Raw genomic sequence first — 57,671 nt, forward strand, 5'->3', positions numbered from 1 at the left:
GGCGGCCACGTGTTCCCGGCGGAGGCGCTGGCCTTCAAGCTGAAGGAGCGTGGTTATTCGGTGCATCTCGTCACCGACAGCCGAGCCGAACGTTATGCCGGCAAGTTCCCGGCCGAGCAGATCCATGTCGTGCCGTCGGCGACGATCGGCTCGAGGAACCCGGTCGCCGTCGCCCGCTCGCTGTGGACGCTGTGGAGCGGCATGCGAGCGGCCAAAAGGCTGATCCAGCGGCTGAAGCCGGTGATTGTCGTCGGCTTCGGCGGTTACCCAACCGTGCCGCCGCTGCTGGCCGCCACGCGGCTCGGCGTTGCCTCGATGCTGCATGAGCAGAATGCGGTCATGGGCCGGGCCAACAAGGCGCTGGCTCCGCGCGTCAAGGCGATCGCCGGCGGCTTTCTGCCGGAAAGCGGAGATGCTTTTTCCGAGAAGACGGTTGCAACAGGCAATCCCGTGCGCCCTGCGATCCTTGCCGCGGCCGAGCAGCCTTACCTGCCCTCGCATTCCGGCGAGCCGTTCAACCTTGTGGTCTTCGGCGGCAGCCAGGGCGCGCAGTATTTTTCCAAGGCCATGCCGACGGCGATCAGCCTGCTGGACGACGGCCTGCGCGCACGGCTCAGGGTGACTCAGCAAGTGCGCCCTGAGGATATGGAGATGGTCAGCGGCTGCGTCGCCAAGCTGGAGATGGGAGCCGAAATCGCACCATTTTTCAACGATATGTCGGAACGCCTTGCCCGGGCACATCTGGTGATCTGCCGCTCCGGCGCCTCCACGGTCTCGGAAATCTCCGTCATCGGACGCCCGGCCATTCTGGTGCCTTATCCGCATGCGCTCGACCATGATCAGGCGGCAAACGCCGCCGCGCTGGCTGCGACCGGAGGAGCGAAGGTGATCCCTCAGTCGGAGCTTTCGCCTGAACGCATCGCCTCTATACTGAGCCATGTGATGAACGATCCGGACAAGCTTTCGCACATGGCGGCGGCGGCCAAGCTCGCCGGAAAACCGGATGCGGCGAACTTGCTTGCCGACATGGTTGAGGCTATTGCCGCCGGCAAGACAGTCTCGGAATTCAAGAGGACACGCGCATGAAACTGCCGAAGGCGATCGGTCTCGTCCATTTCATCGGCATTGGCGGCATCGGCATGAGCGGCATTGCCGAAGTGCTGCACAATCTCGGCCACAAGGTGCAGGGATCGGATCAATCAGACAGCGCCAATGTGCAGCGCCTGCGCGACAAAGGCATTGAGGTCTTCGTAGGCCATCGCGCCGAAAATCTCGGCGATGCCGAAGTCGTCGTCGTTTCGACGGCGATCAAGAAGAGCAATCCGGAACTCATCGCCGCGCGTGAAAAGCTGCTGCCGGTGGTGCGCCGCGCCGAAATGCTTGCCGAGCTGATGCGCTTCCGCAATGCGATCGCCATCGGCGGCACGCACGGCAAGACGACGACCACCTCGCTGGTCGCCACCCTGCTCGAGGCTGGCGGGCTCGATCCGACAGTCATCAATGGCGGCATCATCAACGCCTACGGCACCAATGCCCGCATGGGCGAGGGCGAGTGGATGGTGGTCGAGGCCGACGAATCCGACGGCACCTTCCTGAAGCTGCCCGCCGATGTCGCCGTCATCACCAATATCGATCCCGAACATCTCGACCATTACGGCAGTTTCGACGCCGTGCGCGCCGCCTTCCGGCAGTTCGTCGAAAACGTGCCGTTCTACGGCTTCGGCGTCATGTGCCTTGATCATCCCGAGGTGCAGTCGCTGGTCGGCCGGATCGAGGACCGCAAGATCATCACCTATGGCGAGAACCCGCAGGCCGACGTGCGTTTCAAGAATGTGCGCATCGACGGCACGCGCTCGATTTTCGACGTCGAGATCCGCCGCCGCCGCACCGGCCAGAGGACCGAGCTCAAGGGGCTGGTCATGCCCATGCCCGGCCGCCACAATATATCGAACGCCACGGCGGCGATCGCGGTCGCCAACCGGCTCGGCATATCGAGCGAGGCTATCGCCAAGGGGCTTGCCTCCTTCGGCGGCGTCAAGCGCCGCTTCACGCTGACCGGCGAATGGAACGGCGTGCAGATCTTCGACGATTACGGCCACCATCCAGTCGAGATCAAGGCGGTGCTGAAGGCGGCCCGCGAGGCCTGCAAGGGGCGCATCGTCGCCGTCCATCAGCCGCACCGTTACACGCGTCTCGCGAGTCTGTTCGAGGAATTCGCCGCCTGCTTCAACGACGCCGACAGCATCTTCCTTGCGCCCGTTTATGCGGCGGGCGAGGATGCGATCGAAGGTATCGACTCGATATCGCTCGTCTCGCGCATCAAATCCGGCGGCCATCGCGACGCCCGCTTCCTCGCTTCGGCGGAGCTTCTGCCGCAAATGGTTGCGGAGGTTGCAAAGCCTGGCGATTTCGTGGTTCTGTTGGGGGCTGGGAGCATCACATCATGGGCAGCAGCACTGCCCAAGCAACTGGAAGGCCTATCGGGAAAGTCCGCATGAAACAGGTGAATGGGGAAAAGCTTCTCGCGTCTCTCGGAGACGGTGTAAAGGATATCCGCGGCCGTATCACGCCGGATGCCCCCATGGATCGCGTCACCTGGTTCAGGGCCGGGGGTCTGGCCGAACTGATGTTCCAGCCGCATGACGTCGACGATCTCATTGCCTTCCTGAAGATATTGCCGGAAGAGGTGCCGCTGACGGTGGTCGGCGTTGGCTCCAATATCCTGGTGCGCGACGGCGGCATTCCCGGCGTGGTGCTGCGCCTGTCGGCCAAGGGCTTCGGCTTCGTCGAACTGGCCGGTGAAAACCGCATCCTTGCCGGCGCGATCTGCCCGGACAAGCATGTCGCGGCGATGGCGATGGACAATGGCATCGGCGGCTTTCATTTCTTCTATGGCATACCGGGCGGCATCGGCGGCGCGGCGCGCATGAATGCCGGGGCGAACGGCGTCGAGACGCGTGAGCGGCTGATCGAGGTGAACGCCGTCGACCGCAAGGGCAACAAGCATGTGCTTTCCAATGCAGAGATGGGCTATTCCTACCGGCATTCAAAGGCACCCGCCGATCTGATCTTCACTTCGGTGCTGTTCGAGGGCTATCCGGAAGATCGCGCCCAGATTCGCGCCGAAATGGACGCTGTGCGCAATCACCGCGAGACGGTGCAGCCGGTGCGTGAGAAAACCGGCGGCTCGACCTTCAAGAACCCGCCGGGCCATTCGGCCTGGAAGCTGATCGATGAGGCAGGCTGCCGCGGCCTCGTGATCGGCGGCGCACAGATGTCGTCGCTTCACTGCAACTTCATGATCAACATGGGCCAGGCGACGGGCTACGATCTCGAATATCTCGGAGAGCAGGTGCGCCGTGAGGTCTTCGAGAAAGACGGCATCAAGCTCGAATGGGAAATCAAGCGCCTCGGCGTCTTCATGCCCGGCCGGGAAGTGCGCCCGTTCCAGGGCGTGACGAGCGAATAAGCTATTCTACTGCCTGTTTGAGGCCTTCGCGCGGGGTGACGACGGGTGACCAGCCGAGAACGTCGCGCGCTCGGGATATGTCGACCTGCAGCGAACCACAGAGGCGCTGATAGACGGCCTCCTTCCCGAGTGCCTTTGCCGCCATGTGCAGCAGTGCAGGCGGGAGGGGGACCAGCATCGGCTTGACGCCCAGCCCCGCGGCAATTCCCCTGATGAGATCAGGCGTCGAGAGGTCCTCGCCATCTCCAGCAAGGAAAGTCTCGCCCGCAGCGGCGGGATGGTCCATGCAGGCGATGATCAGATCGACGAGATTTTGCACTGCGACCAATGTGCGGCGGTTCTCTAGCGAAGCGAAGGGGAGCGGCAATTTCCTGCGGACAAGATTGACGAGCAGCGCGAAGTTGCCGCGTGCGCCGGGACCATAAACCAGCGGCGGGCGGATGATGACGACTTCCATGCCGGTGCGCGCTGCGATTTCGCGCAGGCCGATTTCGCATTCCAGTTTCGAAATGCCGTAGGGATCGATTGGGTTCGGCCTGTCGTCGTGCCGGAACGGCCGGTCGGTCTCTTCTCCGTTGACCTTGATGGTGCTGATGAAGACGAACCTCTGCACGCCGGCGTGGGCGGCTTGTTCGGCGAGATTGAGCGCGGCGGCGGTGTTGACCCGGCGGAACTCCGCTAGCGGATCGGCTGCGCGGTCGTTCATGATGTGAACGCGGGCGGCGAGATGGACGATGACGTCGACGCCTCCAAGCGCGGCGGTCCAATCGGTTCCGTCGATAATTTCAATCGGAAAATGCGCTACCTCAGGCGGAAAGGGAGAGGCCTGGGATCTCGTGGTCGCCACGAGCTGGCAAGTTTTGTCTATGTGCAGTCGTTTGACAAGCGGACTACCGACGAAGCCGGCTGCGCCGGTGACGAGGCATCGCATGATTTTCTCCCTGCTCACCCATGCGTCTTCGCTAGCCGGAAGTGATATCGGCATCAATAGAAAAGCGGTGACGCCCGCGCCGAGACCCTTTGCATTAATCAAATCGAGACGCTGGCCGCCGCCTCACTGTTGCCGGTATCCGACTGAGAGATGACACCCGATTCTGTTGACTGATTCCATCGCGACTGAGCGCGATTGGATATGTCGTTGAATGAATGGGCTTTTTCGATTCCGCTCGGGTTCATTTTTCGGGCGCGAAGGGAATGGTTGCACAATGAGCAAATGTTAAAAGGCCGCATAACTCCGGGCAAACAGTTAACGAAAGTAAACACTTCATTAACCATAATGATGCTCTAATGCATGTGAGGCCCGGCAAAGGCGCGAACGACGCAGACAGCTTCGCGCAAGCGTCGATTTCAAAAGTGGAAGTTATTTTTGGGGGTGTTGATGAGTCGCAAGCATGTCGCTGTCCTGATGGGCGGATTTTCCTCGGAAAGGCCTGTCAGCCTTTCCTCGGGAAAGGCTTGCGCAGAGGCCCTCGAAGCCGAAGGTTTCAAGGTGACGTGCATCGACGTGGCGCGCGACGTCTCCGAGAGGCTCGCGGCGCTGAAGCCCGATGTCATCTTCAATGCGCTGCATGGGCCCTTCGGGGAGGATGGCACCATCCAGGGTATCCTCGAATATCTCGAGATCCCCTATACGCATTCGGGCGTGCTTGCCTCGGCTCTGGCGATGGACAAGGACAAGGCGAAGCTTGTTGCCGCTGCCGCCGGCATTCCGGTCGCCGAATCGCAGGTCATCAATCGTTTCGCTTTTCCTTCGGTGCATCCGATGAAGCCGCCCTATGTGGTGAAGCCGGTGCGTGAAGGGTCGAGCTTCGGCGTCGTGATCGTCACCGAAGATCAGACGCATCCGCCGCAGGTCGTCAGTTCGCCCGAATGGCGCTATGGCGAAGAGGTGCTGGTCGAGCGCTATGTCTACGGCCGCGAGCTCACCTGCGGTGTCATGGGCGAGACTGCGCTCGGTGTCACGGAGGTGGTGCCGCAGGGACACAATTTTTATGATTACGATTCCAAGTATGCTGCGGGCGGTTCAAAACACGTCATCCCGGCGAAAATTTCACCGAATATTTACCAAAAAATACAAACATTGGCGCTAAGGGCGCATCAGGCAATCGGTTGTCGCGGCGTCAGTCGGTCCGACTTTCGTTACGACGATCGTTTCTCCGAAGACGGCGAAATCATCTGGCTGGAGGTCAATACCCAGCCAGGCATGACTCCTACCTCGCTCGTGCCCGAAATGGCCGGTCATGCCGGCTATTCCTTTGGTGAGTTTCTCCGGTGGATGGTGGAGGACGCGTCTTGTTTGCGTTGACGGTCAAGAGGATAGGGCGTCCTAGCCATCATGCTGTGCTTCCGATCGTGGAAGCCGAAGAGCGATTCGTGCTGCCGCGTCCGCTGCGCCGCGTCACTCGTTTCTTGATCAGCCTCGGTAGCGGCCGCATCTACATTCCGGCCCATACCGGGACGGTGTCGGCGCTTGCCTTTTTGGCTGCGACCGGCCTCTACGGTATGTCGCTCGGCGGTCACACCGAAGCCGTCGCGCAGGCCACGACGACGGCCGCAGGTTTTGCGATCGAGAATGTGAAGGTCTCCGGCAATTCGGAAACCTCCGAAATCGAGATCCTGCAGCTGATCGGCCTCGACGGCACGACCTCACTGGTCGCGCTCGACGTCGATGCGGCCCGCCGGAAGATCGCGCACCTTCCCTGGGTCGAGAATGTCGAGGTTCGAAAGATCTATCCGAGGACGATCGAAGTGAAGCTCAAGGAGCGTGAGGCCTATGCGATCTGGCAGCACGGGCAGGAGCTTTCGCTGATCGAGAAGAACGGCAGCGTCATTGCGCCGTTGCGCGACAACAAATTTTCGTCGCTGCCGCTCGTCGTCGGCCGCGACGCCGAGACCGCGGCGGCTTCGCTCGGCGACGCCTTCGCGAAGTGGCCCGACGTGAAGGCCCGCGTGAAGGCCTATGTCTGGATATCGGGCCGTCGTTGGGATCTGCACATGGATAACGGCGTCATAGTCAAGCTGCCGGAAGACGGCATCGATCAGGCGCTGGCGACGCTTTCGAAGTTCGACAAGGAGCATCAGCTCCTGGAGCGGGACATCGCCGCGGTCGATCTGAGATTGCCCGACAGGACCGCGATCCAGCTGACGCCGGAGGCGGCGGTCCGCCGGCAGGCGGCGGTAACGGAGCGTACCAAGGAATTGAAGAAGGCGGGGCAGAATATATGAGCTTGTTCGGTTCATCCCATTTCGGATTGCCGCGCTTGAAGCCGCTTTCGTCGAAGCGGTCGCATGTCGTTTCGGTGCTCGACATCGGCTCGACCAAGGTCGTCTGCATGATCGGCCGGCTGACGCCGCGCGAGGAAAGCCAGATCCTGCCGGGCCGCACGCACAATATCGAGATCATCGGCATCGGCCATCAGCGCTCCCGCGGCATCAAGACCGGCGTCATCGCCGATCTCGATGCGCTGGAAGGCGTCATCCGTCTTGCAGTCGATGCGGCGGAGCGTATGGCGGGGCTGACCGTCGAGAGCCTGATCGTCAACCTGACGGCCGGCCGCCTTGGCAGCGACATCTACACCGCGACGATTGATCTCGGCGGTCAGGAAGTCGAGCTTAACGACCTCAAGAAAGTGCTCTCGGCTGCCTGCCAGCAATCGCTGCGCCAGGACCGCTCGGTGCTGCATTCGCTGGCGACCGGCTTCTCGCTCGACGGCGAGCGCGGCATTCGCGACCCGCTGGCAATGTACGGCGATGCGCTCGGCGTCGACATGCATGTCGTGACCGCGGAGCGCTCGGCACTGAAGAACCTCGAGCTTAGCGTCAATCGCGCGCATCTTTCTGTCGAAGGTATCGTCGCGACGCCATATGCATCGGGCCTTGCCGCTCTCGTCGACGACGAGGTCGAGCTCGGCTGTGCGGCGATCGACATGGGCGGCGGTACGACGACGATCTCGGTCTTTGCCGAAGGCAAGCTCGTTCATACCGATGCCGTCGGGCTCGGCGGCCATCATGTCACCACCGACCTCGCCCGCGGCCTTTCGACCCGCATCGAGGATGCCGAGCGGCTGAAGGTCGTGCATGCCTCCGCGCTCTTGAATTCCTCCGATGAACGCGAGCTGATCTCGATACCGCCGATCGGCGAGGACGATCGCGACCAGCCGTCGCAGGTGCCGCGGGCGCTCGTTTCGCGCATCGTATCGGCCCGAATCGAAGAGACGATGGAACTGATCCGCGACCGTATCCAGCGTTCCGGCTTCAGCCCGATCGTCGGAAAACGCGTCGTGCTGACGGGGGGCGCGAGCCAGCTGACCGGCCTTGCCGAGGTGGCGCGGCGCATTCTGGCCCGCAACGTCCGCATCGGCCGTCCGATGGGCGTCTCGGGACTGCCGACGGCGGCCAAAGGCCCGGCCTTTTCGACGGCCGTCGGCCTGATGATCTATCCGCAGGTCGCGGACATGGAGACACATGCGTCACAGAGCGGTCTGCTCATGTCGCTTGGGGGAAATAACAGCCGCATAGCCCGCATGGGCCAGTGGCTGAAGGAAAGCTTCTGAAATTTGCGTAATTGGCCGGCGTGGCGATGCGGCCAGAGAGAGAAGGAACAGGTACCATGACCATCAAGCTGCAAAAGCCTGACATCACAGAGCTGAAGCCGCGCATCACCGTGTTCGGCGTCGGCGGCGGCGGCGGCAACGCCGTCAACAATATGATCACGGCAGGCCTCCAGGGCGTCGACTTCGTCGTTGCCAACACGGATGCGCAGGCGCTGACGATGACGAAGGCCGAGCGCATCATCCAGCTCGGCGCCAACGTCACCGAAGGCCTCGGCGCCGGCTCGCAGCCGGAAGTCGGCCGCGCGGCCGCCGAAGAGTGCATCGACGAGATCATCGATCACCTGAACGGCACGCATATGTGCTTCGTCACCGCCGGCATGGGCGGCGGCACCGGCACCGGTGCTGCTCCCGTCGTCGCGCAGGCCGCCCGCAACAAGGGCATCCTGACGGTCGGCGTCGTCACCAAGCCGTTCCATTTCGAAGGCGGCCGCCGCATGCGTCTGGCCGAGATGGGCATCCAGGAACTGCAGAAGTCTGTCGACACGCTGATCGTCATTCCGAACCAGAACCTCTTCCGCATTGCCAACGACAAGACGACCTTCGCCGACGCTTTCGCCATGGCCGACCAGGTTCTCTATTCCGGCGTTGCCTGCATCACCGACCTGATGGTGAAGGAAGGCCTCATCAACCTCGACTTCGCCGACGTCCGCTCGGTGATGCGTGAAATGGGCCGTGCGATGATGGGCACCGGCGAGGCCTCCGGCGCCGGCCGCGCGTTGCAGGCAGCCGAAGCGGCAATCGCCAACCCGTTGCTCGACGAAACCTCGATGAAGGGTGCCCAGGGCCTGCTGATCTCCATCACCGGCGGCCGCGACCTCACGCTCTTCGAAGTCGACGAAGCTGCGACCCGCATCCGCGAAGAAGTCGATCCGGACGCCAACATCATCCTGGGCGCCACCTTCGACGAATCGCTCGAAGGCATCATTCGCGTCTCGGTCGTCGCGACCGGTATCGACCGGGCGATCAGCGAAGCCGCCGAGCGCAACTTCCAGCCGGCCGCCAAGTCCGCTATCCGTCCCTCCGCGGCTGTTGCTCCGGCAGCGGCCGCAGTTCAGCCTGCGCCGGTGATGCAGGCACCGAAGGCCATCGATCCGATCGCGCAGACCATCCGCCAATCCGAGATGGAACGTGAGCTCGAAATTCCCGCCCCGCGTGCCAGCGCCCCCGTCCAGCAGCCTGCTGCGCAGCAGGAAGTCTTCCGTCCGCAGAGCAAGATCTTCGCGCCTGCACCGGAAGCTCCGGCCATGCGTCCTCAGGTGCAGCAGCAGGCTCCGGCGCCGGTAATGAGCCAGCCGGTAATGAGCCAGCCGGTGATGAGCCAGCCCGTCCAGCAGCAGCCCATCCAGCAGCAGCCGATCCGACAGGAGCCGATTATCCGGCAGGCGGCTGAACCGGTGCGCATGCCGAAGGTCGAGGATTTCCCGCCGGTCGTCCAGGCTGAACTTGACCACCGCACGCAGCCGGCTTCGGCGCATCAGCAGGAAGAGCGCGGCCCGATGGGCTTGCTCAAGCGAATCACCAATTCGCTTGGCCGCCGCGACGATGACGCGGTTGCCGCCGACATGACCGCCGCGCCGCCAGCCGCATCACAGCAGCGCCGTCCGTTGTCGCCGGAGGCAAGCCTCTATGCGCCACGCCGCGGCAATCTCGACGATCAGGGCCGTGCAGTTCCGCAGGCTCGCATGATGCAGGAAGACGATCAGCTGGAAATTCCGGCATTCCTGCGCCGCCAGTCGAACTGAAATATCGCGGGCTTCGGCACCGTTCATGCCCGGGATCCAGGTCCCGGGCATTGCTGTTTTCGGCCTAGAATTCCTGAGCGATATCAATCGTGTGACTTCGTAACAAAACGAAAGAAACAGTGATTTGGATTGGAGCGCCGGCGCACGTAAATATGGCGCAAGAAAACTGCGCTGGGAGTCGTCTAGACGAGGCTCTTTCTGCAGAAAGAATGATAACCGCGCCGTGGCACCAACCGCTGGAGCGGAAAAATAAAGGCAGATTTTATGGCTATTGGCTTGCTGGGTTTTCAAACGACGGTATCGCGTCCGGTGACGCTCTCGGGCATCGGCGTTCATTCGGGCGCGAATGTCTCGATTACGCTGAACCCGGCCGAAGCGGACACTGGCGTCGTTTTCCAGCGCCTGCATGATAATGGCGACATCACCGAACTGAAGGCCGTCTCCTCGCAGGTCGGCAATACAGACCTCTGCACGGTGCTCGGCTTCTCACCCACGCATTCAATCGCGACGATCGAACATGTCATGGCCGCCGTCTATGCGCTCGGCCTCGACAATGTCCTCATTGAGGTGCAGGGCGCAGAAATGCCCATCATGGACGGCAGTTCGCTGCCTTTCGTCGAAGCGATCGAGCAGGCCGGTCTCATCTCGCTCGGCGTCAAGCGTCGCTATATCCGCATCACCAAGCCGGTGCGGATCGAGCATGGCGGCTCCTGGAGCGAATTCCGTCCCTATGACGGCACGCGCTTCGAAGTCGAGATCGATTTCGAATGCCCGCTGATCGGCCGGCAAAAGTGGGCCGGCGACCTAAACGCCGCCGTCTTTAAATCCGAACTTTCCCGCGCCCGCACCTTCGGCTTCATGCGTGATGTTGAACGTCTCTGGGCATCGGGCCATGCGCTCGGTTCTTCGCTTGAAAATTCCGTCGTCATCTCGGACGACAATACCGTCATCAATGTCGAAGGCCTGCGATATGCCAAGGACGAGTTTGTTCGCCACAAGACGCTTGATGCCGTTGGCGACCTGTCTCTCGCTGGCGTCCAGTTCATCGGTTGCTACCGATCCTATCGTGGCGGCCATAAGATGAATGCCAATGCTTTGAAGGCGCTCCTCGCCGATCCCTCCGCCTACGAGGTGGTCGAGACCTCGACGCCGCGCCAGCGCGTCGCCGCTCGTGAACTGATCGCCGTCAACGCTTCGGAATTCGCTCCCTGGTCGGCATGACCTCCAGCATATTCTCAAGACCAGGCCGCCTCTTCCCGGAGGCGGTTTTTTTATGTCGGCCCGAGTCTGTGGTGATAGGCATTTTCTCGCAGTTGCTTAGCTGCCACAGGTCGGCAAGAAGGTGAAAAGCCGGCCAATCCGGCGGCGGCTGCCACAAAAATGCGTTAATGCCTTATCATTGCGTTGCTCTTGATGCACATTTGTGGCTAGAAACGCCAGCGAGGCGTGGCTGTCGTGGAGCGAGCGGCGGCATTGGGGTTCTTTTGAATGGCTTATGCAGGATCTGAAGGTATGATGAAGACAGCGCGCGCTTTGTTCGCATCGCTTCTGGTGCTGAGCGCAGGCGCCTCGATCTCCGGCTGCCAGTCGGATCCAGATATCGACATCACCAAGCTTGGCCTCGAAACCGATCCGCCTGACGTGCTCTACACCCAGGGCCTTGCCAATATGAAGGCGGGCAACATGGCGGAAGCAGCGCGCAAGTTCGACGCAATCGATCGCGAGAACCCATTCTCCGAATGGGCGCGCAAGGCGCTGGTCATGAGCACCTTTGTCAAATACCGCCAGGGCAAGCTCGATGATGCGCTTGCCTCGGGTAATCGCTACATGTCGCAATATCCGAAGTCCCAGGACGCTGCCTATGTGCAGTATCTCATCGGTCTCACCTATTCCAAACAGATCGTCGACGTGACCCAGGACCAGCGCGCCTCGGCCAAGACGATCGAGGCGATGCAGGCTGTGATCGACAACTACCCGAACTCCGAATATGTCGATGACGCGCAGGCGAAGATCCGCTACGCCCGTGATCAGCTCGCCGGCAAGGAAATGCAGATCGGCCGCTACTATATGGAGCGGAAGGAATATCTCGCTGCAATCTCGCGTTTCCGCATCGTCGTCGAGAAATATCCGAATACGAACCAGATCGAGGAGGCCTTGGCCCGTCTCGTCGAGGCTTATTACGCCATGGGTATCGTCGACGAGGCGCAGACCGCGGCAGCCGTTCTTGGTCACAACTATCCCGACAGCCAGTGGTACGCCGATTCCTACAAGCTGCTGCAGACAGGTGGCGCCGAGCCGCGTGAGAACAAGGGCTCCTGGATCGCTGCGGCAGGCAAGAAACTCCTGCTCGGTTCCTAAGTCCCATGCTGATCCAGCTTTCGATCCGCGATATTGTCCTGATCGAGCGGCTGGATCTTGCCTTCGAGACCGGTCTGTCCGTGCTGACGGGCGAGACCGGCGCGGGCAAATCCATCCTGCTCGACAGTCTTTCGCTGGCGCTCGGCGGGCGCGGCGATGGCGGTCTGGTGCGCCATGGCGAAGCCAGGGGCCAGGTGACGGCGGTGTTCGACGTCGGCATGGACCACGGGGCGCGGGTGCTCCTGCGCGAAAACGGCATCGACGACGAGGGCGACCTGATCTTCCGCCGTCAGCAATCGGCCGATGGTCGCACCAAGGCCTATGTCAACGATCAACCGGTGAGTGTGCAACTGATGCGCCAGGCCGGCCAGATGCTGGTCGAGATCCACGGCCAGCACGATGATCGCGCTCTTGTCGACACGAATGCCCATCGCAACCTGCTCGATGCCTTTGCCGGCCTCACCGATGAGGTTGCTGAGGTCTCTCGCCTGTATCGTATTTGGCGCGACAGCGAACGGACGCTGAAAAAGCATCGCGAGAAGGTGGAAAGTGCGGCGCGCGAGGCTGACTATCTGCGTTCCTCCGTGGCAGAGCTGGAGAAACTCTCGCCACAGGACGGCGAGGAGGACGAACTCGCCGAAAGCAGGCAGAGGATGATGAAGGCGGAGCGAATCGCCGGCGACATCGCCGAAGCCTCCGAATTCCTGAACGGCAATGCCTCGCCGGTGCCGCATATCGCCTCGCTGGTGCGCAGACTGGAGCGCAAGAGCCATGAAGCGCCCGGGCTGCTCGAAGACACCGTGACGCTACTCGATGCTGCGCTCGACCAGCTTTCCAATGCGCAGATGGAAGTCGAGGCAGCACTGCGCAAGACCGAATACGATCCGAGAGAACTGGAGCGGGTGGAGGAGCGGCTTTTTGCGCTCAGAGCTGCGTCGCGCAAATATTCCGTGCCCGTGACCGAACTGCCGGCGTTGGCGATGCGCATGATCGCTGATCTCGCCGATCTCGATGCAGGCGAGGAGCGGCTGGCGCATCTGGAAGCGGAGGTCGGTCTGGCGCGAGAGAATTACGATTCGGCGGCGCGCTCGCTTTCCGACAAGCGCCATCAAGCCGGCACTGCGCTGGCTGCTGCCGTAACGGCCGAACTGCCGGCGCTGAAGCTCGAACGCGCTCGTTTCATGGTCGAGATCACCACGGATGCGCAGGAGGCGCTTCCCGAAGGCATCGACGTCGTCGAGTTCCATGTCCAGACCAATCCCGGCACGCGCCCCGGCTCGATCATGAAGGTGGCCTCCGGCGGTGAGCTGTCGCGTTTCCTGCTGGCGCTGAAGGTGGCGCTCGCCGATCGCGGCTCAGCCCCAACGCTCGTTTTCGACGAAATCGATACCGGTGTCGGCGGTGCTGTGGCCGATGCGATCGGCCAGCGGCTGAAGCGGCTGTCCGAGCGGGTCCAGGTGCTGTCGGTCACACATGCGCCGCAGGTCGCGGCGCGGGCGGCAACGCATCTGCTGATCTCCAAGGGGCCGGCGGCCGAGGGTTCCGAAAAAATCGCCACGCGCGTCGCGACGATGGCGCACAAGGATCGCACCGAGGAGATCGCCCGCATGCTCGCCGGTGCCTCGGTGACGGAAGAGGCGAGGGCGGCGGCGAAGCGGCTGCTGGCCGGTAACGGCTGATTGCCGCAGCCGGCACGCTGACAAATACCCCGCTTCGCGCTATGCCGATTGCTCCGATTAGCGGCGATCCGTTGCCATGCGCCTGTTCCATTTCAGCGATAACCCCGGCATCGCAGCGTTCGAGCCGCGTGCCGTTCGCATCCCTTCAATCCGCCCGGCCGGCCAGGAATGGCTGAACGGTCCGCTCGTCTGGGCGATCGATGCCGATCATGACTTCATGTATCTCTTTCCGCGAGATTGCCCGCGGATCCTGATCTGGGCCACGTCCGAGACGCCGGAAGCCGAGAGGCGGCGTTGGCTTGCAGGTTGCCGGGCAGCAGCCTATGTCGAGCGTCGTTGGCTGGAACGGCTCTCGGCGGTGACAGTCTATCGTTACGCGCTGCCGGCCGAAGGTTTCGAGGAGCTCGGCGATGCGGGCATGTGGGTGGCTCGCCGGCGTATAGTTCCGATCGAATGTACCGCCATTTCGCGGCTCGACCGGGAATTCATGCCGCGCGGAGTGGAACTGCGGGTGGTCGACAGTTTGCAGCCGCTGAAAGGCATGTGGAACAGCGGACTGCATGTCAGCGGCATCCGGCTGCGCAACGCCTTGGATTGGGAATAGGCTGGTAGGCAGTCCTCACTGGTCAGGGTAAGCAGCCTCTCTTTTCATCCGGCGATTTTGCTCTAAAAACAATGCAGATTTCTGGCCAGATTCTCTGGAGTGATGTTTCATGTCCACCGAAGGTTCCGCCATCGACACGTTGACGATCGAAGAGGCTGCCGCCGAGCTCGAGCGGCTGGCAAGGGAGATCGCGCACCACGACGCGCTCTATCACGGCAAGGACCAGCCGGAGATTTCAGATGCCGATTACGATGCGCTGAAGCGGCGCAACGATGCGCTGGAAGCGCGGTTTCCCGAGCTGATCCGTGAGGACAGCCCGTCGCGACGGGTCGGTGCTGCGCCCTCGGTCACCTTCTCGCCCGTCGTCCACGCGCGGCCGATGCTGTCGCTCGACAACACGTTCTCACAGGAGGACGTGCAGGATTTCGTCGCCGGGGTCTATCGCTTCCTCGGCCGCCTGCCGGACCAGTCGATCGCTTTTACCGCCGAACCGAAGATCGATGGGCTATCGATGTCGATCCGCTACGAGAACGGGAGACTGACGACGGCTGCGACGCGCGGTGACGGCACCACGGGGGAAAACGTCACCGCCAACATCCGCACCATATCCGAAATTCCCAACCAGCTGCCGAAGGGTGTCCCCGCAGTCGTGGAAATCCGCGGCGAGGTTTATATGGCCAAGAGCGATTTCCTGGCGCTCAACCGCCAGATGGAAGCGGAGGGCAAGCAGACCTATGTCAATCCGCGCAACACGGCGGCGGGATCGCTGCGCCAACTCGACGCCAAGGTGACGGCGAGCCGCAAGCTGAAATTCTTCGCCTATGCCTGGGGCGAGATGTCGGACATGCCGGCCGACACGCAATTCGGCATGGTGCAGACCTTCAAGGACTGGGGCTTCCCGGTCAATCCGTTGATGAAGCGGCTGAATTCGGTCGCCGACATCCTGGCGCATTACGACGAGATCGGCCTCAAGCGCCCGGATCTCGATTACGATATCGACGGCGTCGTCTACAAGGTCGACAGCCTGGAACTGCAGCAGCGCCTCGGCTTCCGCTCGCGAAGCCCGCGGTGGGCGACGGCGCATAAATTCCCGGCCGAGCAGGCCTTCACCGAGGTCGAGAAGATCGAGATCCAGGTCGGCCGGACCGGTGCGCTGACGCCTGTGGCCCGGCTGAAGCCGATCACGGTCGGCGGCGTCGTCGTCACCAACGCGACACTGCACAATGAGGACTACATCAAGGGCATCGGCAATAGCGGCGAGCGCATCCGGCCGAAGGAGCACGATATTCGCGAGGGCGATACCGTCATCGTCCAGCGCGCCGGCGATGTCATTCCGCAGATCCTCGACGTGGTGATGGAAAAGCGTCTCGCCGAGGCGAAGCCATATGATTTTCCCAAGACCTGCCCGGTCTGCGGTTCGCATGCGGTGCGCGAGGTCAATGAGAAGACCGGCAAGATGGATTCGGTGCGCCGCTGCACGGGCGGCTTCATCTGCCGGGCGCAGGCGACGGAGCATCTGAAGCATTTCGTTTCGCGCAACGCCTTCGATATCGAGGGGCTCGGTTCGAAGCAGATCGACTTCTTCTTCGAAAATGAAGATGCGTCGCTGCAGATCCGCACGGCGCCCGATATCTTCACCTTGGAGAAGCGCCAGGCGCAGTCGCTGACCAAGCTGGAGAATATCGACGGCTTCGGCAAGGTCAGCGTCGGCAAGCTCTATGCGGCGATCAACGAGCGGCGCAGCATTGCGCTCCACCGTTTCATCTATGCGCTCGGCATTCGCCATGTCGGTGAAACCACGGCAAAACTCTTGGCGCGCTCCTACGGCACCTATGAAGCCTTTGCGGCCGCGATGAAGGAGGCCGCACCGCTTTCCGGCGACGCCTGGAACGATCTCAACGCCATCGAGGGTATCGGTGAGGTCGTGGCGCGCGCGATTGTCGAGTTCTACAAGGAGCCGCGCAACATCGAAGTGATCGGCCGTCTGCTTGAAGAAGTGACGCCCGCAGCGGCCGAGCAACCGGTGACGACGGGCAGTCCTGTGGCTGGCAAGACCGTGGTCTTCACCGGCTCGCTCGAAAAATTCACCCGCGACGAGGCGAAGGCAAGGGCCGAAAGCCTCGGCGCCAAGGTCGCGGGATCGGTATCGAAGAAGACCGACATCGTCGTTGCCGGTCCCGGCGCCGGCTCGAAGCTCGACAAGGCGCGCGAACTCGGCGTCCAGACGATGGATGAGGATGAGTGGCTGGCGCTGATTGGCGGATGAGGAAGCCGGCGTCAGAATGCCCGCATCCTGTTCGGCGTTGCCTCGGCCTTGTGCGAGGATCTGCTGCGCCCGTTGCCAATGCTCGGGATAAGCCGGGCAAGCCCAAGCATGACGAGGGATGCGGATAGACCCGTCCGACTCAGGTCCTCAGCCGCGCCATCGTATAGGCATCGGCATAGTGTCCGGCGCGATATCCGAAAGCACGCAGATGCCCTTCCTTTTCGAAGCCGAACTTCTCATAGAGAGCGATCGCAGCCGCGTTGTCGGTATAGACGGTCAGTTCGAGCCGCTTGATGTCGAGCCAGTCGTCGGCGGCGTCGACCATTGCGCCAAGCAGGATCCGGCCGAAACCGCGACCTGTGAAATCGTCGTGCACGCCCATGCCGAGGCTGGCGACGTGCTGGCGACGGCCGCTAAGGCGATTGAGGCCGCAATTGCCGACGATCTTGCCATTTAGAGTCACGACAAGGTTGAGCGCGCCCGCCGACGGGTTTTCCATGTTCTTGCGGACCTCCTCAATCCGCTGGTAAGGCGGCCTCAGCGTGCCGGCCCGATAGCCCGGTAAATTTATAAGATCGGTGATCTCTTCGGCGTCGGAAAGACGCACGGCTCGCACGACGACACCGTCGGGCAGGGGCGCCCGGCCGCGGGGTTCATTCTCTTCGTTTTCAGGCATGGCATCTCTCCTTGGGTCACAGCGAGGAGAGCCGGGATTTTTTGGAAAACCCTGCTCGCCTCGGCAGGGTTCTCGGGATGATCGGACGGCTAGTGACGCACCATCGCTCCCGCGTACCCTGGAGGGGTCGTGGCGATATGATGCATGGTATGCGTCATAGAGTTGATCATGCGCGAAAGCTTCCCCATCCGCGTGCAGATGTCAATAGGCCGGGATTTGCCTTCGCCTCCGGCTGACATTATGCCGGTAGGGCAGACGATTCGGATTTTACCCTTGAAGACCATTGCCATCGATTTCGAGACAGCCAACGAGCAGCGCGGCAGCGCCTGTTCTGTGGGGCTTGCCTGGATCGAGGAGGGTAGGGTGACGCGCGTCGAGGAGCGGCTGATCCGACCCAGAGACATGCGCTTTTCCGGCATGAACATCGCGATCCACGGAATTCGGCCGGAGCATGTCGAGGATGCGCCTGAATTTCCCGAGGTGATGGACGAGTTCTACGACGATATCAGCGGCGCGACGATGATCGCGCACAATGCGGCATTCGATTTCAGCGTCTGGCGGGCAAGCCTCGATCTCTATCGGCAGTCCTATCCTGAGCTGACCTATCTCTGCAGCCTGAAGATGGCGCAGCGCATCTGGCCGCATTTCCTCTCGCATCGGCTGAACCTGATCGCCGAGCATCTCGGGCTGCGCTTCATGCACCATAATGCCGCCGAGGATGCGGCCGTTTGCGCGGCCGCGGCGATCGAGATGGCAAGGGCGGTCAAGGCGAAGGCCGTGGAAGCAATCCCGGCGCTGATCGGTATGACGCCGGGGCGGCTGACGGCGCGTGGCTATGCGCCCTGCACCTGCCGGAAGGCCTGAACGCCCCGCAAGAACGGCGATTTCTTGCAAAGCCCAGGTGCATGCTTATCTAGAATGCGGATCATCCAGGGAGCCGCCATGAACAAGCTTCGCACGTTTCTTCTCGCCGCATTTTCCTTCGCCGCTATTTCCGCGGGCGCCGCCTCGGCCGAAGTCGTCGGCAAGGTCGGGGTCGACTGGATCGGCAATGACATCATCGTCGAGGCACTCTCCGACCCGGAGGTCAAGGGCATCACTTGCCACGTCACCTATTTCGATCGCAGCCTGATCGATCGGTTCAAGAACGGCAACTGGTTCGAAGATCCGTCCAATAATTCGATCGCTTGCCGCCAGACCGGACCGATCGAGATCGGCAACATCGACCTCTCCAAGGACGGTAGCGAGGTCTTCCGCCAGGGCATGTCGCTGATCTGGAAGACGCTGGTTGTCAACCGCATCTACGACAAGGCCAACGACACGCTGATCTATCTCGCCCATTCGCGCCAATTGACCGATGGTTCGGCGAAGATGTCGATCTCGACCGTTCCGCTTTATGGGCAGAGCGTGACTTGGAAGAATGGGAAGCCATAGGGGCTGGAGATCCTTTCTTCTGATGTGCCGTCCGCGTCCTCATCCGACCCTTCGCGCCACCTTCTCTCCGCGGGGGAGAAGGGGTAAGCCGCATCGTCTCCGCATAGTTGAAGGCTTGGGGTGCTACGTCCCCTCTGCCCTTCGGGGTGAGGGGCCGCTCACGCAAAGCATGCGTACTTTCTGACGAAAAACAGGAAAGGCCCGGACGAGCCGAGCCTTTGAATTTCGTATCTAAAAGAATATCAAGCCGCCTGGTTCAACTCGTCGGCGATGACCGTATCGAGGTTGAGGAAGCAGACCATGGTCTTCTCGAGTGCGACGATGCCGCGGCAGAAGGCGCGCTGGGCTTCCGGGATGATTTCCGGCGGCGGCTGCAGGTCTTCGCTCTTGATGGTCATCATGTCGGAAACCTGTTCGACCAGCAGGCCGACCAGCTTGCCGGCGATGTCGGTGACAATGATCGCCGAGCGCTCGGAGGGTTCGGTCATCTTCATGCCGAGGCGGCAGGCCATGTCGATGACCGGGATCACCGCGCCGCGCAGGTTGATGAGGCCCAACACGTAGGGCGGGGTATGCGGCATCGGCGTCACCGGCGCCCAACCGCGGATTTCGCGGATGGCCATGATGTCGATGCAGAATTCCTGGTCGCCCAGATGGAACGAAACGATTTCGAGATAGGCGCCCGACTGCTTGATGGCGTTGTTGTTCATGATCAGAATTCTTCCCAGTTGTCCCCGGCGGGAGCGGCGATGGCTTTGGCGGCAGAACCGCCGTTGAATGCGCCCGCGACTTTGCCGATCAGGCTGCGTGCGGGAGAAGGTCTCGAATGCGAGGCGGCGGTTGCCTCTCGCGGCGTTTGCCGGGCGCTCATGCCCTCGCCGGTTTTGAACTGCTTGATCAGTTGCGTCAGATTTTCGGCGTCGACGGCGAGCGTATGGCTTGCGGCATTCGTCTCTTCCACCATGGCCGCGTTCTTCTGCGTGACCTGATCCATCTGGCTGATCGAAGTATTGATTTCGTTCAATCCGACTGATTGTTCGCGCGCAGAGGTTACGATTGATTTAACATGTTCGTCGATGCGCAGAACATCTTCGCCGATCTGGCGAAGCGCTTCACCCGCGGCTGTCACCAGTTCGCCGCCGATCTTCACTTCCTCGCCGGATTTTCCGATCAAGGTCTTGATATCCTTGGCAGCACCCGCAGCACGGCCGGCGAGTTCGCGCACTTCTTGGGCAACGACGGCGAAGCCCTTGCCGGCCTCGCCGGCGCGCGCTGCCTCGACACCGGCATTGAGCGCCAGGAGGTTCGTCTGGAATGCGATTTCGTCGATGACGTTGATGATCTTGCCGATCTCGCGGGAGGCGCCCTCGATTCGCTCCATCGCGGCCATCGCATCACCGACAACGATGTCCGACTTCGCGGTGTTCTCGCGGGTGTGAGAGACCATGTGGCCGACTTCCTCGGCGCGGCTCGTGGCGTTACGGACGGTGGCGGTGATCTGGTCGAGGGCTGCCGAGGTTTCTTCCAGGGAAGCGGCCTGCTGCTCGGTGCGCTTGGCGAGATCGTCGGCGGCGGCGCGCATCTGGCGGCTGTTCGCCTCGATCGAGCTGCTGTTGATGGCGATGTCACTCATCGCCTTGCGCAGCGTCGCGGTCGTCTGGTTGAAGTCCAGGCGCAAGCGCTCCAGCTCTTCGCGGAACGGCTGGTCGATGGTCACGGTCACGTCGCCGCCCGAAAGGCGGGTAAGGCCGGCGCCGAGAGCGGCGACGGCGGCGCTGAGCGCTTCGGCGTCGGCGAGCTTGGCGGCTTCGCGGGCACGATGCTCAGCATCGCTGCGCTGTCTGTCTGTCTGGGCTTGGGCTTCAAGGTCGCGCTTCTCGATAGCGGCGAGGCGGAAGCCGTCGGCGGCGCGGGCCATCTCGCCGATTTCGTCGCCGCGGGTCTTTTCAGCGACGTCGCTGGCGAGATCGCCGTTCATGATGCGCTGCATGCTTTCGCGCACGGCGCCGATGCCACGCCGGATCGAGCCGCCATGGACATATTGCAGGACACCCATGATGAGGATGGCTAGGACGCCGAGGCCGATCTGCAGGATGAGGGCCTCTCGCGACACGGCATTGGCGAGCTCGACATGCTGCTGGGCGAAAATGGTGCCGTCAGCGGCGAGTCTGTCGAGGGTCGCGGTCAGCTCGTCGCCGGCGCCGTCGATCGCGTCGTCGATTTTGTCGAATTCCGCATCAGCCGCGCCCTGCTGAACCAGCGCGACGAGATCGACCTGTATTGCCTTGCCGATTGCGGCGACATCGGCGTCATAGCTCTTCAACAGGCTGTCGACTTGCATTTCATTCGCAAGAAGGTGCATCTCTTTCGAACCACCCGAAAGAGCAGTCAGCGAATCACCGATTAGTTTGATGCGCTCGGGCTCGACGGCCTTGCTGTCCTTGTCGACGATGATGTCCATCGCGGCCAAGACCATCGTCAGATTCGCAAGCCGCATGTCGCCGATATGGTTGACGCTCGCCTGGATCTCGCCGGCGCGGCGCAACGCCGTGTCGACCCGCATGTTCTCGTACCAGCCGACGCCGAGCATCGTTCCGAAACCGATGAAGGCCGCACCGCCCAGCGTCCAGAGCCGCTGGCTGACCGACAGGCTCTTGCGCACCGATGAATTCGTCATGAAAAGACCCCTCCACAAACCGCTCGGGTTTATGTTTTTCTTACCCTCATGCTGACGTCCGGAGGTTTCGCCACTCGGCAGACTTCATGTCAGAACGGCTCGACCGGGCCGCACGCACTGCTAAATATAGATGTGACGGCTTAAGCCTTTCCTAATGATGTTTATTGTGAGACCGTCGGTTCGGGCAGAAGGGAAGTCGTTCAGGCGTAATGCTTTTTTTGAACGCCAAGTCTGGCAGACTGACTTTCGGGTGATCGACGGCTGCGGTTCGTGAGACAATTAATCACGGGTCAAAAAACATATTCTTGAATTGCGCGCCTTCGGCCGAGACGATAATCACGCCGGCAGGGGCGGGTGGCACATCCGCCCGATCGAGGATCACGCCATGAAGAGATTCCGCATCGCCGTCTGGATCGGTGTTCTGATACTTGCCGGGATTCTCGGCGCGGTGAGTTATTCCATGAAGTCGCGGGACGTCGTGGCGGAAGCTCCCTTCGGCGTGCCTTTCACGTTGGTTTCCCAGAGCGGCCAGCCGATCACCGAGCAGGCGCTGCGCGGCAAGCCGACGGCGCTGTTCTTCGGCTTTACCCATTGCCCGGAAGTTTGCCCGACAACGCTGTTCGAGCTGAACGGCTGGATGGAGAAGGTCGATCCCAACGGCGACAAGCTGCAGGCCTATTTTGTGACCGTCGATCCGGAGCGCGATACGCCTGAGATCATGAACGAGTACGTGTCCAACGTTTCCAAGCGAATTACCGGCATTTCGGGCCCACCGGACAAGATCGCCGAGGTCATCAAGGGGTTCCGCGTCTATGCCAAGAAGGTGCCGGTCGACGAGAACAATCCAAACGGCGACTATACGATGGATCATACTGCGTCGGTCTTCCTGCTCGATTCCGCCGGGCGGTTTTCCGGAACGATCGCCTATGGCGAAAATCCGGACACGGCGGTAAAGAAGCTGGAGAATCTCGTCCATAAGGGGTGATGGCTTCAGCGTGATGGGACGTTGGCTCGACCGATGGCGGGCAACGGAAACGGGAAAGACCGCCTATCGTGAGTGAAATCCGCCTTTACGTGTCGACCACCGAAAGCCAGGCCGAAGCGATCCTCGATCTCCTGACCCAAGTCTTCGGCGAAGAAGACTTTGCCATCGGCACCACCGAAATCGATGAGAAGAAGGATATATGGGAGGCCTCGGTCTATATGATGGCCGAGGACGAGGCGGATGTGCGCTCCCGCATCGAGGCAGCGCTGAAGGTCGCTTTTCCCGATGCTCAGCTGTCGCGAGAAGTCATCCCGGATGTCGATTGGGTGGCGAAATCGCTGGAGGGCCTGAAGCCGGTCAGGGCGGGGCGCTTCCTGGTGCATGGCTCGCATGACCGAGACAAGGTCCGCTCCGGTGACATCGCCATCGAGATCGATGCCGGCCAAGCCTTCGGTACCGGCCATCACGGAACGACGGCCGGTTGCCTGGAGATGATCGATGCAGTGATGTGTTCGCGCCGGGTTCGCAGTGCGCTTGATCTCGGCACCGGCAGTGGCGTCCTGGCGATCGCGGTGCGTAAGCTCAAAAACATCCCGGTGCTTGCGACCGATATCGATCCGATCGCAACGTGGGTCGCGGCTGAGAATGTACGACGCAATGGCATCGCGTCTGGCATCGTCACGAAGACCGCACCGGGGTTCCATTCGACGGCCTTCTCGGAGAATGGCCCCTTCGACCTCATCATCGCCAATATTCTCGCCCGGCCCTTGATTCGGATGGCGCCAAAGCTCGCCACGCATCTTGCGCCCGGCGGATCGGTGATCCTTTCAGGCATTCTCGCGTCACAACGGTGGAAGGTGATCGCCGCCTATAGCGGCGCGCGGCTCCGCCATGTCAGGACGATCTGGCGGAACGGCTGGGTGACGATTCATTTCGATCGGCCTTGAGGAGGGAGAGGATCGGGGCGACGGGTGCGCCGGCGCCCCTCATCCGACCCTACGGGCCACCTTCTCCCCGCTGGGGAGAGGAGGGAACAAGTCGTGACGCCAGTTGTCCCACAGGATAGTGCGGTTTCCGTGCCGTTCTCAAAAGAAAAAGGCGGCGCCGATGGCACCGCCTTGGACCGGTCTTCCGGTCAATGCCCGCGAGCTCGAAGGAGGAGGAGCGCTCGAGCGGGCTCTACTGCATTCCAATAGGCCGGTCCGGGAGGGAGGAGACGGACAGGCTTTAAGCTTAGAACGCGTAGCTGGGCGCGCCCTGGTGGCGCGTGACGCGCTGGCCGGCACCGAGAAGCTTGAGGCTGTCCTCGTTCTGCGGACGGCGGGCGCCGATCACGTGACGCACAGTCTGGCGTTCGCCAGCCTGCACCGGGCTGCTGTATGCGAAGCGCGAGAGAGAGGCGGTCATTTCAAAAATTCCTTTGTTTGCTGGCTCATCCGAACCGTTCGATGGTGGCTATATAGCTATTCTGAAATGCGGAGGCAGAGGGTTTTCATCATGGGAGCCATGCGGCCAATGCATAAAGCGTGCCAAATTAACTTTTGGCGTCACAGTTCCGTCAAAATGCCGAGCAGGCCCAACGGTTTCGCCTCGTTTCGTCGCTTTTTCTCCCCATCGATTTAAATTTCGCTAACATGGCCGGCATCCCGTTAACCAGATTCGTTTCAACCATTCGGATTTCCAGCATGTTCCAGTCTTTCGAAGTCACCTCCACGCCGCAGTTCGGCAAGGAACGAGTTTCGGCGCTGCGCGCTACTTTCGATTCGCTAGGCATTGATGCTTTCCTCGTGCCGCGCGCCGATGAGTTCAACGGCGAATATGTTCCGGCCTGCTCCGAGCGGCTGGCATGGCTGACGGGTTTCACCGGCTCGGCGGGTATCGCGCTGATCCTGCGGACGCAGGCGATCGTCTTCGTCGACGGGCGCTATGTGACGCAGCTCGCCGAACAAGTCGACGGCTCGGTGTTTTCGGGCGGCGATCTGGTGAACGAGCCGCCGCATGTCTGGCTTGCCGCAAACGGAACTAAGGGGCTGAGGCTCGGCATCGATCCCTGGCTTCACGCCGGCGCGGAGGTACGGCGCCTGGAAAAAGCGCTCGCGGAGATCGGCGGGAGGTTGGTCTTCCTGCCGTACAATCCGCTCGACAGGTTGTGGAGCGATCGGCCTGCCGAGCCGCTCGGCGCCGTGACCATCCAGAATGTCGCCCAAGCCGGCGTGCTGGCAAGCGATAAGATTGCGACGATTGCCGCTGAGCTTTCGAAGAAGAACCTCGCCGCGGTGCTGATTGCGGATCCCTCCTCGGTTGCCTGGATCTTCAATATCCGCGGTGCCGACGTGCCGCACACGCCGCATCCGCTGGCGCGCGCCATCATCCACGCCGACGGGCGGTCCGAACTCTTCCTCGACAAGCGCAAGACTGGAATCGAGACTGAGGCTTATCTCGGGCAGATATGCACGCAACTTCCGCCATCGGCGCTCGAAGAGAGGCTTGCTGCCGTTTCCAGGGATCGCCGAGTGCTGATCGATGCTGATATCGCCTCCCATGCGCTGGCGGAGATTATCCGCAAGGCGGGCGGCGAAGTGGTGGAGAGCGCCGACCCCGCTAAGCTGCCGCGCGCGGTGAAAAACGACGTGGAAATCAACGGCTCGGCCGCTGCACATCTGCAGGATGGAGCAGCGATGGTGGAATTCCTTTATTGGCTGTCGCAGGAGAAGCCGGGCAGCGTAAGCGAAATCGCCGCCGCCGAACATCTGGAAGCGGTGCGCGCTCGAGTCGGCCAGAGCATGCAGAACCCGCTGAAGGATATATCCTTCGATACGATCTCGGGCGCCGGCGAACATGCGGCGATCATGCATTATCGCGTTACCACCGCGACCAACCGGATGATCGAAGCAGGCGAACTTTTCCTGATCGATTCCGGTGCGCAATACATCAACGGCACGACCGATATTACCCGCACGGTCGGGATCGGCACGGTGTCAGAGGAGCATCGCCGTTTCTTCACGATGGTGCTCAAGGGCATGGTCCAGATCAGCACGGCACGTTTCCCGAAGGGTACACGCGGCTGCGACCTCGATCCGCTGGCGCGCATCGCGCTGTGGCGGGCAGGCGCCGACTTCGCTCATGGCACAGGCCATGGGGTCGGCTCCTATCTCTCTGTGCATGAGGGGCCGCAGCGCATTTCCCGGCTTTCGACGCAGGAGCTGCTGCCCGGGATGATCCTTTCGAATGAGCCCGGTTATTACCGGCCCGGCAGCTTCGGCATCCGTATCGAAAACCTGATCTATGTGCGCGGCGCCGAGGAGATCGAAGGCGGCGACATGCCGATGCTCGGCTTCGAGACGCTGACCTTCTGCCCGATCGACCGCAGCCTCGTCATTCCCGAGCTTCTGACCCATGATGAGCTGCATTGGTTCAACGACTATCACCGCCGCACATGCGAGGCGCTGATGCCGCTGATCCACGATCCCGACGTCATGGCGTGGCTCGAAAACGCGACGCTGCCGCTCGAATATTAGGCAACAGGCGGCGGAACACTGCTTTCGGGCTGCAAGGCCGCGCACTTTCAGGCGCAAGGCCGGGGTTCAGGCGCCGATCGTGTAGCGCCATGCCATCACGACAACCCAAGCGGCAAGCAGCATCCATGTATGGGAAATGCGCAGGCCGACGAAGAGGGCAACGATCAGCGCCAGTTTCGATTCCCAGCCGCCAATGAAGAAGGCAGGTGCGACAAGAGTGGTCAGCACGGCGGCCGGCACGGCGTTCAGCGCCGCTTCCATGCGCGGGGGAATGCTCTTCATTCGGGTGATGAGGATATAACCGCCGATGCGGGTGGCGAAGGTGGCGACTGCTGCGGCGAGTATGACGAGCGCCATATGGAGATCGAATTCCATGGCTCAGACCTCGTGCACTTCGGATTGAAGGGCGTCGGCTTCGAGATCCGGCACCTCGCGCGGCAGCGGCAGCAGGGCAGCCAGCACGATGCCGGCGGCCGCACCCAGGCTGACATGCCAGGGCGAGCCGACATAGCGGTAGGCGAGCACTGATGCTACCGCGCTGACGAGCGCCACCGGCAGGAAGTTGTCGCGCTTGCGGAAGCCGAGGACGATGCCGAGGAAATAGGCCGGCAGCAAGATATCGAGTCCAATTGCCTTGGGATCGCCGATGAAGCCGCCGAGCAGGCCGCCGGCGACGCTGATCAGCACCCAGGGAATGTAGATGATGACGCCGAAGCCGAGATACCAGGCGAAGGTAAGCGGTTTGCCGGCTTCGCCCCGCTTGACCGCCTCGGCAAATTGCGGATCGACGAGGAGGAAAAAGGTGAAGAACTTCTGCACCGGGGTGAAATGGCCGATGTAGCGTGCTAAGGCCGCCGAATAGAGCACATGGCGAAAATTGACGGCTAGGATCGACAGCACGATCAGCCAGGCATGAACCTGGTGGCCGAAGAGTTCGATTCCGACCATCTGGCTGGCACCGGCATAGACCGTTGCGCTCATGAAGGCGGCCTCGGAAAGCGACATGCCGTTTTCAACCGCCAGTGCTCCGAACAGCGCGCCAAAGGGCGCCGATGCCAGCGCAACGGCCGAGCCGCCCCGCAAACCTTCAACAAAGTCGGCGCGATTCATGTGAGTGTCCTGTTGGAAATTCAGGTTTTCCTTATGGGCTACGGTCTTCCGCGGCAATTGAATTTCGTTGATTGACCGATCGATTTCGCTGAAGCATCAACGTCGTGATTGCATTTGTCGGAGAACCAGGCATGCAGAAAATCGGATTTTCCAGAAAAGGCTGAGATCGTTTCGCGCATCCGCGCTTATTTCGACCGCGAACTGGATCCCATCGGAACCCTGCCGGCCGAATTCCTGCTCGATTTTTTTACCGAGGAGATCGGGCCTTACTTCTACAATCGAGGGCTGAGAGATGCCCAGGCTGCCTTATTGAAGAGAATGGAAGACGTGGCCGAAGATATCCATCTTCTCGAGAGAGAGCAGAAATCCAGCGCCTGAAAATCAGACGGCAGGCCTGCTTAACGCCAAATTATGGCTGCGGCGATACGGTCGGCGCTTTCCTTCACCAGGTTGGTGTCATTTGGCCCTGATTGTCTCTGTTATTGATGAACCACGATCCGCCAGGCTTGCCAAGGCGATGCTCTTCCTCGCCTGGCTTGCGCTGGCGTCTGCGCTTTGCTGGTCCGAAACGGTATGGCGTGACGAAGTTCGCGCATTGTCACTGGCCCTTCAGGGAGACAATTTCGCCGCTATGCTTCGCCAACTGCAGGGTGAGGGGCATCCTGCCCTGTGGTATATCCTGCTGCGCGCCGCCTATGTCATAGTCGGCTCACCCGTCGTCTTGAAAATCGTCGCACTGACGATTGCGGCGGCCGCCGCCTACCTTCTTGTTTTCCGGTTGAAACTGCCCCTTCCCATCATGCTGCTGTCGCTGTTCAGCAGCTTCTCGATTTTCGATTATGCGGCAATGTCGCGAAATTACGGCATCAGCATGCTGGTGGTCTTCCTTGTCGTCCTGAGCTGGGAGAGGGGAGTATGCAACGGGATATTGCTCGGCTTTTTGTTTGCCTTGCTGGCAAATACCAATGTCCACTCGGCCGTCCTCGTCGGCGGCTTTCTCGCCTATTGGTTTTTCGATCTGGTTCTGGCGCGGCCAAGACCCCCTTTGAGCGCATATCGGGCCTTTGTGACAGCAGCTGCCATTGCCGCGGTCGGCGTTGTTCTGTGCGTCATGACGGTCTATCCGACCTTCAACGATGCCGGGCAGAACGATCTCGCGGACAAGAATTTCGCTTTGCTTGTCCTTTCTGCCTTTACCGCGGCCAGTTCCTATTTCATGGCATTCTACCCCGACCGGGTCCTTGAACTGGTCGTGGCTGATCCATCGCTCGCCCGGATTTTCGCGTCGCTCATGGCTGTGCTCATCTATGGCAGTCTGTTGGGGCTGGCCAACCGGCGACCGGCGATGTTCGCAGCAGCACTGGTTCTCCTCGGGCTTTCCCTGCTTTTTACGCTCGTTTACCCAGGTAGCTACAGGCATCAGGCGCTGTGGCTGGTCTTCATGATCGCAATCACCGCTTTGACCCAGCCGCCTCGGCTCGGCCCCGTCGATGTTGCCGGCACCGAAGCTGCCGTCGTCGTGAAGATCGGGCGTCTGTGCTTCATGATATTGCTCGCGCTGCAGGTCGCTTCCGGCATCGAGAGGGTCCATCAATTCCTTTTCACCGACATGCCGCTCAGCCGAGCCCAGGATCTCGGCTCGTTCATTGAATCTCGTCCTGATCTCAAGAATGCGATCATCATGGCGGATCCCGACTATCTCGTTGAAGCCTTGCCCTATTTCATTTCCAATCGCACCTATCTTCTAAGAGAGGAACGGTTCGGTGCCATTGTGCATTATACTCGCAATGCGCGGCTTTCTCTCAGCCTTGCCGACATTCTGCAGACGGCGCGGCAGTTGCAGCAGAGCGAGCATGCCCCCGTCGTCATTCTTCTCTCACAGCGGCTTGACCGAATTGCCGCGCCGGTCTCATTGCGCGAAAGTTACAATTGGCTGCTGTCCCTGACGCCAGAGGACATTCCCGCGTTCCGGAGCGAGACGACCCTCGTCAAGCGCTTCGGCCCCGTTGCCGGCAGCGATGAGACATTCGACGCCTATTTGTTGAAATAGTCGGCGATCGCAAGCTCATTGGCGCAAGGCATCTGCGCTTTTAATCACAGCGATGCCATGCGCCCGCATCTCGTCGATAGCGGCGGCAACACCTTCGGGGGTAATGCCGCGACTTGCATCCTCGATGAAGCGCACGCGCACACCAGGCATCATCTCGAGCGCGTCGAGCGCCGAGAACTTGACACAGTAATCGGTTGCCAGCCCGCAGACGTCGAGATCGGTGACACCCTGTTCCTGGAGAAAATTGGAAAGACCGGTCGAAGCATCCCGGTCATTGTCGCGGAATGCCGAATAGCTGTCGATCCCGGGATCCTCGCCCTTCTGCTGGATCAGGTCGATCTCTTCGGATCTCAGGTCCGGATGCAGTTCGGCGTCGAGCGTACCCTGGATACAGTGGTCGGGCCACATCATCTGTGGCTTGCCGGACAATTCGCCCATCTCGAAGGGAGCGGCGCCCGGATGGGCGGAGGCGAAACTGCCGTGGCCGGGCGGATGCCAGTCCTGCGAGGCGACGATCAAATCATATTTGCCGCTGTCGATCAGCCGGTTTGCGACGGGAACCACCTTGTCGCCGTCCGGCACCGGCAGATTGCCGCCGGGACAGAAGCCGTTTTGGATATCGACGAGCAGCAGCGCTTTCATCAAGGCCAATCCCTTCCGTTATTGCAATGCAAATGCCAAATGCACCGAACACACCACTAGTGGATTTCCCAGCGCGGGTGCGCAAGTGTTAATTCCAGTACCTCCGGTAGTGGCTGGTCGAAAAAGCACACGCTAATGCAACCATGGATATTGGTCGCGATGACTCTCCTCTCGAAATGGCGGGAGGCGAAGGTTTTACGCTGCGGGATCTCCCCGGCAGAGCCTCATTTTCCCGGTGTCAGCCTTCATCGGTTTACCGGCTGGGGTGCTGCAGCACCGTCTTCGACGGCGACGTCCGCTCGATCTTGCCCGCCGCTGCGATTTCTGCCTTTCTTGGCTCATCAGCAATCGAGATTGAAGCTATGTCCGAGCCTCAAGCAGATGAAAAGATCGATGCCACCTTTCGCAATGGCTCGCTGACTGCGACCGGGATCATTCTTGGTTTCTCCCTCAATTTCATCAGTCTCTGGGTGTCCAATCCCAATGACTGGAGCCGCGTCGATCTGCTACCGATGTCGTTCCTGACTGTCGGTATCGCCATTCAGGTGAAGGTATTTGCCGATCTGCTCGCGCGCGACTCCCTGCTCGCCGCAAAATATGACCGGGCTCGGCGACTGTTCCTGATCGGGCTGTCGATCGTCGCCGTCGGAATGGGGATCGCCCTGCTGAACGATATTCTCGGACTCAGCAGTATGCGGATGTTCGGGTAAGGGTTCCCACGCGGTATCACCGCAAATCACACGCGCTCGACGAACCCGTCCAGCACCCGTTTCTGGCCGGCGCGATCGAAATCGATCGTCAGCTTGTTGCCTTCGATGCCGGTGATGTTGCCGTTGCCGAATTTCAGGTGGAAGACGCGGTCGCCGAGGGTGAAGCGCGACGGCTCCGAGGACGTGGACTTCGCCACCAGTTCGCCGTCGATCATGCGCCCCTTCGGGCCGCTTTCGCCGTAACCGATGCGTTCGACGGCGTGGCCGGAGCGGGTGCCCCAATTGTCGCGCGTGGCGTCGGTCCTGTTGGCCTGCGCACGTTTCCAGCCGGGGGTCGAATAGGAGTTGGCGAAAGGTTCGGCCTTGTCGAAGCGGGACTGGCCGTAGCCGCCGCGGCCGTAAGCGCCGTAGCTCTGTTCCATCTCGGCGACCTCGACATGGGTCTCCGGCAGTTCGTCCAGGAAACGCGAGGGCAGGGTCGATTGCCAGAGACCGTGGATGCGGCGGTTGGAGACGAACCAGATGTGGCAGCGGCGTTTGGCGCGGGTAATGCCGACATAGGCGAGACGGCGTTCCTCCTCCAGGCCGGCGCGGCCGCTTTCATCGAGCGAGCGCTGGTGCGGAAAAAGGCCTTCCTCCCAGCCGGGCAGGAAGACGGTGTCGAATTCCAGGCCTTTGGCCGAGTGCAGCGTCATGATCGAGACGGCGTCGAGGTTCTCGTTGGTCTCGGCGTCCATGACGAGCGATACGTGCTCGAGGAAGCCGCGCATCGACTCGAAGCTTTCCATCGAGCGGATCAGTTCCTTCAGGTTTTCCAGTCGACCCGGGGCTTCGGCGCTCTTGTCGTTCTTCCACATGTCGGTATAGCCGGACTCTTCGAGGATCTGCTCGGCAAGTTCGGTATGCGGTGTGTTTTCAAGCAGCACCTGCCATCGGCGGAAGGATTGAATCACATCGAAGAGGGCTTTGCGCGCCTTTGGCTTCAGCTCGTCCGTTTCGATGATGTCGGCCGCTGCCGCCAGCATCGGGATGTCGCGGGCGCGGGCATAATCATGCAGCGCACGCACCGTCGTATCGCCGAGGCCACGCTTCGGCGTGTTGATGATGCGCTCGAAGGCGAGGTCGTCAGCGGGTTGTGCGACGAGCCTGAAATAGGCCATGGCATCGCGGATTTCGAGGCGCTCATAGAAGCGCGGGCCGCCAATGACGCGGTAGTTGAGGCCAAGGGTGACGAAGCGATCTTCGAATTCGCGCATCTGGAAGGAGGCGCGCACGAGGATCGCCATGTCGTTCAGCAGATGCTTGCTGCGCTGGAGTTGCTCGATCTCCTCGCCAATGGCGCGGGCTTCCTCCTCGGAGTCCCAGGAGGCGTGAACCTGCACCTTGACGTCATCGGGATCGGTGCGATCGGTGAACAGCGTCTTGCCCAGGCGCCCTTCATTATGGGCGATCAGATGGGCGGCGGCACCGAGGATATGTTCGGTCGATCGGTAGTTGCGCTCGAGCTTGATCACTTTGGCGCCCGGGAAATCCTTCTCGAAGCGAAGAATATTGTCGACCTCCGCACCGCGCCAGCCATAGATCGACTGGTCGTCGTCACCGACGCAGCAGACATTCTGCGGCTCGCCCTTGCTGCGCTGGGCCAGCAGCCTCAGCCACATATATTGGGCGGTGTTGGTATCCTGATATTCGTCGACGAGGATATAGCGGAAGCGGCCGTGATATTCCTTTAGGAGATCCGGATTCTTGCGGAAGATCGCGATCGGATGCATCAGCAGGTCGCCGAAATCGCAGGCGTTCAGCGTCGACAAGCGCGCCTGATAGGCGAAATAGAGATCGCGGCCGCGGCCATTGGCGAAGGCGCGGGCATCGCCTTCGGGAATATCGGCCGGTCCGAGGCCCTTGTTCTTCCAGGTGTCGATCATGCCGGCGAACTGCTTTGCCGGCCAGCGCTTGTCGTCGAGACCTTCGGCCTGGATCAACTGCTTGATCAGGCGGACGACGTCATCGGTGTCGAGGATGGTGAAATCGGAACTGAGGCCAACCAACTCGGCATGGCGGCGCAGAAGCTTGACGCCGATTGAATGGAAGGTGCCGAGCCAGGGCATGCCTTCGACGGCGCCGCCGACGAGCAGGGCGATGCGCTCCTTCATCTCGCGCGCGGCCTTGTTGGTAAAGGTGACGGCGAGGATCTGCGACGGGAAGGCGCGGCCGGTATTGAGGATGTGGGCGATGCGGGTCGTCAGCACGCGTGTCTTTCCGGTGCCGGCGCCGGCGAGCACGAGGACAGGACCTTCCAGCGTTTCGACGGCTTCAGTCTGTTCCGGGTTCAGTCCAGCGAGATAATCCGGCCGCTTTCCGCCGTCGCGCGCCGCCATGGCGCGGGCGGCGATGCCGCCGCCAGCGGCGGGTCTTCCGGCTGCGGCGACGGACGGCTGCGGCTTGCGCGCCACTTCGCCGGGCTCTTCGTCGAAGAAGGGAATATCGTCGAAACTATTGCTCATGGCGCGTAATGTAGTGATTCGGGAAGGAAAGACCAGAAAAGATGTTCTGCTTTCATTCCCAAACCACCACTATTGCCTGGGTGCGGGTGGCGAGGCTGCCGCGGGTGAGCGGGCGAAAAATTCCGATCCAGCCTGTCGGAACCGGCGCCGACCAGACGTCCTCGAAGCACGGACAGAAGTCCGGGATACTCGCCAACAAGGAGGCTGTCTATGCCGAAGGTCATTGCAAATCTCTGGTTCGCCGAGCAGGCACGCGAAGCCGTCGAATTCTACGTGTCGATCATTCCGGATTCCAGGATCGGCCGCACCACCATACTTCCGGCGGAAACGCCGAGTGGGCCTCCCGGCAGCGTCGAGCTGATCGAATTCACGCTCGGCGACCAAGCTTTCCTGGCGATGAAGGCCGGCCCGCTCGATAGCTTCAACCACTCGTTCTCGATCGCGGTTCTTCTCGATAGCCAGGCGGAGATCGACCGGATATGGGATGGCTTCCTCGCCAATGGCGGCACGCCGGAGGCATGCGGCTGGCTGAAAGACCGCTGGGGCCTGTCCTGGCAGATCGTGCCGCGCGCTCTCTCGGAGATGATCGCCGACGAAGACCGCGAGCGGGCAAGGTGCGTCACCGAAGTCATGCTCGGGATGGTCAAGATCGATGTGGCTGCGCTGGAGAAAGCGTTCAACGGCTGAGAGCCGGGAGGCGCACGATCGCAATAAACCGGCGGGGGTGACTTCGCCCGGTTTCATCCTGCGGGGGCGCGCTCACTGCCCCGCAATCAGAGCCGGCTTGCTCTTGCCGGCGGGAAATCGCCGATTTTCCACGGCTCGAATCACGGGCGCTATTGCACACCTTTTTGACCTTCATGTCACGTCGCTAAATGTGCTGATATCGCGACGCCCCTTTTCTCAACTACAATAAGAAACAGATTCGTAGAGTAAAAAAATACCGGTGCATGCACAATTTTGTGCATTGCCACAAACGGCCGGTCAGCGTGGAATATACCTACGAAACTATTGATTCTTAGGAACGCCGTGGCCATCTCGATGGTTATACGGCTTAGAGCCTGCGGCATAACCTTAATGGAGGTCCCATGCTGAGTGAATCCGTATTCGATGCGTTTACCCGCAGTTATGAAGCGCGTCGCGAAAGCGACATGTCGGTCTCGGAATATCTTGATCTCTGCAAGACCGATCCGATCGCCTATGCCAACGCCACCGAGCGTCTGCTCGCTGCCATAGGCGAACCACAGATGGTGGACACCGCCAAGGACGCGCGCCTCGGCAGGATCTTCATGAACAGGACGATCCGGGTTTATCCGGCCTTTGCCGGTTTTCACGGCATGGAAGAGACAATCGAACGCATCGTCTCCTTCTTTCGGCATGCAGCGCAGGGGCTCGAGGAGCGCAAGCAGATTCTTTATCTGCTCGGTCCGGTCGGGGGCGGCAAGTCGTCGTTGGCTGAGCGGCTGAAGCAGTTGATGGAAGTGCATCCGATCTATGTGCTGAAGGCGGGCGAAGAGATCAGCCCCGTGTTCGAAAGCCCGCTCAATCTCTTCGATCCGGAGACGATGGGCCTGCTCCTGCAGGAGCAATACGGGATCCCGCAGCGGCGGCTGAACGGATTGATGAGCCCGTGGTGCCTGAAGCGGCTCGACGATTTCGGAGGCGATATCTCCCGATTCCGCGTCGTCAGGATACAACCCTCGCGATTGCGCCAGATCGCAATTGCCAAGACCGAGCCAGGCGATGAGAACAACCAGGACATCTCCTCGTTGGTCGGCAAGGTAGATATCCGCAAGCTGGAAACCTACTCTCAGAACGATCCGGATGCCTACAGCTATTCGGGCGGGCTGAACCGCGCCAATCAAGGCGTGCTCGAATTCGTGGAGATGTTCAAGGCGCCGATCAAGATGCTGCATCCGTTGCTGACGGCCACGCAGGAGGGCAACTATATCGGCTCGGAGAATATCGGCGCCATACCTTTCTCCGGAATCGTCCTTGCTCATTCGAATGAGGCGGAGTGGCAGACTTTCAAGGCCAACAAGAACAATGAGGCCTTCATCGACCGTATCTGCGTGATCAAAGTGCCTTATTGCCTGCGGGTGACAGAAGAACAGAGGATCTACGAAAAGCTGATCGAGGGATCGGAACTGGTGGACGCACCATGCGCCCCGGCAACGCTCGAAATGCTGGCGCGTTTCTCCGTTCTTTCGCGTCTGCGCAAGCACGAGAATTCGACCTTCTTCTCGAAGATGCGCACCTATGACGGGGAGAGCCTGAAAGAAAGCGATCCGCGTGCCCGCAGCGTCCAGGAATACCGGGATGCTGCCGGTATCGACGAAGGCATGGACGGAATATCGACCCGCTTCGCCTTCAAAGTGCTCGCCTCCACCTTCAATCACGACACGACTGACATTGGCGCTGATCCCGTCCATCTGATGTATGTGCTGGAACAGGCGATCCGTCGCGAGCAGTTTCCCGATGATGTCGAGAAGCGTTATCTGGAGTTCATCAAGGCCGATCTTGCGCCACGCTACGCAGAGTTCATTGGCAACGAGATACAGAAGGCCTATCTTGAATCTTATGCGGACTACGGACAGAATCTGTTCGACCGCTACGTAGATTATGCCGATGCCTGGATCGAAGATGTGGACTTCAAGGATCCCGATACTGGTCAGCTTCTCGACCGCGAGCTCCTCAATCAGGAGCTGACGAAGATCGAAAAGCCGGCGGGAATCGCCAATCCGAAGGATTTCCGCAACGAAATCGTCAAGTTCTCACTGAGATCGCGGGCAGCGAATGGCGGAAAAAATCCGTCATGGACGAGCTACGAGAAAATCCGGGAAGTCATCGAGAAGCGTATGTTCTCGCAGGTCGAAGATCTCTTGCCGGTGATTTCCTTCGGATCGAAGAAGGATTCGGAAACAGAAAAGAAGCATAGCGAATTCGTCTCGCGCATGGCCGCGCGAGGTTACACGGAACGGCAGGTTCGGCGCCTCGTCGAATGGTACATGCGCGTCAAACAGGCAAGTTAATGCGGAGCCATTATGCACATTGTCGACCGGCGGCTAAATCCGCGCGGTAAAAGTCTGGAAAATCGTCAGCGGTTCCTTCGACGTATGAAGGGAGCCGTGCAGCAGGCGGTGAAACGTTCGCTGCAAAATCGAAACATTCGAGACGTGCTCGACGGCGGGGAGATCAGCCTGCCGATCGATGGGATGGCAGAACCAAGCTTTCGAAGGGGTGAAGGTGGCATCGCCGACCACATCCTGCCCGGGAACCGGGCTTTCGTCGAGGGGGACATCATTCCGCGGCCGCCGGGCGGGAAGGGCGGAAAACCAAAAGATGCAGGCGAGGGCGACGGTGAGGATGGCTTCCGTTTCGTACTGACGCGGGAGGAATTCCTCGATGTGTTCCTTGACGACCTCGAATTGCCAGACCTCGCCAAGCGGCGTCTAGCCGAAACCGAGGAGGAAACTCCGTTCCGGGCCGGCTATTCCGTATCAGGGTCGCCTTCCAACATTGCCGTCGGCCGCACGACGAAGCTGGCAATGATGCGCCGCGTTGCGCTTGGCCGCCCACGCCGCGAAGAAATCGAAGCCCTGCAGCGGCAGATCGAGGAATGCGAGGACGAGGAGACCCGTCTGGCGCTTGAGACAAAACTCAAAGCCCTGACGGAAAAAAGCCGGCGCATTCCCTATATCGATCCGCTGGATGTCCGCTATCGCCGCTTCGAAAACGAGCCGAAGCCAGTCGCGAAAGCGGTGATGTTCTGCCTGATGGACGTGTCAGGCTCCATGTCGGAGCACATGAAGGACCTCGCGAAGCGATTCTATCTGCTGCTCTACCTTTTCCTGTCGAAACGCTACAAGAAGGTGGAAATCGTCTTCATCCGTCATACCGACAGGGCTGAGGAGGTCGATGAGGAAACCTTCTTCTACGGCCCGGCGACGGGTGGCACGCTGGTTTCGAGTGCGCTTGCCGCAATGCGGGCAATTATCGCAGCGCGTTTCGACCCGGCGGAGTGGAATATTTATGGTGCCCAGGCCTCGGATGGCGACAACGCCCATTCGGACGGAAATCTGACCGGGCAGCTGCTGCGCGAGATTTTGCCGCTATGCCAGTATTTCGCCTATATCGAAGTCGGCGAGGAGGGCGGCGATTCTTCAATATCGCGATCGCCGCTGTGGATGCTCTATGATGGGATCCGTTCCGAACCGCTGCCGCTTTCAATGCGCAAGGTCTGCCGGCGAAGCGAAATATTCCCTGTTTTCCACGATCTCTTCCAGAAACGTGAGGCACAGTCGAAGGTGACGCCATGACCATGACGGTGAGGCCAAGAGAGCGGCTCCTATTCGAGGGGGCCGACTGGGACTTTGCAACGCTGCAGCGCATCCACGATGCGTGCGAAGAGATCGCGCTCGGTGAACTCGGCCTCGATGTCTATCCGAACCAGATCGAAGTCATTACCTCGGAGCAGATGCTGGATGCCTATTCCTCAACCGGCATGCCGCTCTTTTACCGTCATTGGTCCTTCGGAAAGCACTTCGCGCATCACGAGACCTTCTACCGCCGCGGGATGCGCGATCTTGCCTACGAGATCGTCATCAACAGCTCTCCCTGCATCTCCTATCTGATGGAGGAAAACACGGCGACGATGCAGACGCTCGTCACCGCCCATGCGGCCTTCGGCCACAATCACTTCTTCAAGAACAACTATCTCTTCAAGCTCTGGACCGATGCCGAGGGAATTCTTGATTATCTCGATTTCGCCAAGGGCTATATCACCCGCTGCGAAGAGCGCTACGGGGAGACGGCGGTCGAAAGAACGCTCGATGCGGCGCATGCGCTCATGTCGCATGGGGTGCATCGATATGCCGGCAAGACCACCATCGACCTTCGCCAGGAGGAGAAGCGGGAACAGGAGCGTCGCGCCCACGAGGAGCAGATGTTCAACGATCTGTGGCGCACGGTTCCCGTCGGGAAGGCGAAGAAGACGGGTGACATAGGCTTGGAAAAGCGGCGCGCCGCGCTCGGTCTCCCGCAGGATAATATCCTCTATTTTCTCGAGAAATCTGCGCCCCGGCTGCAGCCGTGGCAGCGAGAGATCCTTCGCATCGTGCGCCACGTCGCGCAATATTTCCATCCCCAGCGGCAGACCAAGGTGATGAACGAGGGAACCGCCACCTTCGTCCACTATCAGATCATGAACCGACTTCACGAGCGGGGGCAGATCAGCGACGGCAACTTCCTCGAATTCCTGAAGTCGCACGCCAATGTCGTCTTCCAGCCAAACTACGACGATCGGCGGTTCTCGGGTTTCAATCCCTATGCGCTTGGTTTTGCGATGATGCAGGACATCGAGAGGATCGTCACGAAGCCGACGGAAGAGGACCGGGCATGGTTTCCCGATATCGCGGGAAGAGGCGACGCGATGGGGGTCCTGCGCGACATCTGGGCGAATTACCGCGACGAAAGTTTCATCAGCCAGTTCCTCAGTCCGAACCTGATCCGGCGGTTTCGGCTGTTCCATCTCTACGACGACCCGGAACAGACCGAAGGTGTGCTGGTTTCGGCAATTCACAATGAACGCGGCTATCTGCGCATTCGCCGCCAGCTCTCCCGCGAATACGATATCGGCTGGACCGATCCGGCAATCGATATCGTCGATGTCGATCTCGCCGGCGACCGTCGCCTGTTGCTGCAGCATATCGTCATGAACGGCTGCTATCTGCAGGAAGGTGACACGAAGCTCGTCCTGCAACATCTTGCCGATCTTTGGGGCTACGATGTGCTGCTTCAGGAAATCGACGGTTCGAGCAGCGTGGCGAAGGAACACTCGGCAAGCCCGCGCAAGATCGTTCAATGATCCGGTTTTTTGCAACGTGTCGGGCTAAAGCGCATCGTACGCCTCCATCCTTTGTCCGCATCCGGCGGCGATCGGCAATTATCGATGGCAACAAACACAAAGGCTGCGTAATTTAACGCCGCTGCAATCGTTCATATTGGTCTCCACTCAACCCAATTCCACCTTGCAGCGACCTTTCGGGATAGCGCAAAGGCGAGCGACAATGAGTGAAACGCGGCGGAAGCTGACGACGATCTTCTGTGCTGACGTGCAAGACTACACACGGCTGATGGGGGCCGACGAGGAGGGGACGCTTGCGACGCTGAAGCGCTGCCGCGACGCGATGGCACATTTGATCGAGAGCCATGGCGGCCGCGTCGTCAACACCTGGGGCGACGGACTGATCGCCGAGTTTCCGAGCGTCGTCGAAGCCGTGCGCGCGGCCGTCGATACCCAGAACGAACTTGCCGGCTTCAATGCCGGCCGCCCGAGCGACGGGCGCATGCTCTTCCGCATCGGCATCAATCTCGGCGACGTGATCGTCGAAGGCGATGAAATTTATGGCGACGGCGTCAATATCGCCGCGCGGCTGCAGACGTCGGCTTCGCCCGGAGGCATCGTAATATCAAGCACCGTCTACGATCAGGTGCGCAACAAGGTGGCTGTTGGTTTCGAGTTTCTCGGGCCGCTGACAGTGAAGAACGTCGAAGAGGGCGTGCCGAGCTACGCGGTCAAGATCGGCGAGGGAGGCGACGAAACGCCGCCTGGCGAACGACCCACCGCCCGGCAACAGCCAGCCGCCGCCGTCACGGCCGAGGCAAGGCCGGTGTCCGGCGGACGGAGGCTGTTTGCCGCGCTTGGCGTCATCGCCGTCGTGCTGATCTTCATCAATCTCCTGTCGTGGCAGGGTGTTTTTTGGGCGCGCTTTCCACTGCTTGCGATAGCCGTTGTTGCAGCGCTCGCCTGGAATCGTGAACAGACGCGTTTCGACCGCAGGATGGTCACGCTCGCGATTGTGGCGCTCGGCATCATCGGCATCAACGTCCTCACCTGGAGCGGGACCTTCTGGGCGGTTTGGCCGATACTGGGGATCGCATCGACCATCGGCCTGCGGTGGTCGCTGAGTCGATAGCTAGTTCTTCACTGTTATCTCGCTTCAGTAACGACGGCGACAAGAGGTTTTCGAGTTTCGTTCAAGCAAAAGTGAGCGGCCGGGTTATTTCCAATCTTCGCTGATATTACAAATCGGTAATGCCGGCCGCTTATCCTTGTCGGTAAGCTGTAAACGCGCGATATTGTCGCATCAGATGGGAAGCTTGATCCCGCAGCGCCTCTTTCGACCGACCCTGGTCCAACCTCGAGTCCCTCCGGAGACGTGAATGGCCTTTTGGAAGCAGTTTATACTTTCGCTCATCGTCATCATTGCCGGTTTTGCCGCGTGGGTTTTCTTTGCGCCCGGCGCCGGCGATAAGATGCGCGATGCAGGCATTCCGGATGGCCTCATTTCCATGATCGCGCCTCAGGCTCCTGAAACAGCCGATGCCGGTGCTTCCGCTGGGGCCGAGGGACAACGGGGCGAAGGGCAAGGACAGGGTCAAAACCGCCGCGGCGGCGGGCGCAACAGCGCCATTCTCGTCGCGACGGAAGCCGTCGTCCAGGGCGTCGTCAACGACCGGCTGAATGCCATCGGTACAGGCGATGCGATCCGTTCCGTCGCGGTGACGCCGCAGGCATCGGGCACGATCCGCGAAATCCTCATCAAGTCGGGCGACAGGGTGAAGGCCGGGCAGGTGCTCGCCAAGCTCGACAGCGAGGAGCAGGTGATCGCCCGCGGCCAGGCGGACGTGGCGGTGAAGGCCGCGGTCGAGAAATCCAATCTCTATCACAACATCAAGTCCAGCGTGTCGCGCATGGACGTCTTCGATTCCGAGATCGCCGAGCAGGGCGCGCGACTGCAGTTGCAGGCCGCCGAACTCAATCTCGCCCGACGCAACATCACGGCCCCGATCGACGGCATCGTCGGCATCGTGCCCGTCAATATCGGCGACAATGTCACCACAACCACGCCGATCGTCACACTGGACGATCGGTCGGAAATCCTCGTCGATTTCTGGGTGCCGGAGCGCTTTGCCAACACGGTTGCGGTCGGCCAGCCGGTTGAGGCGATGTCGGTGGCAAGACCGGGGCAGATGTTTTCCGGCGTGATCGAGGCTGTCGACAACCGCATTGATGCGGCAAGCCGCACGCTGCGCCTGCGCGCCCGCATCGACAATGCCTCCGACGAGCTGCGCGCCGGCATGTCCTTCAGCGTCAGCATGAAATTCCCTGGCGACAAATATCCGGCGGTCGATCCGCAGTCGGTGCAGTGGGATTCGCAAGGGTCCTTCGTCTGGCGCGTGATCGACGACAAGTCGCACAAGGTGCGCGTGAGCGTCGTGCAGCGCAATCCCGACTTCATTCTCGTCAAGGCCGACCTCAAGGACGGCGACAAGATCGTGACGCAGGGCCTGCAGCGCGTGCGTGAGGGTGGCGCGGTGCGTGTTTCCGCCGATGTTGCCGCGAGTGGGGAGGTCGCCACCCAATGAACGTGACGGAACTGCCTCAGGACCGAGCGTCGGGCAAGCAGAGTTTCACCGCGCTTTTCGTTCGCCGGCCGATCCTGGCGCTGGTGTTCAATACGCTGATGGTCGTCGCCGGCCTTGCAGCCTATGTCGGCGTCGAGGTGCGGGAGCTGCCTGATGTCGACCGTCCGGTCGTCACCGTGCGCACCACTTTCGACGGCGCTTCACCGCAGACGATCGACCAGGAACTGACCAAGGTGATCGAGGGTGCAGTCGCCCGCGTCAGCGGCCTGAAGTCGATCTCCTCGACCTCTTCCTTCGGCCAGAGCCGGGTGACGCTCGAATTCTCCGATGCGATCGATCTCGCGGTCGCCGCCAACGACGTGCGCGATGCAATCGGCCGCATCACGCAGAACCTGCCAGACGAGGCAGATGCGCCGCAGATCGTCAAGGCGGATTCGGATTCTTCGCCGATCATGCGCCTTGCCGTCACCTCCACCAAGCTCAACATGGACGACCTGACGCAGCTCGTCGAGAACGAGGTGATCGATCGCCTCGCCTCCGTCGATGGCGTCGCGGATGTCGAGGAATATGGCGACCAGGAGAAGGTCTTCCGCGTCGATGTCGATCAGGGGGCGCTCGCCAGCCGCGGGCTCACCATTGGCGACCTTACCAAGGCGCTCGACAATGCCGCGCTCGACGTGCCGGCCGGCTCGCTGAAGAGCGCGACGCAGGATATCGTCGTGCGTGCCACCGCCAATCTGCAGACGCCGGCGGATTTTTCCGATGTCATGCTGCAAGACCGCGTCCGGCTGGGCGATGTCGCGACGGTGACGCTCGGGCCGCGCGACGGCGATACGGCGCTGCGCTCGAACGGCAAGCCCGGCATCGGCCTTGGCATCATCCGTCAGGCGCAGTCGAATGCGCTCAATATTTCGACCGGCATCAAGGCGGCCGTCGAGCAACTATCGAAGACGCTGCCCGAGGGAACGACGATCGCCATCACCAGCGACGATGCGGTCTTCATCAAGGGCGCGATCCATGAGGTGGTGCTGGCGCTGGTGCTTGCCGCCGTCATCGTCACCGCGGTTATCTATCTCTTCCTGCGCGACTGGCGGGCAACGCTGATCCCGGCCGTCAGCATGCCCGTGGCGCTGATCGGCACGCTGGCGGCAATTTACATGGTCGGTTTCTCCATCAACATCCTGACGCTGCTCGCCATCGTGCTGGCGACCGGCCTCGTCGTCGACGACGCGATTGTGGTGCTCGAAAACATCGTGCGCCGGCGCGCCGAGGGCATGGGACCGCGCGCGGCCGCCGTGCTCGGCACGCGCGAAGTGTTCTTCGCAGTTATCGCCACGACAGCGACGCTGGCGGCCGTCTTCATCCCGCTTTCGTTCCTGCCGGGGCAGGTCGGCGGTCTCTTCCGCGAATTCGGCTTCGTGCTCGCCTTCTCGGTCGGACTATCGTCAATCGTGGCGCTGACGCTCTGCCCGATGCTCGCCTCGCGCATGCTGACGAAGCCGATGATTGAGGATCACGGCGCGCTCGGCCGCGTCGGCGGGGCTTTCGCCAGCCTCTACAAATGGGCGCTGCACGGCTGCCTCAACGCGCCATTCGTCGTCATCCTGTTTTCGGTGATGTTTGCCGGCGCGGCGCTCATCGCCTTCTCGACGGTCAAGAGCGAGCTCACGCCGGAAGAAGACCGGTCACTGGTGATGATGCGGCTGACGTCGCCGCAGGGATCGAGCCTCGAATATACCCGCGACAAGATGCAGCTCGTCGAGGAATATCTGCAGCCGCTGGTCGATGGCGGCGACATCCGCAACGTCTTCTCGATCTCCGGGCAGGGCGGCTCGCTGAACAGCGGCTTCATGGTGCTGACGCTTGCTCCCTGGGGAGAGCGTCACCGGACGCAGTCCGAGATCGTCGGCGACATCAATCAGGCGGCGGCGAAGGTGCCGGCGCTGCGCGGCAACGCCATATCTTCCAACAGCCTGCGCATCCGCGGCGCCGGCAGCGGTGTGCAGATGGCGCTTGTTGGTAACGATCACGAGGCGCTGACGGCGGCGGCCGCCAAGCTGGTGCAGGCGCTCGACGCCACCGGCCAATACGATACGCCGCGGCTCACCAACGAGCCCAGTCAAGCGCAGGTGTCGGTGGCGATCGACCGCGAGCGTGCTTCCGATCTCGCCATCGACATCACGGGGCTGTCGACGGCGATCCAGTCGCTGCTCGAAGGGCGCTCGGTGGTCGATGTCTTCGTCGACGGCGAATCCTATCCCGTGCTTTTGACTTCGACGACGCGGCCTATCGATGATCCCACGGATCTCGAAAACGTGTTCCTGAAAACCGGTGACGGCAAGATCGTGCCGATGTCCGTCATCGCCACGATGAAGGAAGGATCGGTCGCGCCGCAGCTGAACCGCGAGCAGCAGCTCGCCTCCGTCGCGATCACCGCCGGCCTCAAGAACGGCATGTCGCTCGGCGATGCCGTGAGACAGGTGACGGAACTTGCCGAGCCCCTGCTGCCGCCCGGCGCACGTTTGCTGCCGCTTGCGGAAGCCGCGACGCTGGAAGAGAATTCGAGCGGCATGGCGCTGACCTTCGGCTTTGCCATCGTCATCATCTTCCTGGTACTCGCCGCCCAGTTCGAAAGCGTGCTCTCATCGGTAATCATAATGTCGACGGTGCCGCTCGGCCTTGCCTGCGCCGTCTTCGCTTTGATCATCACCGGTTCCAGCCTGAACATCTACAGCCAGATCGGCCTGGTGCTGCTCGTCGGCGTGATGGCTAAGAACGGCATCCTGATCGTCGAATTCGCCAATCAGTTGCGTGACAGGGGCGAGAACGTGCGCTCTTCGATTGAGAAGGCCTGCGCGCTGCGCCTTCGCCCCGTGATGATGACGATGATCGCCACCATCCTCGGCGGCGTGCCGCTGGTCTTTGCCCACGGCGCGGGTGCGGAAGCGCGCGTGGCGCTCGGCTGGGTGATCGTCGGCGGCCTGGGCTTCGCGACGCTGGTGACGCTGTTCATCACGCCGGTCGCCTATCTCCTGCTTGCCCGCTTCGCCAAGCCGCATGCCCACGAGGAGGCGCGCCTGCACGAGGAGATGTCGGTCGCGACGAGGCTGCCCCCGGCCCCCGACGAGGAGCAGCTGCAGGCCGCCGAGTAAGCCTTCCATGCGCATTGAACACGCCGCCGGATTGCCATTCGGCGGCGTTTCTTATGGTGTATGAAGCCTTGCGGAATAAGATAAATTTCCTCTGAAGATTAGCCGTTTTTTAAGCATAAGCCGCAATGATCGTGGCCAGGAACCGACTGGCCTTCTTCGTTTCTTGAAGGCAATGCGCTGGAGACCCAGCGACCCCGGACATGAGTGTCTGTGCGGAAGGTTCATCCCTGTTCAGTTGCGTTCTGTTGTGTTTTTGGAGTCTAGTTCCGTGAGTATTTATCAGCGCGTCTCCGTTGATGCGGCGCTCCATGTGCTGCGTGATATCAATCGCAATATGACGGTCACGCAGAACCACATCACGACAGGCATGCGTGTTGCCAAAGCGGCCGACAATGCTGTTTACTGGTCGATCGCCACCACCGCGCGCACCGACAACAAGGCCATTTCGGCGGTCCAGGACGCGCTCGGCATGGCGGCTGCGACAATGGGCACGGCCTATACCGGTGTCCAGAACGTCATCGACGTTGTCTCCGAGATCAAGGCCAAGCTCGTCGCCGCCACCGAGGACGGGGTCGACAAGAACAAGATCAACGAAGAACTCAAGCAATTGCAGGAGCAACTGCGCAGCGTTTCGGAATCGGCGACCTTCAACAGCGACAACTGGGTGATCCTCACCAATGATGCGACGCCGACGCGGCCGCGCCAAATCCCGGCCTCCTTCATCCGCAATGCCGACGGCACGGTCTCCGTGGGCATGCTGAGCTACCATATCGACAACACGCCTGTGGGGGCGACCACGTCCAAGGATGCGCGCTACCTGATCGACGACCGGGCCACTGGTTCCGGCGAATACGGCGTGTTGACCTCGGCCTACTTCGCTACGGAACTCGGCGCTTCGCAGGACTACGTGCTGATGACCAGCAAGAACGGCACCACCACCGGTCAGGTGGTGATTTCCGTCTCTTCAAGCACGACGAAAGGTCAGCTCAGCGAAATGATCAGCGTGGTCGATGCCGCCCTGACGCAGCTGACCACGGTCGGATCGGCCTTCGGCGCGCTGGAAAAACGCATCGAGCTGCAGAACGACTTCGCCACTCAGCTGCACGACAACATCACCGCCGGCATCGGCCGGCTCGTTGATGCCGACATGGAGGAGGAGTCGAGCAGATTGAGGGCGCTGCAGACGCAGCAGCAGCTCGGCCTCCAATCGCTGAACATTGCCAATGCGACCTACGACACGGTCAGGCAGTTGTTCCAGAATTTCTAAGGGTGAGATTGGTCGCTTGGAGCGGCACTGCGATGTTTGTTGTTTGAGGTCCGAGTATCTCGGAGGAAGATTTGGCGCGCCCACTTCTCCTCCTCATTCCTGTGCTCGTCACAGGAATGAGGAGGAGAACGAAGCGCGCCCGCCGACCCGGTAAAAACTGGTGATATCCGTGCCTTGCTGCAACATGGCTGCTGTTTCGGCGCCTGAAATTCCCCTATCAAGGGAACATCTTCATTTTCTTGCCGTAATCCTTGCCATTTGCTCGCATCAGTTTTGAACGGAGACCGTCCTGTCCATGATCAAGAAATTCATACTTCTGGCTGTCGCAGCAAGCTATCTCAGCGCCTGCACGACGACCGATCCCTATACTGGTGAGCAGAAGGTTTCCAATACCGCGGGCGGTGCTGCGCTCGGCGCGCTCGGTGGCGCTCTTGTCGGTGTGGCCGTTGGCGGCGGCGGGCATGGCAAGCGCAACGCAGCGCTGATCGGCGCCGGTATCGGCGCGCTGGCCGGCGGCGCGATCGGCAACTACATGGACCAGCAGGAAGCCGAGCTTCGCGCCCAGCTCGAAGGTACCGGCATCTCCGTCACCCGCCAGGGCGACAACATCATTCTCAACATGCCCTCGAACATCACTTTCGATGTCGACCAGGACGCGGTGAAGCCGGGCTTCTATCCGACGCTGAATTCGGTGGCGATCGTGCTGCGCAAGTTCAACCGCACCCTGATCGACGTCAACGGCCATACGGATTCGACCGGCAGCCTGCAGCATAACCAGGACCTGTCGCAGCGCCGCGCGCTTTCGGTTGCCGATTATCTCGGCGGCCAGGGCATCGACCAGCGCCGCGTCTCCGCCGTCGGCTTCGGCCCGTCCCAGCCCGTCGCCTCCAACGCGACCGAGGCCGGCCGCGCCCAGAACCGCCGCGTCGAGATCCAGATCGCGCCCATCACGCAGGGTTGAGTCAGAAGCTCGTCCAGACATAGAAGGTCGGGCCATCGCCCGGCCTCTTTTGTGTGTGTACCTGCTTCAATGCTGCATCGTCGCGCCCTTGGTGATCTTGTCGACGATTTTCTTGTCAGCTCTGAGCGCGATGCCGACGACCTTTGCGTCGTCGGGGGCGTATTCGGCGAAGACGGCGCGATTGGCGGCATCATGGCCGGTCGCAAACATTTCCTCGATGAAGATGGAAGAGGTCACCTCGCGCTCCAGCGCGCGGCGGTGGATGCTCGCGATCGTCGCTTCGTCGGCGGAAAGCACGATGATTGGCTGGACCGATAGCGGGTTGTAGAGATTGCCGGCACGATCCTTGTAGGGCTCGCCGATGATCTCGGGATATTGCCCGGCGATGCCTGTCGAAAGGAAAGCCGTGACGTTCAGCTTCTGCCAGCCGGCAAGATTGTTTCGCAGGACGATCGCAATTTTGGTATCAAACATTCCGGTCTCTCTCATCAGGGTATCTAAACACGTTGAGCCAGGATCTAACGCCGCAGGCCTTCGAGGGTCTTGAACGTTTGTGCGAGCCGCAGGGCGGTAGCGACATGCCGGCTGCGCCCGCCGGCAGCGGCATCCTGACTGCGCCCGCCTTTCCCGGCATCGAGCGTATCGAGGCGCAGTTTTCCGGCAATGTCTTCGAGCCGCACCGGCACGATACCTATGCGCTCGGTGTCACGCTGCACGGCATCCAGGCCTTCACCTATCGCGGCGAGCGGCGCTTCAGCCTGCCGGGGCAGGTGATCGTTTTGCATCCCGACGAAGAGCATGACGGCGGGGCGGCGACCGAGGCTGGGCTGCACTACCGCATGCTCTACCTGGAGCCCTCGCTGCTGATGGAATGCCTGGAGGCGGAGAAGGTCGGGCTTCCCTTCGTCGAGCAGCCGGTCATCGGCGACGAGGCCTTGGCGAAGGTGCTTCTGAGCGCGCTCGGCGAACTTGATCGCGAGTTGGACGAGCTTTTTGTCGATGATTTCGTCAGCCGTGTTGCCGGCGGCCTGTCGCGGCATTCGCAGATGCGTCGCCGGGCATTGGGCGCAGTCGCCTGGCGGCAGGTGCGGGCGGCGCGCGATTATCTGGAAGCGCATGCGCTGCGGCCCGTACGCTCGGGCGAGCTGGAGAGGATTACCGGGCTCGACCGCTTCACGCTGTCACGGCATTTCCGCACGGCCTTTGCCACCAGCCCACACCGTTACATGCTGATGCGGCGCCTGCAGCAGGCGAGGGCGCGGATGGGTGACGACGAAGGTTTTGCCGATGTGGCGGCTGCGACGGGCTTTGCCGACCAGGCGCATTTCAATCGCCATTTCAAGAAAGCCTATGGCATCACCCCTGGGCAGTGGACGATGCTTAGGCGGGGTTTTCAGCAAGGCCGGAACGGCGCGCGATAAAGCGGGCAAGCGCCGGCCCGATCAGCAGAATGACCAGGAAACGGCCGGTCTGCATGGCCATGACGAAGGGCACGTCGACATCGCTTGATGCGGCGATGATGGCGACGGAATCGGCGCCGCCGGGGCTGGTGGCGAGATAGGCGGTCAGCGGATCGATGCCGGCGAAGACGTGCAGTGCCGCTGCCATGCAGCCGCAGAGCGCCATCAGCAGCACAATGCAGGCCGCGACCCGCGGCAGGGCGCGCGCCACATGGCTGATGATCGAGCGGGTGAAACGCAGGCCGATGCTCCAGCCGACGAGCGCATAGGCGGTGGCAAGCAGCCACATCGGCAGCTCGATCTTCAAAAGGCCAACGCCCTGCAGGAAGGCGCCGAGAAAGAGCGGCACGATGATCATGCCTCCCTGTATGCGCAGGCGCCGCACGCCATGGGCGCAAAAGCCGGTAAAGGCGATCGTCGCGGCAAAGGCTGGCCAGTCTACCGGGGGAATGAGGACGAGCGGCGGTGGCTCGCCGCCATCGGCCGCCACCCACAGCCGCGATACCACCGATGCGCCGACGGCGACGAAGACGACGCGCAGATATTGCATGAAGGCGACGAGGCGGGCATCGGCGCCATAGGCTTCGGACATGATGACCATGGCGGAAGCGCCGCCCGGCGAGGAGCCCCAGACGGCAGTCGTTCCTGGCAGCACCTGCCAGCGCGTCAAGAGCCAGCCGAGGCCGGTGGCGATGGCGATGACCGAGAAGATGAACAGCAGGAAGATCGGCGCGTCCTTCGCCATCGTGCCGAGAATATCAGGGGTCATGGTGCGCGCCATCATCAGGCCGACGAGGACTTGGCCGAACTGCAGCGGCAGAAGCGGCACGCGAAGCTTTCCCTTGCCGACGGTCAGCGCCAGCACGATGGCCGCGACCATCGGCCCGATCAGCAGCGAGGCGGGCAGGGCCAAGAGTTCGAGGAAGATGGTGAAGGCTGTGGAAAGCGCGAGCAGCAACGCCCATTTCGGCAGGCCGGCATCCCGCAGCAGGCGGTGCGCGTGGCTGAGTGGCATGAATCCCCGTATGTTTCTGGGCCGGTGCCAAGCCCTGAGGCTGAAGATGGGAGGAAGCTCCGGCATGACGAAGAGAGGCCGGCTCAAGGGCCGGTCGGTGCTACTTCGGTATAGGCGGGCGCCGCGAGCGCGGTCAATTGCGAAATCTGGCTTCCGGCGAGGCAGCATGCGAATTTGATTCAAGCCGCCGCATCAAGTCCTTGCTATCTCATCTGAGTCGAACATGCTGGACGAGGAAATCGAGCAGGGCGCGCACACGCGCCGACAGCGGTCCGCCCTGTCCCATATAGACGGCATAGAATTCTTCGATATCGCCGGGATTGGCGGCTTCCAGTACCGGCACCAGCCGGCCGGCATCGATATCGGCGCGCACGGTGAAGGCGGCCAGCCGCGCAAGACCTGCGCCAGAGAGCGCGAGATGGCGCATGGCTTCCCCGTCTCCAACCTGCACGCCCGGCGTGATCGGCACGGACACCGTTTCGCCGTTCTCGCGCAGCGGCCAACCCTCGACGGCGCGGGCGTAGGAAAAGCCGATGCGGCAATGGCGGCTGAGATCGGCGACGCTGCGCGGTTCGCCATGACGGCTGATATAATCGGGCGAAACGACAATGAGCTTGCTAGTGGTGCCGAGCTTGCGGGCGATCAGGCTAGAGTTCTTCAGGGGGCCGGTGCGGATCGCAACGTCGGCGCGCTCTTCCATCAGGTCGACGATCCTGTCGGTGTGGGTGATATCGAGCGTAACGGCGGGATGAAGCGCCATGAAGGCAGGCACGAGCGGCGCCAGCACATGATTACCGAAGGAGGCGCTGGTGTTGATGCGGATGCGGCCCGAGGCCTGTTCGCCTGACGAAGCCTGGCGTTCGGCCTCGGCGATATCGGCAAGGATGGCGATGCTGCGCTCATAAAAGGCGCAGCCCTCCGGCGTCAGCTGCAGCTTGCGGGTCGAGCGGTTGACGAGGCGGGCGCCGAGGCGCGCCTCCAGCCGGGCGATGAGTTTGCTGACCGCCGACGGCGTCATGCGCCGCGCCGTGGCGGCTGCGGAAAAGCCGCCGCGCTCGACGACACTGACGAAGACTTCCATTTCGCCCGAGCGGTTGATGTCCTGACGGCCCATTATGAATTCAAGTCACAGATGATGTTCTGGTTGGCAATCTATATCAACGGAAATGCCGGATCTATCTCATATGAAACACAGGAGACAGATCGATGGAGTACAGAAATCTCGGCGCATCCGGCCTCAGAGTGCCGGTCCTAAGCTTCGGCGCGGGCACGTTCGGCGGCAGCGGTCCGCTGTTCGGCGCCTGGGGTAATACCGATGCCGAAGAGGCTCGGCGGTTCGTCGACATCTGCCTCGAGGCCGGCGTCAATCTCTTCGATACGGCCGATGTTTATTCGGCCGGCGCTTCCGAAGAGGTGCTCGGCCAGGCGATCCGCGGCCGGCGCAACGCAGTGCTGATCTCGACCAAGACCGCGCTGCCGATGGGCGAGGGGCCGCAGGACTGGGGCACGTCGCGGGCGCGGCTGATCCGGGCGACGGAGGATGCGCTGCGTCGGCTCCGGACCGATTATATCGACCTTTTGCAGCTTCACGCCTTTGATGCCTCGACCCCGGTCGAGGAGGTGCTGTCGACGCTCGACAGCCTCGTCGCCGCAGGCAAGATCCGCTATTTCGGCGTCTCGAATTTTTCCGGCTGGGAGCTGATGAAGTCGCTCGCGGCGGCCGAGCGCTGGGGCCATCCGCGTTATGTTGCCCATCAGGTCTATTATTCGCTGGCGGGTCGCGACTATGAATGGGAGCTGATGCCGCTCGGCGCCGATCAGGGCGTCGGTGCCCTCGTATGGAGCCCGCTCGCCTGGGGGCGGCTTACCGGCAAGATCCGCCGCGGTGAGCCGCTGCCAGCCGCCAGCCGATTGCACGAGACGGCGCAATACGGGCCGCCTGTCGACGACGAGAAGCTGTTCGACATCGTCGAGGTCCTCGATGCCATTGCCGCCGAGACCGGAAAAACGGTGCCGCAAATCGCCATTAACTGGCTGCTCGGCCGGCCGACCGTATCGAGCGTCATTATAGGCGCGCGCAACGAGGAGCAGTTGCGGCAGAACCTCGGTTCGGTCGGCTGGAACCTTTCGAAGGAGCAGATCGATAGACTCGATGCCGTCAGCGCGGTGACGGCGCCTTATCCCTATTTCCCCTATCGACGGCAGCAGGGCTTTGCGCTCCTCAATCCACCAATCATCTGAGGCGGCCGCGGGCCGGCCTGTCCATGGCCCCGGGTCTGCAATAAAAGGGGAGTGAAATCTTTTCCCAATCTTAACTGGACAGCCGCTTTGACTTGCCCCATACCGAGCCTGCCGCATATCTCCTTAAATCGGAATCGATGCAAGACGAAATTATGCAGCAATTTTAAAGTTCTACAGCGTCGATGTACGTCTGAACGGACGTGCTGCGCAGTAGTCTGCGGGACGCGGTCTCGTCCACGCGGAATGGCAGGGAGATCAATGGGATGGCGCTGAAGGACGCAAAGACTGGAACACGCAACGAGGCGGGGATATCGGCTGTGCTCGGTATTCTCAAGCAGAGCTTCGGCGAGCGTTTCCAAACCGGCCAGTCCTTCCGTGAACAGCACGCCCATACGACCACCTATATCCCGCCGCAACTGCCCGACGGCGTTCTCTTTGCCGAAAGCGCCGACGATGTGAAGATGGCGGTCAGGGCCTGTGCAGCGCACAGGGTGCCGGTGATCGGTTTCGGCACTGGTTCCTCGCTGGAAGGTCAGGTCAATGCCGTCAACGGCGGTATTTCGATCGATTTCAGCCGCATGAACCGGGTGCTTGAGGTCAATCCAGAGGATCTCGACTGTACGGTCGAACCCGGTATTACCCGCGAGGCCCTGAACATCAATCTGCGCGATACCGGCCTGTTCTTTCCGATCGATCCCGGCGCCAATGCCTCGATCGGCGGCATGGCGTCGACGCGGGCCTCCGGCACCAATGCGGTGCGCTACGGCACGATGAAGGACAATGTGCTTGCCGTCACGGCAGTCACCGCCAATGGTGAGGAGATCCGCACGGCGCGGCGCGCCCGCAAGTCTTCGGCCGGCTATGACCTGACGCGGCTCTTTGTCGGCGCCGAGGGCACGCTCGGCATATTGACCTCGGTGACGCTGCGCCTGCAGGCGATCCCGCAGAAGATTGCCGGCGGCGTCTGCGCCTTTCCGAGCATCAAGGCGGCCTGCGATGCCGTCATCATGACGATCCAGATGGGCATTCCGGTGGCGCGCATCGAGCTGCTCGATGCTGTGCAGATGCGGGCGTGCAACGCCTATTCCGGGCTGTCTTATGCCGAAAGCCCGACGCTTTTCCTTGAATTCCACGGCACAGACGAGACCGTGCCGCTGCAATCGGCAGCCTTCGCCGAGATTGCGGCTGAATGTGGCGGGAGCGAGTTTCTGTGGACCGCCAATGCCGAGGAGCGGACCAAGCTCTGGAAGGCGCGTCATAACGCATACTTTTCCGCGAGGGCGCTGGCGCCGGGGCTTGCCGCACTTTCGACCGATGTTTGTGTTCCGATATCGAGGCTTGCCGATTGCGTTTCCGAAACGCAGGCGGATATCGAGGAACATGGGCTGCTCGGCCCTATCGTCGGCCACGCCGGCGACGGGAATTTCCATGTGCTGCTGTTGTTCGACGACAAAAGCGCCGGAGACATAGCCAGGGCCGAGAGCTTCGTTGAGCGGCTCAACCGCCGGGCACTCGATATGGACGGAACATGCACCGGGGAGCACGGCATCGGGCAAGGCAAGATGGCCTTTCTGGAGCAGGAGCTCGGAGGCTCGGTGGATCTGATGCGACAGGTGAAGCAGGCGCTCGATCCGGACGGCATCTTCAATCCGGGCAAGATTTTCCACCAAGGCTGAAAACGGAATATTCTCATGAACTTGGGCCTTGCCCATCGCATGAATAGCGCTAGTGTCGACAACAGAACCCTGAACAGTGTCGGCAACACAATCCCGAATGGAGAATCCTTGCATTGGTAGGCCGGTTCCTCGTCTTTCTGGGGGGAGTGATCGTCGTAGTGCTGTTTGTGGCGCTGCTTGCGCCGCTATTCATCGACTGGACGGATTTCCGGAAGAACTTCGAGGATCAGGCAAGCCGCATCATCGGTAAGAAAGTCACCGTCCACGGCACGGTGGATGCCCGTCTGTTGCCGTTTCCGTCGGTGACGCTGCATGACGTGCGTGTCGGGCAGGAGGCTGACGGCACGCCGATCGTCAAGGTCGAACAATTTTCCATGGATGCCGAGCTTGCGCCTTTCCTGTCGGGCGAGGCGCTGATCTTTGATATGCGCGTCGTCAATCCGAAGGTGCGCCTCAGATTGCTCAAGGACGGCACACTCGACTGGATGCGCGGCAGCCGCGCCGAAATACCGGCCAAAACAGTCGTTCTCGAAAATGTGCATGTCAGCGGCGGCGAAGTCGATTTCCTTGACGACCAGTCGGGCCGGGCGCGCCGTATCACTGGCCTGAATGCGGAGATGTCGGCCAAATCGCTCGCCGGCCCCTGGCGCATCGAGGGCGATGCGGCCCTTGACGGCGAACACGGCAATTTCTCGATTTCGAGCAGCCAGCCGGACGAGAAGGGCGTGCTGCGCATGCGCACGAAGCTGTCGCCGGACAAACATCCGGTCAGTATCGATCTCGACGGCGAACTGAAGCTGGTCGACCGCAAGCCGAACTATCAGGGCCAGCTTTCGGCGGCGATCGAAAACCGCAACAGCGCCAGGTCGGCCAACAAGAACGAGCAGCCGCCGAGGCTCAAGGGTCGCTTCGAGCTTACCAACGAACGTATCCGCATTCCCGAATACCGGATGGAGATCGGCCCGACGGACGATCCCTATGTGATAACCGGGGAGGCGACACTCGATACCGGCAACGCGCCTGAGTTCTTGTTGACCGCCGACGGGCAGCAGATAGACGTGAACCGCATCGGCAATCAGGGCGCGGCCGGCAAGACGACGCGGGATGCCGCGGTTTCGGCGCGCCAACGGTTGAATTCTCTGATCGATATCGTCGCGCAGGTGCCGATCCCGCAGGTGCCCGGCAAGGCAAGCGTCAAACTGCCGGCCATCGTTGCCGGCGACACAACGCTACGCGATGTGCAACTGGAGCTGGAGCCGGCCGGTACCGGCTGGATGATCGACAGCGCCGTCGGCACGCTGCCAGGGCGCACGCAGGTGGAAGGCAAGGGCAAGCTCCTGCTTCAGGGAGAACCCTCGTTCAACGGCCAGATCGTGGTTGCCTCGAACCAGCCAACGGGGCTAGCCTCCTGGCTGGCCGGCTCGGTCGACCCGGCCATCCGCCAATTGCGGCAGGCGGGTTTTTCCGCCAATGTCAGCCTGACTCATGAATTGCAGCGTTTCGAAAATCTCGAAATCGCCATCGGATCGGCGACGCTGAAGGGCCGGCTGGAGCGGCAGGCGATCTCCGGCCAGACGCCGACCCTGTCAGTGGCGCTGAATGGCGACACGCTCGATCTTGACGCGCTGCAGGCGCTGGCCGGTCTCGCGACCGGGCAGGAGAGCGGCGACAATGTCCTCGACCATAAGATCGCCGCGCAGCTCAGGGCCGACAGGTTCACCGCCTTCGGGGTTGATGCCGAGAATGTCGAGACCACCTTCACGATTGCCGACGGGGCGCTTGCGGTCGACCGGCTGTCAGTCAAGAATCTCGCGGGCGCCGAGCTGACGGCGACCGGCCGGGCCGAAGGCTCGCTGCTCGACTATAAGGGTGCGGGTGAGATCACCTTCAAATCGGCCGATCCCGGCGGTTTCTTCACCATGCTGCGCGAGCATCTTCCGCACCATCCCGTGCTCGACCGGCTGGTGCGCAATGCCGGCTGGTACGGCAATACGGCGTTGCGCGGTGCGCTGACGCTCGGCGGCGACGAGGGCGATGCGATGACAGTGACGCTGGCCGGCGTCTCGAACGGCAGCCGGGTCAACCTCGATTACCGCATGTCCGATCTCCTGGCGCTGACCGGCAACGGCACGACGAGCCTTGAGGCGACGCTCGAAAACGCCGTGCCATCAATCCTGTTCGGTCAGGCCGGGCTCGACCCGCTGCCGGTCGATGTCGGCGCGAATGGCCGCCTGACCCTCAAGGTTAAGGCGTCGGGCAACGATCCTGCCGATGCGGCGCTGACCTTTGCGACCGACCGGACCTCGTTTACCGCAAAGGGCAAGGTTGACGTGCGGCCGGAGAGCTTCATGAATGGCCAGATCGCGCTTTCGCTCGACAGCGCCGATATCGACCCCTATCTTATCATGAACGGTATTGCCCTGCCGCAGACCGGAACGGGGTTGCCGCTCGGCCTGCAGGTCAATGCCGCCGTCGATAGCGACAAGATCGTTTTGTCCGATCTCAAGGGACATGCGGCCGAAAACGCGTTTTCCGGTGCGCTGACCTTCGATCGCAAGGCTGCGAAGACAACGGCGAGCGGCGAGCTGACGCTTGCCAAGGCAGATGCCGGCTGGCTCGGCGAGGCGGTGTTCGGCCAGATCGTCGATCCCGCCAGCGGCACGCTGTCGAAGGCGCCGCTGGGCCTGCCCACCTTCAAGGATCTGGATGTCAGGGTGAAGCTGTCGGCTAAGGAATTCTGGCCCGGCCTGCCGGAAACAGCCGTGTCCGATTTCACCAGCAACGTCGCCTATAAGGGCGATGAGTTGCAGCTCAACGACATGGCCGGCAACTGGGAAGGCGGCAAGCTCACCGGCAATCTTCTCTTCACCAATGCCGACGGCACCGGTTTCCTGCAGACGAAGCTGGCGCTTGCCGATTCCGATCTCGCCGGGGTCATCTGGCTGCGTGACGGCGCACCGGTCGCCAACGGCAAGTTCGGATTGTCGCTGTCGATGGAGGCCTCGGGCAAGACGATCAGTGAGATCGCCAGCTCGCTCAATGGTTCGGGGGAGCTGAGACTCGGCGATATGAGCATACGCGGACTGAACCTTGCCATTCTTCCGCCGCTGCTTGCCGCCACCGACCCAATGCAGGAACAGATCAACGCCGGCAAGGTGCATCCGATCGTCGAGACGTTGCTCAACAACGGCGAGGCGAAGCTGCCGCCGCTCGGAATACCCTTCAACGTCACCGACGGGACGCTCAGGGTGCAGAATGTGACCGCGGCCAACGATCTGGCCCGGGTTACCGCCGACGCGCAGATCGCCTTGCCGGAGCAGCGGATCAGCGCGACGGTCGGTATCGGCCTCAATCCAGGCGCGGAGGCGCTTCCTGGTGTCGAACCGGCGCTGCGGCTGAACTTTTCCGGCATGTTGCCGTCACCCGGCAAGACGATGGACGTGACCGATATCACCAGCTACCTGTCGCTGCGTGCTTTTGAGCGCGAGCGGCGGCGAGTCGAGCGGCTGCAGGCAATCGTGCTCGAAAAGCAGCGCCTGCGCCGTGAGGTGGCGCTCTATCGTTTCAATGACGCCGAGCGCGTCAGAGCGGCGGAAATCGAACGGCAACGGCAGGCGGAGGAAGAGCGGCTGCGAAGACTGGCGCAGGAGGCGGCTGCGCAGAAGGCTGCTGCCGAGGCGGAGGCCGCACGTGCGGAGGCAAAAGCCAAGGCTGATGCGCAGGCGAGGGCGGCCGCCGAGGCGGAGGCGGCCCGGCGCTCCGGGCAGATGCAGCCCGGTCAGCTTGATTTCGACCATCTGCCGGGCATTCAGGCGCAATGAAGACGCGTGGGGTTTGCGTCGCCTGATATTTCAGATTTTTATTTTCCCGGCGTCACAGCCGGCCGCCACAGCCGGCCTTCGCCCACGAAAGCACATGGAGCCGCAGCGCTGAGGATAGGTTGCTGTCCGGGGGGCGGTGGTCGTCGATCTCGGAAATCAGGGCGGCAAGTGACATGGAACGGCTTGCCGCAATCGTCTTCAGCTCGGCCCAGAATTCATCTTCCAGCGAAAAGCTGGTGCGATGGCCATGCAGTGTCGCCGAGTGCTTGCGGATCATCAGCCGGTTCACATCGCAATCGGCTTGGAGGATCGATTCAAGGAAATCGCGCAAGTGGCTGATCGCCGATTCGTTTCCGGCTCTTCAAGCTTTGCGTGAAGCTTCATGCGCCGTCGTCATCCGTCTCGATCCGGCCATCGCGGTGAGCCTTGTCGGCCTTCTCGTTCAGAGTGCGGGTGAGCTGCTTTTCGGCCTTGGTGCGGCCGAAGGAAATACGGTTCTGCTCGGCCTGCTTCTCCTTTTCGGAGCGGGCCTGCTTTTTGCGAAACTGGCGCAGATTGATGATTTCGGCGCTCATGCGCGAGGCTTGATCCTTATGAAAAAGGGAGGCTCT

47 protein-coding genes (1 of these 47 only partly in view) are annotated in these 57,671 nt (G+C 61.5%); 33 read left to right on the forward strand and 14 right to left on the reverse strand.

Annotation, left to right across the window (positions count from 1 at the left end):
• The 3 genes in view from murG to murB are tightly spaced (each overlapping or abutting the next) and all read left to right on the forward strand, a layout consistent with a single transcriptional unit that may run on beyond the window.
• A protein-coding gene (gene murG, locus CO660_RS05875) for an undecaprenyldiphospho-muramoylpentapeptide beta-N-acetylglucosaminyltransferase (RefSeq protein ID WP_097597958.1) crosses the window boundary here: on the forward strand, positions 1-1,086 show its 3' portion. The gene continues 39 nt to the left of window position 1, outside the view; only the last 1,086 of its 1,125 coding nucleotides appear in the window; its start codon lies beyond the left edge, outside the window; the stop codon is at positions 1,084-1,086.
• Positions 1,083-2,498 (forward strand): UDP-N-acetylmuramate--L-alanine ligase, encoded by a 1,416-nt coding sequence (gene murC, locus CO660_RS05880; protein ID WP_097597959.1) that lies wholly within the window; start codon positions 1,083-1,085, stop codon positions 2,496-2,498. Before murG ends, murC begins: the two co-directional genes overlap by 4 nt.
• Entirely contained in the window at positions 2,495-3,469 is a 975-nt protein-coding gene (gene murB / locus CO660_RS05885) for a UDP-N-acetylmuramate dehydrogenase (protein ID WP_064810823.1), read from the forward strand. Before murC ends, murB begins: the two co-directional genes overlap by 4 nt.
• Position 3,470: 1 nt before the next feature.
• Here the strand turns inward: murB and CO660_RS05890 are convergent, their stop codons facing one another.
• The gene (locus CO660_RS05890) at positions 3,471-4,400 is read right to left on the reverse strand and encodes an SDR family oxidoreductase (protein ID WP_097597960.1); all 930 of its coding nucleotides are present in this window, start codon (positions 4,398-4,400) and stop codon (positions 3,471-3,473) included.
• Between the two features lie 447 nt (positions 4,401-4,847).
• Between CO660_RS05890 and CO660_RS05895 the strand changes: the two genes are divergently transcribed.
• The 9 genes from CO660_RS05895 (at position 4,848) to ligA (ending at position 16,731) form a co-directional block, all read left to right on the forward strand.
• Positions 4,848-5,774, forward strand: coding sequence for a D-alanine--D-alanine ligase (locus CO660_RS05895; RefSeq protein WP_097597961.1), 927 nt, complete (start codon positions 4,848-4,850; stop codon positions 5,772-5,774).
• Entirely contained in the window at positions 5,762-6,694 is a 933-nt protein-coding gene (locus tag CO660_RS05900; protein ID WP_085778774.1) for a cell division protein FtsQ/DivIB, read from the forward strand. Before CO660_RS05895 ends, CO660_RS05900 begins: the two co-directional genes overlap by 13 nt.
• The gene (gene ftsA, locus CO660_RS05905) at positions 6,691-8,022 is read left to right on the forward strand and encodes a cell division protein FtsA (RefSeq protein ID WP_064803798.1); all 1,332 of its coding nucleotides are present in this window, start codon (positions 6,691-6,693) and stop codon (positions 8,020-8,022) included. Before CO660_RS05900 ends, ftsA begins: the two co-directional genes overlap by 4 nt.
• A gap of 56 nt (positions 8,023-8,078) precedes the next feature.
• Positions 8,079-9,824 carry a cell division protein FtsZ gene (ftsZ, locus tag CO660_RS05910; RefSeq protein WP_097597962.1) on the forward strand — a complete coding sequence of 582 codons (1,746 nt, stop codon included), beginning with the start codon at positions 8,079-8,081 and terminating at the stop codon, positions 9,822-9,824.
• Positions 9,825-10,088: 264 nt separating this feature from the next.
• The gene (lpxC, locus tag CO660_RS05915) at positions 10,089-11,045 is read left to right on the forward strand and encodes a UDP-3-O-acyl-N-acetylglucosamine deacetylase (protein WP_085778772.1); all 957 of its coding nucleotides are present in this window, start codon (positions 10,089-10,091) and stop codon (positions 11,043-11,045) included.
• Positions 11,046-11,312: 267 nt separating this feature from the next.
• Positions 11,313-12,182, forward strand: coding sequence for an outer membrane protein assembly factor BamD (locus CO660_RS05920; RefSeq protein ID WP_170965882.1), 870 nt, complete (start codon positions 11,313-11,315; stop codon positions 12,180-12,182).
• A 5-nt stretch (positions 12,183-12,187) separates the two neighbouring features.
• On the forward strand, positions 12,188-13,861 hold the full coding sequence (gene recN / locus CO660_RS05925; protein ID WP_097597963.1) for a DNA repair protein RecN: 1,674 nt from the start codon (positions 12,188-12,190) through the stop codon (positions 13,859-13,861).
• Between the two features lie 76 nt (positions 13,862-13,937).
• Positions 13,938-14,465 carry a DUF6886 family protein gene (locus CO660_RS05930; protein ID WP_097597964.1) on the forward strand — a complete coding sequence of 176 codons (528 nt, stop codon included), beginning with the start codon at positions 13,938-13,940 and terminating at the stop codon, positions 14,463-14,465.
• Positions 14,466-14,574: 109 nt separating this feature from the next.
• Entirely contained in the window at positions 14,575-16,731 is a 2,157-nt protein-coding gene (gene ligA, locus CO660_RS05935) for an NAD-dependent DNA ligase LigA (RefSeq protein WP_097597965.1), read from the forward strand.
• A gap of 139 nt (positions 16,732-16,870) precedes the next feature.
• On the opposite strand, the gene CO660_RS05940 is transcribed toward ligA, so the two are convergent.
• The gene (locus tag CO660_RS05940; protein ID WP_097597966.1) at positions 16,871-17,407 is read right to left on the reverse strand and encodes a GNAT family N-acetyltransferase; all 537 of its coding nucleotides are present in this window, start codon (positions 17,405-17,407) and stop codon (positions 16,871-16,873) included.
• Between the two features lie 273 nt (positions 17,408-17,680).
• On the opposite strand from CO660_RS05940, the gene CO660_RS05945 reads away from it, so the two are divergent.
• Both CO660_RS05945 and CO660_RS05950 read left to right on the forward strand, forming a co-directional pair.
• On the forward strand, positions 17,681-18,271 hold the full coding sequence (locus tag CO660_RS05945) for a 3'-5' exonuclease (RefSeq protein WP_097597967.1): 591 nt from the start codon (positions 17,681-17,683) through the stop codon (positions 18,269-18,271).
• A 78-nt stretch (positions 18,272-18,349) separates the two neighbouring features.
• Positions 18,350-18,841, forward strand: a complete 492-nt coding sequence (locus CO660_RS05950; protein ID WP_097598117.1) for a CreA family protein — start codon at positions 18,350-18,352, stop codon at positions 18,839-18,841.
• Positions 18,842-19,083: 242 nt separating this feature from the next.
• Here CO660_RS05950 and CO660_RS05955 read toward each other — a convergent pair whose 3' ends face one another.
• Entirely contained in the window at positions 19,084-19,551 is a 468-nt protein-coding gene (locus CO660_RS05955) for a chemotaxis protein CheW (RefSeq protein WP_004668786.1), read from the reverse strand.
• 2 nt (positions 19,552-19,553) lie between these two features.
• On the reverse strand, positions 19,554-21,518 hold the full coding sequence (locus CO660_RS05960; protein ID WP_097597968.1) for a HAMP domain-containing methyl-accepting chemotaxis protein: 1,965 nt from the start codon (positions 21,516-21,518) through the stop codon (positions 19,554-19,556).
• 385 nt (positions 21,519-21,903) lie between these two features.
• Here CO660_RS05960 and CO660_RS05965 point away from each other — a divergent pair, with 385 nt between their 5' ends.
• The gene (locus CO660_RS05965; RefSeq protein WP_097598118.1) at positions 21,904-22,503 is read left to right on the forward strand and encodes an SCO family protein; all 600 of its coding nucleotides are present in this window, start codon (positions 21,904-21,906) and stop codon (positions 22,501-22,503) included.
• 68 nt (positions 22,504-22,571) lie between these two features.
• A complete protein-coding gene (locus CO660_RS05970; protein ID WP_097597969.1) occupies positions 22,572-23,450 on the forward strand; it encodes a 50S ribosomal protein L11 methyltransferase in 879 nt (292 codons plus the stop codon).
• 286 nt (positions 23,451-23,736) lie between these two features.
• Here the strand turns inward: CO660_RS05970 and CO660_RS33205 are convergent, their stop codons facing one another.
• Entirely contained in the window at positions 23,737-23,910 is a 174-nt protein-coding gene (locus CO660_RS33205) for a hypothetical protein (protein ID WP_004668779.1), read from the reverse strand.
• A 278-nt stretch (positions 23,911-24,188) separates the two neighbouring features.
• On the opposite strand from CO660_RS33205, the gene CO660_RS05975 reads away from it, so the two are divergent.
• A complete protein-coding gene (locus CO660_RS05975) occupies positions 24,189-26,021 on the forward strand; it encodes an aminopeptidase P family protein (RefSeq protein ID WP_097597970.1) in 1,833 nt (610 codons plus the stop codon).
• Between the two features lie 66 nt (positions 26,022-26,087).
• Here the strand turns inward: CO660_RS05975 and CO660_RS05980 are convergent, their stop codons facing one another.
• The gene (locus tag CO660_RS05980; RefSeq protein WP_097597971.1) at positions 26,088-26,396 is read right to left on the reverse strand and encodes an AzlD family protein; all 309 of its coding nucleotides are present in this window, start codon (positions 26,394-26,396) and stop codon (positions 26,088-26,090) included.
• Between the two features lie 3 nt (positions 26,397-26,399).
• A complete protein-coding gene (locus CO660_RS05985) occupies positions 26,400-27,131 on the reverse strand; it encodes an AzlC family ABC transporter permease (RefSeq protein WP_085778762.1) in 732 nt (243 codons plus the stop codon).
• Positions 27,132-27,245: 114 nt separating this feature from the next.
• Here CO660_RS05985 and CO660_RS05990 point away from each other — a divergent pair, with 114 nt between their 5' ends.
• Together CO660_RS05990 and CO660_RS05995 are read left to right on the forward strand one after the other, a co-directional pair.
• Positions 27,246-27,509, forward strand: coding sequence for a DUF2164 domain-containing protein (locus tag CO660_RS05990; protein ID WP_097597972.1), 264 nt, complete (start codon positions 27,246-27,248; stop codon positions 27,507-27,509).
• Between the two features lie 82 nt (positions 27,510-27,591).
• Positions 27,592-29,181 carry a hypothetical protein gene (locus CO660_RS05995; protein ID WP_097597973.1) on the forward strand — a complete coding sequence of 530 codons (1,590 nt, stop codon included), beginning with the start codon at positions 27,592-27,594 and terminating at the stop codon, positions 29,179-29,181.
• A gap of 15 nt (positions 29,182-29,196) precedes the next feature.
• Here CO660_RS05995 and pncA read toward each other — a convergent pair whose 3' ends face one another.
• The gene (gene pncA / locus CO660_RS06000; RefSeq protein WP_097597974.1) at positions 29,197-29,823 is read right to left on the reverse strand and encodes a bifunctional nicotinamidase/pyrazinamidase; all 627 of its coding nucleotides are present in this window, start codon (positions 29,821-29,823) and stop codon (positions 29,197-29,199) included.
• 362 nt (positions 29,824-30,185) lie between these two features.
• Here pncA and CO660_RS06005 point away from each other — a divergent pair, with 362 nt between their 5' ends.
• Positions 30,186-30,533 (forward strand): hypothetical protein, encoded by a 348-nt coding sequence (locus CO660_RS06005; RefSeq protein ID WP_097598119.1) that lies wholly within the window; start codon positions 30,186-30,188, stop codon positions 30,531-30,533.
• A 26-nt stretch (positions 30,534-30,559) separates the two neighbouring features.
• Here CO660_RS06005 and CO660_RS06010 read toward each other — a convergent pair whose 3' ends face one another.
• The gene (locus CO660_RS06010; RefSeq protein ID WP_097597975.1) at positions 30,560-33,037 is read right to left on the reverse strand and encodes a UvrD-helicase domain-containing protein; all 2,478 of its coding nucleotides are present in this window, start codon (positions 33,035-33,037) and stop codon (positions 30,560-30,562) included.
• A gap of 210 nt (positions 33,038-33,247) precedes the next feature.
• Between CO660_RS06010 and CO660_RS06015 the strand changes: the two genes are divergently transcribed.
• The 9 genes from CO660_RS06015 to CO660_RS06055 all read left to right on the forward strand — a co-directional run bounded on the left by CO660_RS06015 (position 33,248) and on the right by CO660_RS06055 (position 46,847).
• Positions 33,248-33,724, forward strand: coding sequence for a VOC family protein (locus CO660_RS06015; protein ID WP_097597976.1), 477 nt, complete (start codon positions 33,248-33,250; stop codon positions 33,722-33,724).
• A gap of 401 nt (positions 33,725-34,125) precedes the next feature.
• Positions 34,126-36,069, forward strand: coding sequence for a PrkA family serine protein kinase (locus CO660_RS06020; RefSeq protein WP_097597977.1), 1,944 nt, complete (start codon positions 34,126-34,128; stop codon positions 36,067-36,069).
• A 12-nt stretch (positions 36,070-36,081) separates the two neighbouring features.
• Positions 36,082-37,356 carry a YeaH/YhbH family protein gene (locus CO660_RS06025; RefSeq protein ID WP_097597978.1) on the forward strand — a complete coding sequence of 425 codons (1,275 nt, stop codon included), beginning with the start codon at positions 36,082-36,084 and terminating at the stop codon, positions 37,354-37,356.
• On the forward strand, positions 37,353-38,903 hold the full coding sequence (locus CO660_RS06030; RefSeq protein ID WP_097597979.1) for a SpoVR family protein: 1,551 nt from the start codon (positions 37,353-37,355) through the stop codon (positions 38,901-38,903). Before CO660_RS06025 ends, CO660_RS06030 begins: the two co-directional genes overlap by 4 nt.
• A gap of 202 nt (positions 38,904-39,105) precedes the next feature.
• A complete protein-coding gene (locus tag CO660_RS06035; RefSeq protein ID WP_097597980.1) occupies positions 39,106-40,014 on the forward strand; it encodes an adenylate/guanylate cyclase domain-containing protein in 909 nt (302 codons plus the stop codon).
• A gap of 247 nt (positions 40,015-40,261) precedes the next feature.
• A complete protein-coding gene (locus CO660_RS06040; protein WP_097597981.1) occupies positions 40,262-41,467 on the forward strand; it encodes an efflux RND transporter periplasmic adaptor subunit in 1,206 nt (401 codons plus the stop codon).
• A complete protein-coding gene (locus tag CO660_RS06045) occupies positions 41,464-44,619 on the forward strand; it encodes an efflux RND transporter permease subunit (protein WP_097597982.1) in 3,156 nt (1,051 codons plus the stop codon). The genes CO660_RS06040 and CO660_RS06045 overlap by 4 nt, the downstream gene beginning before the upstream one ends.
• 268 nt (positions 44,620-44,887) lie before the next feature.
• On the forward strand, positions 44,888-45,886 hold the full coding sequence (locus tag CO660_RS06050) for a flagellin (RefSeq protein ID WP_097597983.1): 999 nt from the start codon (positions 44,888-44,890) through the stop codon (positions 45,884-45,886).
• Between the two features lie 295 nt (positions 45,887-46,181).
• The gene (locus CO660_RS06055) at positions 46,182-46,847 is read left to right on the forward strand and encodes an OmpA family protein (protein ID WP_085778750.1); all 666 of its coding nucleotides are present in this window, start codon (positions 46,182-46,184) and stop codon (positions 46,845-46,847) included.
• A gap of 66 nt (positions 46,848-46,913) precedes the next feature.
• On the opposite strand, the gene CO660_RS06060 is transcribed toward CO660_RS06055, so the two are convergent.
• On the reverse strand, positions 46,914-47,321 hold the full coding sequence (locus CO660_RS06060) for a DUF2000 family protein (protein ID WP_097597984.1): 408 nt from the start codon (positions 47,319-47,321) through the stop codon (positions 46,914-46,916).
• A 32-nt stretch (positions 47,322-47,353) separates the two neighbouring features.
• On the opposite strand from CO660_RS06060, the gene CO660_RS06065 reads away from it, so the two are divergent.
• Positions 47,354-48,268 carry an AraC family transcriptional regulator gene (locus tag CO660_RS06065; RefSeq protein ID WP_097597985.1) on the forward strand — a complete coding sequence of 305 codons (915 nt, stop codon included), beginning with the start codon at positions 47,354-47,356 and terminating at the stop codon, positions 48,266-48,268.
• Here the strand turns inward: CO660_RS06065 and CO660_RS06070 are convergent.
• Both CO660_RS06070 and CO660_RS06075 read right to left on the reverse strand, forming a co-directional pair.
• Positions 48,228-49,322, reverse strand: coding sequence for an AbrB family transcriptional regulator (locus tag CO660_RS06070; RefSeq protein WP_097597986.1), 1,095 nt, complete (start codon positions 49,320-49,322; stop codon positions 48,228-48,230). The genes CO660_RS06065 and CO660_RS06070 overlap by 41 nt on opposite strands.
• A 208-nt stretch (positions 49,323-49,530) precedes the next feature.
• Positions 49,531-50,436: a LysR family transcriptional regulator gene (locus CO660_RS06075; RefSeq protein WP_097597987.1), complete on the reverse strand. Its 906-nt coding sequence runs from the start codon at positions 50,434-50,436 to the stop codon at positions 49,531-49,533.
• A 92-nt stretch (positions 50,437-50,528) separates the two neighbouring features.
• On the opposite strand from CO660_RS06075, the gene CO660_RS06080 reads away from it, so the two are divergent.
• The 3 genes from CO660_RS06080 (at position 50,529) to CO660_RS06090 (ending at position 57,060) form a co-directional block, all read left to right on the forward strand.
• Positions 50,529-51,563, forward strand: coding sequence for an aldo/keto reductase (locus CO660_RS06080; RefSeq protein WP_097597988.1), 1,035 nt, complete (start codon positions 50,529-50,531; stop codon positions 51,561-51,563).
• Between the two features lie 263 nt (positions 51,564-51,826).
• A complete protein-coding gene (locus tag CO660_RS06085) occupies positions 51,827-53,239 on the forward strand; it encodes an FAD-linked oxidase C-terminal domain-containing protein (RefSeq protein ID WP_097597989.1) in 1,413 nt (470 codons plus the stop codon).
• A gap of 113 nt (positions 53,240-53,352) precedes the next feature.
• A complete protein-coding gene (locus tag CO660_RS06090; RefSeq protein ID WP_097597990.1) occupies positions 53,353-57,060 on the forward strand; it encodes an AsmA-like C-terminal region-containing protein in 3,708 nt (1,235 codons plus the stop codon).
• A gap of 52 nt (positions 57,061-57,112) precedes the next feature.
• Here CO660_RS06090 and CO660_RS06095 read toward each other — a convergent pair whose 3' ends face one another.
• Positions 57,113-57,337 carry a ribbon-helix-helix domain-containing protein gene (locus tag CO660_RS06095; RefSeq protein WP_097598120.1) on the reverse strand — a complete coding sequence of 75 codons (225 nt, stop codon included), beginning with the start codon at positions 57,335-57,337 and terminating at the stop codon, positions 57,113-57,115.
• 103 nt (positions 57,338-57,440) lie between these two features.
• On the reverse strand, positions 57,441-57,635 hold the full coding sequence (locus CO660_RS06100; protein ID WP_085778743.1) for a DUF4169 family protein: 195 nt from the start codon (positions 57,633-57,635) through the stop codon (positions 57,441-57,443).
• Positions 57,636-57,671 lie beyond the last annotated feature (36 nt).

Source organism: Rhizobium sp. L9, assembly GCF_002531885.1.
Classification (GTDB): Bacteria; Pseudomonadota; Alphaproteobacteria; order Rhizobiales; family Rhizobiaceae; genus Rhizobium.

Bases quoted from the DNA above. Each gene is read 5' to 3' on its own strand.
- CO660_RS05960 (WP_097597968.1), bottom strand. From the start codon at position 21,518: ATGACGAATTCATCGGTGCGCAAGAGCCTGTCGGTCAGCCAGCGGCTC.
- CO660_RS05965 (WP_097598118.1), top strand. From the start codon at position 21,904: ATGAAGAGATTCCGCATCGCCGTCTGGATCGGTGTTCTGATACTTGCC.
- CO660_RS33205 (WP_004668779.1), bottom strand. From the start codon at position 23,910: ATGACCGCCTCTCTCTCGCGCTTCGCATACAGCAGCCCGGTGCAGGCT.
- CO660_RS06055 (WP_085778750.1), top strand. From the start codon at position 46,182: ATGATCAAGAAATTCATACTTCTGGCTGTCGCAGCAAGCTATCTCAGC.
- CO660_RS06030 (WP_097597979.1), top strand. From the start codon at position 37,353: ATGACCATGACGGTGAGGCCAAGAGAGCGGCTCCTATTCGAGGGGGCC.
- murC (WP_097597959.1), top strand. From the start codon at position 1,083: ATGAAACTGCCGAAGGCGATCGGTCTCGTCCATTTCATCGGCATTGGC.
- CO660_RS06025 (WP_097597978.1), top strand. From the start codon at position 36,082: ATGCACATTGTCGACCGGCGGCTAAATCCGCGCGGTAAAAGTCTGGAA.
- CO660_RS05985 (WP_085778762.1), bottom strand. From the start codon at position 27,131: ATGAATCGCGCCGACTTTGTTGAAGGTTTGCGGGGCGGCTCGGCCGTT.
- CO660_RS05920 (WP_170965882.1), top strand. From the start codon at position 11,313: ATGGCTTATGCAGGATCTGAAGGTATGATGAAGACAGCGCGCGCTTTG.
- CO660_RS06080 (WP_097597988.1), top strand. From the start codon at position 50,529: ATGGAGTACAGAAATCTCGGCGCATCCGGCCTCAGAGTGCCGGTCCTA.
- CO660_RS06100 (WP_085778743.1), bottom strand. From the start codon at position 57,635: ATGAGCGCCGAAATCATCAATCTGCGCCAGTTTCGCAAAAAGCAGGCC.
- CO660_RS05955 (WP_004668786.1), bottom strand. From the start codon at position 19,551: ATGAACAACAACGCCATCAAGCAGTCGGGCGCCTATCTCGAAATCGTT.
- CO660_RS06020 (WP_097597977.1), top strand. From the start codon at position 34,126: ATGCTGAGTGAATCCGTATTCGATGCGTTTACCCGCAGTTATGAAGCG.
- CO660_RS06060 (WP_097597984.1), bottom strand. From the start codon at position 47,321: ATGTTTGATACCAAAATTGCGATCGTCCTGCGAAACAATCTTGCCGGC.
- CO660_RS05940 (WP_097597966.1), bottom strand. From the start codon at position 17,407: ATGCCTGAAAACGAAGAGAATGAACCCCGCGGCCGGGCGCCCCTGCCC.
- lpxC (WP_085778772.1), top strand. From the start codon at position 10,089: ATGGCTATTGGCTTGCTGGGTTTTCAAACGACGGTATCGCGTCCGGTG.
- ftsZ (WP_097597962.1), top strand. From the start codon at position 8,079: ATGACCATCAAGCTGCAAAAGCCTGACATCACAGAGCTGAAGCCGCGC.
- CO660_RS05975 (WP_097597970.1), top strand. From the start codon at position 24,189: ATGTTCCAGTCTTTCGAAGTCACCTCCACGCCGCAGTTCGGCAAGGAA.
- CO660_RS05980 (WP_097597971.1), bottom strand. From the start codon at position 26,396: ATGGAATTCGATCTCCATATGGCGCTCGTCATACTCGCCGCAGCAGTC.
- CO660_RS06085 (WP_097597989.1), top strand. From the start codon at position 51,827: ATGGCGCTGAAGGACGCAAAGACTGGAACACGCAACGAGGCGGGGATA.
- CO660_RS06070 (WP_097597986.1), bottom strand. From the start codon at position 49,322: ATGCCACTCAGCCACGCGCACCGCCTGCTGCGGGATGCCGGCCTGCCG.
- CO660_RS06040 (WP_097597981.1), top strand. From the start codon at position 40,262: ATGGCCTTTTGGAAGCAGTTTATACTTTCGCTCATCGTCATCATTGCC.
- CO660_RS05895 (WP_097597961.1), top strand. From the start codon at position 4,848: ATGAGTCGCAAGCATGTCGCTGTCCTGATGGGCGGATTTTCCTCGGAA.
- CO660_RS05890 (WP_097597960.1), bottom strand. From the start codon at position 4,400: ATGCGATGCCTCGTCACCGGCGCAGCCGGCTTCGTCGGTAGTCCGCTT.
- CO660_RS06095 (WP_097598120.1), bottom strand. From the start codon at position 57,337: ATGATCCGCAAGCACTCGGCGACACTGCATGGCCATCGCACCAGCTTT.
- murB (WP_064810823.1), top strand. From the start codon at position 2,495: ATGAAACAGGTGAATGGGGAAAAGCTTCTCGCGTCTCTCGGAGACGGT.
- CO660_RS05950 (WP_097598117.1), top strand. From the start codon at position 18,350: ATGAACAAGCTTCGCACGTTTCTTCTCGCCGCATTTTCCTTCGCCGCT.
- CO660_RS06010 (WP_097597975.1), bottom strand. From the start codon at position 33,037: ATGAGCAATAGTTTCGACGATATTCCCTTCTTCGACGAAGAGCCCGGC.
- pncA (WP_097597974.1), bottom strand. From the start codon at position 29,823: ATGAAAGCGCTGCTGCTCGTCGATATCCAAAACGGCTTCTGTCCCGGC.
- CO660_RS06005 (WP_097598119.1), top strand. From the start codon at position 30,186: ATGTCCGAGCCTCAAGCAGATGAAAAGATCGATGCCACCTTTCGCAAT.
- CO660_RS06035 (WP_097597980.1), top strand. From the start codon at position 39,106: ATGAGTGAAACGCGGCGGAAGCTGACGACGATCTTCTGTGCTGACGTG.
- CO660_RS06045 (WP_097597982.1), top strand. From the start codon at position 41,464: ATGAACGTGACGGAACTGCCTCAGGACCGAGCGTCGGGCAAGCAGAGT.
- CO660_RS06075 (WP_097597987.1), bottom strand. From the start codon at position 50,436: ATGGGCCGTCAGGACATCAACCGCTCGGGCGAAATGGAAGTCTTCGTC.
- ligA (WP_097597965.1), top strand. From the start codon at position 14,575: ATGTCCACCGAAGGTTCCGCCATCGACACGTTGACGATCGAAGAGGCT.
- CO660_RS06015 (WP_097597976.1), top strand. From the start codon at position 33,248: ATGCCGAAGGTCATTGCAAATCTCTGGTTCGCCGAGCAGGCACGCGAA.
- ftsA (WP_064803798.1), top strand. From the start codon at position 6,691: ATGAGCTTGTTCGGTTCATCCCATTTCGGATTGCCGCGCTTGAAGCCG.
- CO660_RS05930 (WP_097597964.1), top strand. From the start codon at position 13,938: ATGCGCCTGTTCCATTTCAGCGATAACCCCGGCATCGCAGCGTTCGAG.
- recN (WP_097597963.1), top strand. From the start codon at position 12,188: ATGCTGATCCAGCTTTCGATCCGCGATATTGTCCTGATCGAGCGGCTG.